Source organism: Thalassotalea sp. PLHSN55 (assembly GCF_052030545.1).
GTDB lineage: Bacteria > Pseudomonadota > Gammaproteobacteria > Enterobacterales > Alteromonadaceae > CANMXU01.
In genome coordinates this window covers 661,197-718,867 of sequence record NZ_JBPDIH010000001.1, presented here as the reverse complement: position 1 = coordinate 718,867, position 57,671 = coordinate 661,197, and the positions used below count along the sequence as shown (strand labels likewise).

Genomic DNA, 57,671 nt, shown 5'->3' with positions numbered 1-57,671 from the left:
AGACACTTTTAAAGTATCGGTCACCGTACAAATATCGTAGGTTAACGGTAAGTTTCTTCTTAATAAATTAAATTCGTGATCCATAAAGCCGACGTCGAACTTAGCATTGTGAATAACGAGTTCAGCACCACGTATAAACTCAATAAATTCGTCAGCGACCTGTGAAAATAATGGTTTGTCACTTAAAAAAGCATTGGTTAATCCATGAACATCAATAACTTCTTGTTCCATTTCAATTAATGGATTGATATAGGCGTGATAGGTTCGACCGGTGAGCTGACGGTTGATCATTTCAACGCAGCCAATTTCAACAATACGATGGCCTTCACGTGGATTTATACCGGTAGTTTCTGTATCAAGAATAATTAAACGTTGGTCTTGTGAATTGTCAATGCTCAAAGGTAATGCCTTACATTAAAGATTAGTTAAAATAAATGTTTTACAGTGCGTACTTAAATACTATAGATAATTACGCTAGGGTTAAACTGAAATTATCGCCAGTTGTTGATATTGGTTGGTTAATTAGTCGAAAAAATTGAAGTAACAAATGAGTATTCTAGTGACAAGCTAAACTATTTTTCAGGCAGTTTAGTGGGAAACTCATGGCTGTTTATTCGAAAACGCGTACTCAGCAGACAAAACATCACGAACAATACCGATAACACTATTTGCCCGATGAGCTGATTAAGCGGGAGAAGTTGCCAAAATTGGAAGGCAATAATATTCACTGCACAATCAAACACTAACGCAATAACGAGTAGCGAGCGTGCACGTCGCCAACAATACTGAACCCATTTGTGCGCATCAGGGCGGCGTAAGCTTAGTACGAAGACAAAAAAGAGTCCAAATGTGCCCGACACTAAACTCAAATAAAATAAAGATGTCTCAGGATATACCCAAGCGATTGTCGCGACTCTGTCGTTAAGGTTAGTCACTGACATTAGCCATACGATATAACCTCTCAATAAATAAATCAGTAACAAATACACGCCTATAGACAGCTTTAAGCAATCAAATTTGTCAAAGTCGTTTAATGAGTAGTTTTTATACAATGGATTAGCCATAAGATGAATGCACTCTCAAGTAATTAGAATTTATAACAATTACCCTTTACTTGAATCTTTTGACGCAGCTTTGTCTCGTTCAATATCTAAATAATGCATACCAGCCGTAATGGCCGTTACCGCCTTAGAGGTAAATTCACGTTTATACAAGGTGTAAACAACAAGAATGCTTGCGATCATTAAGGCGCTTGGACTTAAAAACCAACAAATGGCTGCAAGCGAAAAATAATAAGACCGTAAACCATAATTGTAGGCATGTGCTGCTTGGTCTTGCACTACCGCCACTTGTTTTGCATATTTTTTGAGATTTTCGTTTGTACCACTTTTGTCATAAGGCGCCGCGCCAATCATTACATTAACAAAGCCGTATTGACGCATTGACCATGTAAACTGGAAAAACGCCATAACAAAAATACAACCAAGTAATGCCAGTTTGATTTGTATAGCAAAGGTTAATGACGACTGTGCAAATGGAATAGACTCAAGAATATCCGCAAGTTTTTCAACTTGACCAAATAAGGCCAAAACACCCGCTAACACCAGTAAGGTGGTCGAAGCAAAAAAAGCTATATTACGTTCTAAATTGGCTAATAGAGACGCTTCCCCTACCCTAAGTTCGTGGGAAAGCATTTGAGTCATCCAGTGAATTCGGTTTTGATGAAGAGAGCGCGCGATACAATCAGTTGTTTTTGCTTTTTTACGTGCAAATAAAGTGTATCCAAACCAACACGTTATAAATACGGCAAAGGCAAAAATGTCGAGTAAGTAAATGTGCATCATCAAATATCGTCAAAATGTCATTTACGTATTATGCAAAAAATTTGTCTTACTTTCGAGGCTTACCAACAAATAGTTACGTGATTAAATAGCGCTAACCGGCATAAAAAATGTTCATCAGTTGTTATAGAATAAACACTTATTAAAAAAGCACGACTTTGGAAACTTTTCACTACGATAAAACCGAAACTGTGCTAATAAATCATAACATTGAAAGAACACCATCTCAGCCACAAGCCAGTATCGCTAATGCATAAACCAGTTAAGCACTGGTAATATAAAACAATTTTATAACCATGGTACGAATGTGGCTAATCCTTTAAGTAACAGTTGTGTTAACAACACATTTTTGTAACAATTATGTTCATATAAAACATAACAATAATAAAACGTCAGCTAATACTGATGAGCGGTATTTTTTAGGGAGAAAATGTGAGCATTTTAAGGACAAAATTCTTTGTATTTTGCGCTTTATTGTGGGCGTTTTCTAATTCTACATTTGCAAGCTCTTTTGCTCCTTCTAGTGCACCATATAACATTCCTACATCCTCCTTATCGGCAAACATTGATGGTTCGCTTGACGATGAAATATGGAAGAACGCATTAACCATTTCACTAGATTTAGTTAATAGCCCCTGGGATAACCAACCTGCGCCTGTAAAAACAACCGCAAAAATTATCGAAAACAGCCAATTCCTCTACATTGCATTTATTGCCAAGGATCCACAACCCGAAAAAATTATTGCAGCACTTGCTGATCGCGATAGTCGCTGGGGCGATGATTTAGTCGGTATAAAATTAGATACCGCGAACAATAGACGGCTTAATTACAGTTTTTTAGTCAACCCATTTGGCGTGCAACACGATCAAATTTATAATGAAATGACTGGCAATTCTAACGACGCTTGGGATGGCATTTGGCAATCTTACGGGAAACTGACCGCCGACGGTTATCAAGTTGAGCTTGCGATCCCATTTCATATTTTAAATTTTGAGCCGTCTAACGAAAACAAAACCTGGGCCTTTGAACTTATTCGGCTTTATCCAAGAGATACCAATTTACGTATTTCTCACGTTCCTTTAGATCGTGATAACGCCTGTTGGTTATGTCAATACCCTGAAATTTCTGGCTTTGAAAATGCTCAAGCTGGCAAAAACATTACCCTGACACCAACGGTAGTCGCCGCCAAAAATCAAACGAGAGACGTTTATGCAAGTGATGATGATTGGCATGACAATGACGATATTGAAGCGGGTTTAGATTTACGCTGGGGAATAAGCTCAGATACATTACTCAACCTAACGTTAAACCCCGACTTTTCAACGGTTGAATCTGACGCAGGTCAGCTTAGTGTTAATAAAACCTTTTCACTTTTTTATGACGAAAAGCGTAGCTTCTTTCTAGAAAATTCCGACTACTTTACCAGTAACTTTGATTTAGTCTACACCCGAAATATTGCGGATCCCGATTATGGCGTTAAACTAACCGGTACCAAAAACCAACATACCTATGGTTTTTTCGTCACCAATGATACGGAAACAAATTTTATTTTACCGGGTAATACAGCATCACGCCTAATATCCCTTGACGAAGAAAGCCACTCTTCCGCATTCAAATATCGATATGATTTTACCGATGACTTCTCTGTTGGTGTCATTAATACCATTCGCGCCAGTGAGAATTATCATAATATCGTTACCGGTTTAGATACCAAATATCGTTTTGACCAATCAAATTCGATATTAGCCCAAGTAGTGTCAGCCAATACAGAAATGCCTGAAGGGTATCAGAACAATAACAACGAATCGTTTACCGATAGTGCGATTAAGTTAGACTTAGTTCATCAGTCTGAGTATTGGGATATTAGCGCTCACCATCAGCAAATCGGCAAAAATTTCCGTGCCGATTTAGGATTTATGCCTAAAGCAAACTACCGTCAAGACAAGCTTAAAGCACGTCGCACCTTTTATGGTGACGTTGATAGTTGGTGGTCTGACGCCAATATTCAAGCACAGGCGTATATCGAACACGATGAAGATGGAAAGCTACTTGAGAAAACACAAATAGTTTCAACCGGTATTCACGGCCCGATGTTGTCTTATGCAGAATTAAAATGGACCCATGCTGACAAACTTGGCTTAGAGCAAGACTATTTCAGCGAAAATGAAGTAGAAATGTACTTTTTTATTCAGCCTGTAAATAATTTTTATAACGAGACTTCTATTATTACCGGTAAAAGAATTGATTATATTAATAATCGCTTAGGCGACTTTAATGAAATTTGGAACCATGTGTTAGTTAATCTTACTGATCATCTAGAACTTGATATTAGTTATACCTATAGCGAGTTAGATAACCAAGGTGAAAACATTTACCAAGAGCAAATAGCTGACGTAAGGTTGTCTTATCAATTTGACGTGCGCAGTTATATTAAACTTAATATGGTTTACACTGATATTGAGTTTAACCCTTTACAAAATCAACGCTTGTTTAGTTTAAGTGATAGCAGCGAACACAATAAGGCATTGTCGACTCAGCTCATATATGCCTATAAATTAAACCCACAAACATTATTTTTCTTAGGCTACTCAGACAACAGCTTACAAGATAATCAGTTAAAAACACTGACCCAACAAGAAAGAACCTTTTTCACCAAAGTGAGCTATGCTTGGATGCCAAACTAGTAAATACTTTTACTAGCCTGCAAAGTATCTAGCAAGCAAATGACTCAATCAACTTATTGAGAAAAGTGAACCAACTAGATATTTGCAAAAGCTATATAAAATTAAATTTTTATTCCATTTTTTATGAATAAGTTATAACGAAATGTCACTTCTTTTTCTCTAATAAGTCGATAATCTAAAGGCTTATGTATTGTGAATAGTGGCTTTTTTCGATTTATTACCTATAAGTTAGATTCACTGATATCAAAACTCTCGTTAAATAGTCAAATATTAAGCAAGAGCTAAATAGTTAACACAAATAAAGTTGGTCATTTTACGAGTAACTTTAACACTTTATTCAATACTTATTACCAACATGAATAAGTATAAATAGTTCAAAGGATTATATTATGTCTACAATTTTTGAAGATAATTCAACCAGTATTGGCCGTACCCCTCTTGTAAAACTTAACCGAGTAACCGGCGGTAACGTTTTTGCGAAAGTAGAATCAAGAAACCCAAGCTTTAGTGTTAAATGTCGTATTGGCGCAAACATGATTTGGGACGCAGAAAAAAAAGGTGAGTTGGTTGCAGGTAAAGAAATTATTGAACCTACCAGTGGTAATACCGGTATTGCATTAGCGTTTGTTGCGGCCGCTCGTGGCTACGGCATAACCTTAACTATGCCAAACACAATGAGTTTAGAACGTAGAAAGTTACTTGCCGCTTTAGGTGCCAAATTAGAATTAACTGACGGCGCTAAAGGGATGAACGGTGCTATTGCTAAAGCACAAGAAATCAAAGACTCTAACCCTGATAAGTACGTGTTACTTGGTCAGTTTGATAATCCAGCAAACCCTGAAATTCACGAAAAGACTACTGGCCCAGAAATTTGGGAAGACACCAATGGTAATGTCGATATTTTTGTTGCTGGTGTTGGTACTGGCGGCACAATTACAGGTGTAAGCCGTTATTTAAAGCTAACTAAAGGCAAAGCTATTACGTCAGTTGCCGTTGAGCCAACAGACTCACCTGTTATTACTCAAAAGCTTGCTGGTAAAGAGCTAACGCCTGGTCCTCATAAAATTCAAGGCATTGGCGCTGGTTTTATTCCTGGTAACTTAGACTTAGAAGTGATTGACGCAGTTGAGCAAGTTTCGAATGATGAAGCAATGCAAATGTCTCACCGCCTAATGAAAGAAGAAGGAATTTTAGCGGGTATTTCGTCAGGTGCAGCAGTGGTTGCAGCAAAACGTCTAGCTGAAAAGCCAGAAAACAAAGATAAAAACATTGTTGTAATTCTACCAAGCTCTGCAGAGCGTTATTTATCAAGTGCTCTTTTCACTGATACTTTCAGTGATAAAGAACTTGTTCAATAAAGTTAACGCATCAATGTAAATGATAAAGGCGCTTCGGCGCCTTTTTTATTTGTTTTTTAATTGAGATTTTCAATAGCCATTATTGACTAGAATACGCTATGATGAAAGACAGACATATCATTGAAAACAATAACTTGAAAAGCTGTGACAAATATGAAAAATCTTTTTAAATCAATAGTGCTAGGTTCTGTGCTTTTGCTAACTGCTTGCACCGACTCAGAAAAAGAAATCACTAAAATTGATAACCCTGAATTAGTTGCCGTTGCATTTTTTAATGCCCTTTATAATGAAAAAGATATTAAAAAAGCAGCATCGGTGTGCTCCCCTCAACTATCACGCATAATTTTGCACTACCGCTCGTCACAAGCTGTAGCGCGTCATCTATTTAATATGTCGTATGATCAAGTTGAAGTGAGCCCTGATGATAGTGGCGTAAAAATTAGAGAGCAGTTTAAAGACTCAGCCAAAATTACATTATATTTTAACGGCACGTACAATAATGAAAAATTTAAAGATGTAAAAAGAGTGCTGATGATACAGAAAAAAGATAAATGGGTATTAGATAAAATCTTAAAAGATCCGTTCTAAGTTTCCTGTTCAATGATGTAAAAAGCCATGTTGTTAAACATGGCTTTTTTGCAAGACATATCTTAAGCTAAACACCCTACAAGCCTAGTGCAACACCTTCTCTTCGAGGATCTGCACCGCCATATAAAGTCCCATTTTTTACTTCAATAGCATGAATGCCGCTGTTCAAATCACGAATACTTACCTTGTGTCCTTTAGCTTCAAATAATGGTTTTAATGTTTCCATTTCAGTGCCACGCTCTAGTGTTGTCACCTTATTACGATTAGTGATACGCGGTAAATTAATTGCTTGTTGTACCGGCAGTTGCCAATCAAGCGTCGCGATAATGGCATGGGCAACATAATTAATAATTCGACTTCCGCCTGGCGAGCCTATCACCAGCTTTAACGACTTATCATGGTTAAATACCATCATAGGAGACATTGAGCTACGCGGCCGCTTTAATGGTTCAACTCGGTTCGCCACCCATTGACCATTTTCTTTTGATTTAAATGAAAAGTCGGTCAATTGATTATTCAAAATAAAGCCTTCAACCATTAGCGCGGAGCCAAAGGCCATTTCGACACTGGTGGTCATAGAAACCGCATTGCCTTTACCATCAACTATCGAAAAATGACTAGTCGATGGTAAGTTATAACCTTGATGATCTGCCCTTGCAATTGCGCCATCAGGCTTTCCTGCAATAACAGAGTGATTATCTTTTTCTTTATCGATAAGCTGAGAACGTGATTTTACATAATCACGTTCTAGCAACCCCTTAACAGGCACTGAGACAAAGTCTGGATCAGCAATATACTGATTTCTATCGGCAAAAGCTAAGCGTGAACTTTGGGTAAATAAATGCAGTGCGTCGATATCCATTGGTTGATATTGGGCTAAATGGTATGGTTCAAGCATGGCTAACATTTGCAACACCGTTAATCCACCTGAGCTCGGCGGCGCCATTCCACAAACCTTGTATTGATTATAAGGCTGACAAATGGCGTCTAATTGCTGATCTTGGTATTTTTGCATATCTTCAAGTCGCAAACGACCCGGCGCTATCGGTGCCTGTTGTACTTTTTCAACAATAGCTTTGGCAAGCCAACCTTGATAAAACACCTCAATGCCGTCTTTTGCAATGCTTCGGTAAGCCTTAGCCAATTTTTGATTAACCAAGGTATCTCCGGCCTTTATCGCTTCTCCATTTGGAAAAAAATAGGCACGAGTATCATCTAACTTCCAAATCCCCGGATTAAGTTTCATAGCCACTAAACGGGCTAAACGCGGAGACACCACAAAACCATTTTCTGCTAAAGCAATGGCATCTTCAAAAAGCTGATGCCAAGGTAGAACCCCATACTTATCATGCGCACTTTTAAGTGCTTTAAGCACTCCGGGAACACCAACAGAGCGACCACCAACAATAGCTTCTCGCCATGGAATAGGCTGGCCATTTTGATTTAAAAACATATCTGAAGTTGCCAGTTTCGGTGCAGTTTCTCGACCATTAAAACTGGTGAGTTTTTGAGATTTTTGGTCAAAATGCAGCATAAAAGCACCGCCACCAATGCCAGATGACTGTGGCTCAACTAAGGTTAACACTAATTGAACAGCAATGGCTGCATCAACGGCACTACCGCCTTTTTGCAAAATATTAAACCCTGCTTCACTCGCATAGGGGTTTGCCGCAGACACCATAAACTTTTTGGCACTAACTACTTTCTTTTCAATAACACCTGTTGCAGCTTCTGGCTCTCGGTCTTCTCTTTTTTGTGGCGTATTTGCAAAAACGGAGTATGAGATAACACTGGTAAGAAGTATTGTTGCTAAAGGGGCAACATAAACGGGCTTAAACATAAAAATCCTAAAGTAGAGCAAATAAAAAAAGCACATCGCAAGTAACAGGCAATGAAATTAGCCGAGAAACTAAGGTCTAAACCTTAACTGAAATTGATTAAATTTAACAAAATTATTTAAAATATTTTGATACTTATCGCTATCTCGCTCCAAAATGGTTAACGCGTGAATACAGGCTTCTAAAGTTGATAACGCATGTTTTTTAGTGGTTGAACGAATATCATACAAACCTTTTATACCAACAGGTAAAGTAATATGCGCAAGTTGATGTAAATTTTGACTTAACATATACATTCGATAGGCTTTTTTCCACGTTGCGTCTAATAAAATAATGGTTAATTCGTCATTATTAATACTGACATTAGTCGAATTGCAAAGCTGAGTTAGCTCAATCGCTTGTTCACTTGGGTAAAGTAACAATACCTGCTTCGACTTATCGTTAAGCAATGCATTTAATTGTGGGTTCTCAGTAAAGTCTTCACCTTCAATAATTTGGCATTGAGACAGCGAATGAAATAGTAAAGGGACAGTCCCTTTACTTTGTGATACTTCTGTTGGGTGCTGTAAAATAACGACATTAACTGCGTTATTTATCGAAGTAAAAAATTGGCAAATACAGGCCCTTTCAGGTCGTTGGCAGCGATAACAAACAGTTCTAGTCATAAGCGCATTTATAATGGATTAATGCACTATTTTAGCAAGTTTCAAAAAACAATGAATAGTTAGTTGCTACAAGTAAACAATACTATTGTGTTAATTCCTGATAAAGTAGCCTTTTTACCAAACAGCTCTTTATTTTTTCTTTGGTTAATTGATGATTACGTTCAAAAACTTACCTGTTAAACCAACCCAGTATTTACCGGCTGCATTTGTCCTTATTTTATCGGCTCTTGCTTTTATATTTGACAGTCAGCTGGCAGCAAGCTTGATATACAAAAAAAGTTTAATTGAAAATGGCGAGTATTGGCGTTTGTTTTCAAGTCATTTTTTTCATACCAACCTAAACCATTTGTTGTTAAACCTTGGTGGCTTACTATTACTTTGGTCGCTGCATGGACACGCATATTCTGTTAAAAATTACAGCGTACTTTTTATTTTTTCTGCATTAGTAACTGGCCTAGGTATCTATTTTTTTAATCCGGAAATTAACCAATACGTTGGTTTATCTGGCGTTTTGCACGGTATTTTTGTTTGGGGAGCGATAATGGATGTTTTACAAAAAGACAAAACAGGCTATTTATTGTTAATTGGTGTTTGGTTAAAAATAGCGCATGAACAGTATTTTGGCGCTAGTGAAGACACCATTGCCTTAATAGCAGCTAACGTAGCCGTAGATGCTCACTTATATGGCGCAATTGCGGGCACAATTGTCGCAGTAATAACAATTATTCTAAATAAACCAAACTCACCAGTAGGTCCACAGCCATCAATTTAACGCGTTATTCTTCAACAATTTTGTATTTATTTAAAATGGCATCAATAACACCATGTTTTTTTAATCGTATTAAAACTTGATTAAATTGCGCAATGGAAACAGGTGAATTTGGCGATAGCGCCGCATAAATACCATGCTCACTAATAGAAAACGGAGATACTTCAAACAGCTCAGGATGAGCCATGTTCTTTAATGAATTTTGAATGAGTAAATTTGAACCAACAAAAGTATCAATCCACCCCTTTTCTAAGCGAATAAAGTTTAATTCAATATTGCCCACGTCACTGCGCAACATATCACCACGCGCAAAATATTTTTCTATATTGGGATAGGTATATCCTCTGATCGTGCCAACTGTCATATTAGCCACTTCAGACAATTTACTTTTAGCTTTTGATTGTTGAAATACTAGTACGTCTTGATCAAAAAAGAGTGGTTCAGACCAATTTAATAACTCACGCTTTTTTAACCACTGCGGATTACTGACTAAATTAGCATGTACAATGCCTTTACTAAGGTAGTTTTCTTGTCGTTTTCTCGGCACTTTAACATAGCTAACAATAATATTAAGCTCGTTAGCTATTTCCTCAGCAACATCTTTAATAATGCCACCAACAAGTCTATCACCTTCAATTAAAGCAAATGGAGGGCCATTATGAACACCAAAACTAACGATAAATGTTTGCTCGGGCTTATTTGCCTCAAAAGCACTAAGGCTGGTAGTAAAACACACAACTAAAAGAGTAAATAATATTCTAATCACACTATTCTCCCCAACGATGCCGCTTTACTTAATACTAGCATCACCTAACGAATCCGCTATTTTTTCACCTTTTTACTTTGGTGTTAAAACACAAAATTCAACATAATTGTATATAGGTTAGCATCAGGCTCTATAGGCACTTCAACAAACGAGCCACGCTGACCAGCATAGCTTTTAAACTGCTGCCACTCTGCATTGACAGAGATATTGTATTTAACGTTATACCTAAGGCCGGTAATAAAGCTACTACCGGTTTTGCCACCATAACTGGAAAACTGCCCAGTTTTGGCGTCATTTTCGCCATAAGAAATATAAGGCGTAAATTTCCCCATTCGATACGCTAAACTGGCATACCAAGTTGAACGAATATTACTTATTTGTCGCTCACCTGTTAGCACGGTTTGCCCAAACTCATACTCAAAACCAAGTGAATATAGGTCAAGCTTTTCCTCTTCATACGGAATTTCTAAATAAGGTATACCAGGAATCGCATTGGTTAGTTGCACCGTTTGAGTAAAGTCAGAGGTAAAATAGGTAAAATTCCATCGGTAATAGTCAGCCGAAAAGAGAAAGTTAATACCCGCTATTTTATCGATATCTAGCGAGACATCTAAAGTCGGTGTTATATCAATCGTATTGGTTTCTTCAATACCGACAAATGGTGTGACTAAAAGTTGATATTGTTCAAATAGCTCGGTAGACCAAACCACACTTGCACCTGTATATGCCGTGATCCCTAAAATTGAATTATAAACTTCTTCAGGTGGTCTAGCCGATGTATAGGCATGATTAACATAATAGTATTCAGATAACAGAAAAATAGGTAAGCGCAAACGCCCTGCTCTAAATTCAAAATTATTGACACTATAACCAGCGTAAGCCCATTCTAACTCAGGTTCACTCCAATTATCTTGCGGGCGTTTAACCAGTTGAACCGACGCTTTAAATGCATCATTAAAATAATCAAGTTGAATGCCAAATGTGGTATCACAGTCAAAGCAACTCGAATCGCTAATACTATGGTTTATGATTACAGCAGTATCATTGTCTGATTTAGCCCAAGAGGTTGAACCAAATCCACTTATCGATAATTGTTCTGTTAATTCAATCGTGGCACTACTGGCAAAACTCCACATTATTGAAATAAAAAACACGAGTAACCTGTTGCGCATTAGTGTCTCTCCTTAGTCACAATAAATAGCACATTAGCTGCTTCTGGCAATGCATCAATTGGTGCGTAACCAATTCTGCTTGATTTTTCACTTAACCACTTTAGTTGGCTGTTAATCGAGTCATCTTTAATCACTTTAGGAGGACGTGCTTTACCTGAAAAAGACAAACTTGCCCAATAGGCATTCATTTGCGCAATATCTTTGCCCAATAATGCTTGGTAAAACTCGCTTCTTATTTGATTATTTTCAGACCAATCACATAATTCAATTTTTTCTCCTTGCAGCATTTTTACCTTGCCACGATACAACATTCGTACTTTATTGATACTTAAGGCACTGAATTTGTCATTGAGGGTAAATACCGCATAACGGCTATGAGCTTGCGCATTAGAATAAGTGCTAATAGTAATTAAAAACACTATTACACTACATTTAGCGAATATGGGGAATGAAGTTAAAAAGGAGTTAACTGAAAACATTAACGTGTACATCCTTATACCGTAATAGCCACAAATACTGTCCATTATTAACTGTAGTCTAGACAAAAATGCCAAGTTAACAAGCTCATTTAATTATATAAATGAAAAAAAAACCAAACTGGTCTACTATAGCAATAAAAGGATGAGCATATGGTAAACGGATGTTGAAATCTCGCATGTGGAATTACCTCAGTATTCGCAAAAAAATCTGGGGATTAGTATTATTACCTTCCGTGGTGATCTTTGTTTTATCTTACCTTCAAATTTATGAGGTAAATAAACACTTGAAGAACCTGGCTAAAGCTGGCCAAACGATTCAACTTATCGCATCTCTAGAACAACTTCATAGCAGCAGTCTATTGCTTAGGGACAAGTCACTACTTTCCTCTTCCTTGGGTAACCTTAACGCCTTCACAGCACAAGTTAATAAAATAACGTCACCGTCAGAGAAAGCACACCTTGTTCAACTGATTAACGAATACAAAGATGTTATAGAAACAATATCGTTTTTTGACGACAACGAAAGCCTTTACGACGCTGTGCTTTGGCAAGGAGACGTTCACAAACAATTGATGTTAACGTTAGAACGCCAAATATCGGCGATTAATATTTCGGGTATCAGCCAACAATTAAGTGCTTTGATAAAGCTAAAATGGTTATTATATTGGCTTAAAGAAGACACATGGCAAAGTCAGGTGTTAAGTTCGCCCGAGACAGAATTCTCCCCTCAAATACGCGCTGAAATAAATGCGCTCATTCAAAATCAGCAACTCTTTATTGAACGTTTTATTGCCATGAATGCTAATGAGCAACAAGTCGCTTTGATGCTTGCGGCATTTTCTGATGTAGCATTTGAGCAAAGCAGTATTTACAGAGAAAAATTATTAGACAAAGAACTGTTTACTCAGTTAACAAGCAATGATATTGCCGCTGGCAATATTGCTTTGATAAAACGAGTAAGCTTAATTCAAACTGTTGCAAATGCCCTAAATGTGCAGTTAAACAAAGAGCTAACCAATGAGCTGGCAGAGCTAAAGCAAAAACGTATTTTTTTAATCATGGTCATATGCTGCACGCTACTAGTTGTTATTAGTTTTGGCGTTGCATTAGCTCGCAGGATCACCAATAACCTAAACCAAGTGCTCAATTATTTAGAAAGTGACCATGATACAAACACATCATTAACGCGACGAATTCATGGCAATGATGAACTCAAACGTTTTGCCAAAAAAGTAGAGCGCCTCACCATTGAGCGCAACAAAAATCAGCAAGATTTAATTGCGAGTAAAAATAAAGAAGTCGCCGCTAAAGAACAAGCATTACAGGCAAGTCGCGCTAAAAGTAGCTTTTTAGCCAATATGTCGCACGAAATCCGTACGCCATTAAATGGCGTTATTGGCATTTCAGACTTGCTCGCAAATACAACCTTAAACGCAACACAAAAAGAATATATCGATACCATTGAAACCTCAGCACAAGCGTTACTGAGTTTGCTCAATGATATTCTTGATTTTTCAAAAATTGAGTCTGGTAAATTAGTGGTTAGTAAGTACCCGAGTTCAATACGCCAAACGATATATGATGTAACAACGATAGTTGCGCCACAACTTCGCGCGAAGGCTTTAGGCTTAGAAATAAACCTAGATGAGAAGATCCCAACGACTATTTTGTGTGACGACCATCGCCTTAAACAGGTTTTAATGAATTTAATGTCGAACGCGGTTAAATTTACCGAGCAAGGACAAATTACCGTAAACGTAAAAGTTGATACTGAAGATGAACAACACATGCTTTTTGAGGTTATCGACACCGGCATTGGGATAAATAAAGAGCAACAGCAACATATTTTCAAACCCTTTGCACAAGAAGATACTTCTACCACCAGAGAATTTGGCGGTACTGGCTTAGGGCTCGCTATTAGTACAGAGCTTATTCATTTAATGGGGGGCAAACTCTCATTAGTTTCCGATAAAAACAAAGGTAGTCGTTTTTATTTTAAATTGCCTTACAGTGCCGTTACTCAAGAATGGGTAAAACCTATCATTGATGATGACATTAACATTATTATTCTTGGCCACGATGAAAAAGTGATCAAAACATTGTGCCAAGAGTTAGCATTTTTCAACATTACAAATTATCTAATAAAACAAAAAATAAATGATATTTCATTAGAGCCTAACAGTAAAAATATTGTGATTCGTCAAGCCGATAATAAAGTGCCTAGTCAACAAGCCCTAAATTTTTCGGGCCTTGATAACGGTCAAAAAATAGCTCTGTGCCTTGTCTTACCGTTTGATGCAAAGCCAGAAAACTACGATAACAGCGTCTCTGCCTTAGTCCATGCCCCTTTGTTTGGCAACCAACTTAAAAAAGCATTGCAAAGCTGTGCAAACCAGCTTACGCAACCTGTGCCTGTGCCTGTGCCTGTGCCACCAAAAGATCTAGCAGAACAAGCAACAAGCGCAACAACAAATCACTCTAAAGCGCCAACGCCCGAAATATCAGCTAATAAAGACTCAGCTCAACCACTTAGAATATTGCTAGCGGAAGACAATCGTATTAACCAAAAAGTTGCCACACTGATCTTTAATAAACAAGGTTACCAATTCGAAATCGCCAATAATGGTCAAGAAGCCGTCGACCTATACCGTAAGGATCAAAACTTCGATATTATTTTAATGGATTTGATGATGCCGGTTAAAGATGGATTTGATGCAACCAAAGATATTCGAGCCTTCGAAAAGGCCCACCAATTACCCGAAACGCCGGTAATTGCAGTAACTGCTAGTGTGATTAATGATGACATTCAACAGTGTTACAACGTTGGTATGAATGCTTATATTCCTAAACCTATCCAACCAGATAAGCTTTACGCTGAAATAGAGAATTTGAGTTTACAACCAGCATAATTGTGCGAGCAATAAAAAAGCCAACTAATACCTAGTTGGCTTTTACGTTTTTACGATTTACTCACCTCTTTTATAAGGTATTTTCAAACAATTTATAAATACGACGGTACTCATCTAACCATGAACTTGGTTGCACAAAACCGTGCGGCTCTACTGGGTAAATAGCCGTTTCAAAGTCTTGCTTTTCTAGTTCAATTAAACGTTGTACTAAACGCACGGTATCTTGGAAAAACACATTATCGTCGACCATAGGTGCATTAATTAATAAGGGTTTTTGTAAGCCTTCAGCAAAATAAATCGGTGAACTACGCTCATAAGCAATCGCGTCATCTTCTGGGGTATTTAATATATTGGAAGTATAACCATGGTTGTAATACGCCCAATCAGATACTAAACGCAGTGCAGAGCCTGATTGAAATAATTCAGGTTCGGTAAACATTGACATTAGCGTTAGGAAGCCACCGTATGAACCACCATAAGTACCGACTCTGTTGCTATCGACATTTGCATTTTCAACTAACCAATTAACACCATCGACCATATCTTCAACTTCTGGTTTACCCATATGGCGGTATATCGCTGTACGCCAGTCGCGGCCATAACCTTTTGATGCGCGGTAATCCATATCGATAACCACATAACCTTGTTGAACTAACATGCTATGGAACATAAATTCACGGAAATAACCTGACCAACCCAAATGTGAGTTTTGCAAGTAACCCGCGCCATGGCTAAACATTACCGCACGATTTTTCTTGGCGGTTACATCAAAGTTTTTAGGTAAGTAAACTTTTGAATAGATAGGTTCACTTTGGTTGCTTGACGCTATCGCCACAACTTGCGGCGCCGACCACGGCATGTTCAAAAAGTCTTCACTCACGGTGTGCGTTAAACGGGTCGCTGTAGCATCTGGTTTAGCAGCTTGTACGTAAAGCTCTGGCGGCATGGTTACTGTTGAATGTTCAATCAGTAACTTAGACTCATCAGGGCTTAATGCATAATTATTATTACCACCTAAATCAGTAAGCGCTTTAACATTCCCCTGTTCAATATCTACTTGATAAATTTCGTATATGCCTGGGTGCTTTTTATTTGCTCTAAAGTAAATTGACTGCTCATCTTGGCTTAAGGTTAAGTCACTCACTTCATATTTACCGGTAGTTAAGCGTCTCGCTTTACTGTGTAATGATTTTACGTATAAATGAGAATAACCGCTTTCTTCAGAAAGATAATACAAACGATCGCTATCGTTTAACCAACCAAATTCATTAAACGTCCAGTTGATCCAAGCATCATCATGTAAACGGTGCTGATTCACTAACTTGTTTTCGTTAAAATTAACGGTTGCTAGCCAGCGATCTTTGTTGTCCCACGCTTCCAACATAATAGCTACGTGTTTGCCATCTTCATGCCATTTAATTGGGTGATATGCTTGTATAACGTGAATGTTTCTTGGCGCTTTTTGGCTATGGTAGCTTTTGCCTTCGCGCTTATAGTTTTCAAGGCGTACTTCAGCTAATACATCGTCATCAAAACCAGGTAATGTCTGATAGCCGAGTGAATGCTGCATTCCCGTTTTTAAATCTAATAAAAATAACTCTTCGCTGTATTTTCTATTATCTGCCACGCGCGCACGTACTTGCTGGGCTTTAATGTGACCGTCATCAGCAATATAGTTAGGCATTATATCGCTTTTATCAACCGTGCCTTTATCAGCAAGACTAATAATCATCTTATCACCAGCAGGTGACAAGCTGGCATGAACGATTTTTTTGTTTTTGCCAAAGTTAAAGTCGGTTTGCGTTAACGTGCTGTTTATTGCTTTCAACTGCTCTTTAACTTGCTCTTTTAAATCGCGATTACGTTTTTGTAAGGCAACATACTCAATAAGTTTATGTTGCTCATTGGCAATATAGCTTGGTGTTTTATCTGCTGATGTTGCTAACGTTGTGGTTAAATTAGCTAACTCTTTTACCGAGTTATTCACTAAGCTATGTTCAAAAAAGCGGTTCTCAACACGATAAGCAACATTGCCATTCGTTAAAAACATCGCATTGCGCTCAATAGCCGAGGTATAAGTTAATTGCTGAACGTCGCCACTTTTTAGATCTTTAACAAAAACATTACCTTGAAAAACATACGCTTCTTTAGTGCCTGTTTGATTAAGTACGGCATTTTTATCTGCAAACACATGTAAACGTGCTAAATCCGTTTTACTGCCATTACCAACTTGTTCAATGCTTTTACTAAACAAATCACGAACCGGATTGCCCGCTCTTTTTTGTTGATAAAAAATGGTGTTGCTATCATCTCCCCAATACCATGATTCAGGAGAGCGAGCGAACCAATCGGGATCAGACATAATTTGTTCTAACGTAATAATATTGCTGACATCAGCATTTTTATTGGCTATTGACGTAACGGTTGCGGTATTAGAGGCTGTTGGTGTTTCCGTACTTTGCATCACGTCATTAGCGGTACATGCGGTAAGAGAAAAAGCAACAAGCGTTGTAATAAGTTTTAATTTCATATGATTAACATCAGTCTCGTGATTAGAATTATTGTAAATCAGCAGGAATAAAATTCCCTGTATGAGTATATACTCAAATAAGAAAACGGCGAATTAGCGCCGTTAAAGTTTTCATAACGTTACAAGATACAAGGCTGTATTGCCAATGTGTAATCTTACGCGACTAATTGCGCTATTGTTGCGACAGTTGGTTTCAAAATGTCGGTATGCGCTAGCTTCGACTTTCCCACGAGTGAAACCATCGTTACTCGAAAGCCCATTAGCAAAAATTAACATGCCATTGCCTAGGCAAAACTGCTATAATCGCGCGCTAATTTGTTGCGGTGTCGTTACCTTTGTCTGGTAAACACTTAATTTATACAAGTACGACTTAGGCATTAATTGTCAGCATCATAGTTCTCATTTAGGTTTATTGCATGAAATCATCTCCACAAACAGCGCTTTTTGATTATCCCAAATATTGGGCTGAATGCTACGGAAGCGCCCCGTTTTTACCCATGTCGCGCGCCGAAATGGATGAATTGGGGTGGGACAGTTGCGATATTATTATTGTCACTGGCGATGCATATGTTGATCACCCAAGTTTCGGCATGGCGATAATTGGCCGTATGCTTGAGTCGCAAGGTTTTCGCGTCGGAATTATTGCTCAGCCAGATTGGCACTCTAAAGATGCCTTTATGCAGCTTGGCAAACCCAATTTATTTTTTGGCGTAACCGCTGGCAATATGGACTCGATGATTAATCGATATACCGCCGAGCGCAGAATGCGCCACGATGATGCCTATACGCCAAATGATGAAGGTGGCAAACGCCCTGATCGCGCAGTAACCGCTTATACCCAGCGCTGTAAAGAAGCCTACAAAGGTGTACCGGTAGTTATTGGGGGTATTGAAGCCAGTTTACGTCGAATTGCCCACTACGATTACTGGTCTGACAAAGTACGTCGTTCAGTATTATTTGATTCAAAAGCCGATTTGTTAATCTATGGCAATGCGGAACGTCCGCTAGTTGAAATTGCTCATCGAATTGCCCGTGGTGATAATCCTAAAGATATTACCGATGTTAGAGGCAGCGCTTTTATTAGTAAACAAGCTCTACCCGGTTGGAAAGGCATTGATTCACGCAATATCGATAAACCGGGGAAAATTGACCCTATCATCAGCCCGTATCAAGAAATTGACCAAAGTTGTGCAACAGAGGCATCTGCCAAGCAAGTTGATGTTGAAAGTGATGTCACCAAAACCGCACAACCGATTGAATTAAAAGACTATCGCAATAAAAGTTGGGCGGATAAAAAGAAGCCTTGGCTAACCACCTATATTAATTTGCCGACCTTTGAGCAAGTTAAAGACAATAAAGTATTATACGCTCACGCCTCGCGTATATTTCATCAAGAAGTTAACCCTACGTCAGCCAAACCATTGGCACAGCGTCATGGCGACAGAATTATTTGGTTAAATCCGCCGGCAACACCACTTTCAGAAGCAGAAATGGACGGCGTTTTTGGTCTGCCTTATCAACGTGTACCTCACCCTAGTTATGGTAAAGCAAAAATACCGGCATACGATATGATCAAAACGTCGATTAATATTATGCGTGGGTGTTTTGGCGGCTGTACTTTTTGTTCGATTACCGAGCATGAAGGTCGTATTATTCAAAGCCGCAGCGAAGACTCTATTATTGCTGAAATTGAAGATATTAAAGAAAAAGTCCCCGGTTTTACTGGCGTGATATCAGATCTTGGCGGACCAACTGCCAACATGTATCAACTGCGTTGTAAAAGCGAAAAAGCAGAAGCAACTTGTCGAAAACCGTCTTGTGTCTGGCCAACTATTTGTGGTCATTTAGATACCGATCACACACCAACGATTAATCTTTACCGTCGTGCCCGTAAAGTCAAAGGCATTAAAAAAGTACTGATCGCCTCTGGCGTTCGTTACGATTTAGCGATTCAAGATCCAGAATACGTGAAAGAGCTTGCTAGCCACCATGTTGGCGGTTATTTAAAAATAGCGCCTGAGCACACTGAAGAAGGGCCATTGAATAAAATGATGAAACCGGGCATGGGTAGTTACCATGCGTTCAAAGAGATGTTTGATCATTATTCAAAACTTGCAGGTAAGAAGCAGTATCTTATTCCTTACTTTATTTCTGCGCACCCCGGCACGACCGATCAAGATATGGTGAATTTAGCCCTATGGTTAAAAGAAAATGATTTTAAATTAGATCAGGTTCAAAACTTTTATCCGTCACCATTGGCAAATGCAACCACCTTGTACCATACCGAAATCGACTCACTGAGAAATGTCCGCCGTAATAGCGACAGCGTTGCGGTGCCAAAAGGCACAATTCAGCGCCGTTTACATAAAGCGATATTACGCTATCACGACCCAGTTAACTGGCCAATCATTCGTGAAGCACTTACTAAAATGGGCTTAGCACGTAAGTTGATCGGCAACGGTCCACAATGTTTAGTGCCACCAGAAACGCGCGGTGAGCAAAACAAACAACATTATAAGCACAACGGTAAAGGCAAAAATAATGGCAATGGCAATAAAACATCGCCAGGTCAACGCCGTCATTTTAGTAAAAAGCCCGCAGGTAAAGGCAAGCAAGGTTTAACGCGTTTTAGCGATAATCAATTTAACGATAGAGCCCCAAACACAACACGTAAAAAGCGCAAATAAACTAAACGATTTAAAATAGGATAAAAACTTTGGCAACGATTGAATTTTCTAAAGCACAAACAAGTGAAATGGTTGATAAACTTCAGCGTTATTTCAGCGCTGAACTCGATCAAGACTTAGCGCAATTTGACGCTGAATTTTTACTTGATTTTATTGCGAAAGAGCTTGGTGGTCATTTCTATAATCGCGGCATAGAAGACTCCAGACTCATTCTACAAAATCGCCTAGAAACTATCGACGACGACTTATACGCCATTGAAAAAGACCTGTCTTAGCAAGTACTGATACGCCATCACATTGCTGCATTTGTATTAATATTTATTCGTTTTCTAGCGCCGCGAGATAATCTTGGCGATTAATGGCGTATTTTTTTAGCTTTGAAGCCAGTGTGGTTGGCTTAAGCCCCAATAATTGTGCCGCTCCGCCATCACCATAAATTTTCCCTTGGCACTGCGCCATCGCTTTTTCAATGTTATCTTTTTCCAACTGCTTATGCTGCTTTGCGCTCATTAAACTTGTTTGGTTAGCCGGTGAACGCTTTACATTATTCCCCTGATTTTGCACATACGCTTGTTCGCTGGTTAAAAAACTAAAACTCAGCTTATTACCTTTAGCCAAAATAACTTGTCGTTCAATAATATTTTCTAGCTCGCGAATATTACCCGGCCAGCTGTAGTGTTCTAACGCTTGCATTTGTGCAATCGAAATTTGCGGCTGTGGTTTATTAATTCGCGTACACACTTTATTGATAAAGTGCCGTACTAATAATGGTAAATCATCAATACGCTCTCGCAATGGCGGAGATTTAACAGGAAACACATTCAAGCGAAAATACAAATCTTCTCTAAATTTATTTTGTTGCACCAATTTTTTTAAATTTTTATTTGTGGCTGCAATAACTCTGACATCAACATGTCGGGTAGTAGACTCGCCAACTCGTTCAAATTGCTGTTCTTGTAACACACGTAATAACTTACCTTGCAAATGCAAAGGAATTTCCCCGACTTCATCTAAAAACAAAGTCGCACCATCAGCCAGTTCAAAACGCCCAAGGCGGTTTGAAATAGCGCCAGAAAAGGCCCCTTTAACATGACCAAAAAATTCACTTTCAAATAATTCAGCTGGGATCGCAGCGCAATTAACACGAATTAATGGTCGCCCTTTACGATTGCTTGCTTCATGGATCGCGCGGGCAATAAGCTCTTTACCTGTGCCCGACTCGCCAATAATCAACACATTTGCATCGGTTGGCGCAACCAAATCAATTTGATTGACCATATGATTAATTTTTTCACTTTGACCAATGATTTGGTGATGATTAAAGTCGGCATTAATTTCTTCGAGTAAGTAGGCCTTTTCCATTTCTAAACGCCTCTTTAAACTGTCGACTTCTTTCAGCGCTGTTAAAAGTTTTTCTTGCGTGCGCTTTCTATCGCCAATATCACGAAAAATCACCACAGCGCCAATAAGTGTGCCATTGTCAGTTAACGGCGTACTGGTGTATTCAACAGAAATCGGTTTACCGCTTTTTGACCAAAACACTTCATCGTCAACACAATGAACAATGCCATCATTAAAAGCGGCATAAATAGGACAATCAATTGCGTGGTAATGCTCACCACTGGCATAAGAATGATGAATAATATCGTGTATTTTCGCCCCGACTAATTCTGATTTTTTCCAACCCAAAATTTTCTCAGCAGCATCGTTAACAAAAGTCGTATGCCCTTTTGCGTCAACGCCATAAATACCGTCACCAACAGCGCTTAACAATAAGCTGTTTTGTCGTTCTATTTCTTGAAAAATGGTTTCATTTTTATTCCAATGAAACAAACCTGATTGATAGCTCGACTCAATTGAAGAATTATAACGTTGCCCAAAATTAATCAGGCTATCTTCACAGCTTAATAAAATTTTATCTTGAATGAGCACAGCGTTAATTTCTAAAAACACTTCTTTGTTCGCTACTTTAATGGATAAATCATCGCTCCATGCCGAGCCTTGAGAAAGTACATGCTGAGTAAAACTAAATAAGGTTTCTAAATTGTGTGAAAAAAACTCAGTCACGCTGTAGCGCGATAAGTCTGCTTGCTTAAGTGAAAACATTGCTCTGCCGCGCTCATTAATCTGCAAAATCAAATTTTTATTTGGATCAATTAACACCATAGCCGTTGGGGCATTGATAAACAGGCTGTGTAACATAGCAATGTGTCCTCTTTTTTTGCTCGTAAGCGCTGAAATTGCGCAGCGATTTATCTTGTTAATCAAACACATTCAATAACTACGCCAAACAACGATAATTCGTGCTTACGAAAACGAAATTTCGTTTTCCACGAAAATTCGTTGCTAAGTACAAACCAAGTAAAATCAATTATTACTAAACATTATCAACAACTTAAGAATAAATAAAATATTGGCATAGTAATCGCTATCTCATTATTAACTTTACAATAAAGTTAATCGTATGGAGCCACTAAAATTAATATCGCGATAACTTAATTGAATATTGCACAGCAATAGTTCATCGCCATATTAATTTTGCTTCACATTCATCCACAAACTTTTGGAAAATTCATATGAAAAGAATAGATGTAACAGAAGCTATTTTTGCCATTAAGAACGAAAGAAATTTAAGTTGGCAAACCATAGCCGATGCAATTGATATGTCAGTAGTTTGGACAACATCTGCATGCTTAGGCATGAACAGTTGCCCAAGTGAAACGGCTGAAAAGCTGATTGCATTTTTAGGTTTGCCTGCTGAAACTTTTCAGGTTTTAACCGCTTATCCAACCAAAGAATGGGATCACGCTATTCCACAAGATCCATTAATTTATCGCTTATATGAAGTTGTTGGTGTTTATGGCGACACATTAAAAGAAGTGATCCAAGAAAAATTTGGTGACGGCATTATGAGCGCCATTGACTTTTCTATGGACGTAGACAAGGAAGAAAATCCAAAAGGAGACCGCGTAATTTTAACGTTAAACGGTAAGTTTTTACCTTACAAGGCTTGGTAATGAAGAGTGCTTTAATAATAGCGCAAACCATAAATAACAACACATCATCAAAATAAAAGAGAGATATTTCATGGCGTATATAGAACCAAATGAATTTGTCACCAAAATGGTCGACTCGGGTGAACAAAAAGTTTACATGTCTACCAAAGATACCATTATACGAGCTTTCATGGCGGGCGCCATTTTAGGCTTAGCTGCAGTATTTGCGATAACTGTTGCCACTAAAACTGGCAGCCCAATTTTAGGTGCTTGTCTTTTCCCGGTAGGCTTCATTATGCTTTATTTAATGAAGTTTGATCTTCTTACCGGTGTTTTTACCTTAGTACCATTGGCATTATTTGATAAACGCCCAGGTGTTACCGTTAGTGGGATTATGCGCAACTGGGGGTTGGTATTTGTCGGCAACTTTGCTGGGGCGCTCACTACAGCCTTTATGATGTCCTTTATCTTAACCTATGGATATGCCACCGATGGTGGCGCTATTGCGGCAAAAGTTGCAACCATAGGTGAGTCGAGAACCTTAGGCTACCAAGAACATGGTATTGGTGGTTGGTTTACCATATTTATTCGCGGTATGTTATGTAATTGGATGGTTTCAATGGGTGTTGTTGGTGCTATGATCTCAACCTCTGCGGGCTCTAAAATGGCAGCAATGTGGATGCCAGTCATGCTTTTCTTCTTCATGGGCTTTGAACATTCAATCGTTAACATGTTCCTATTTCCATTTTCTATGATCATGGGTGGTGAATTCACCGTTTACGATTATTTATTATGGAATGAAATCCCAACTGTATTGGGTAACTTAGCCGGTGGCTTATTTTTAGTCGGCTTGCCACTTTACCTCACCCATGTAAGAACTTCTCCAGAGCGTAAATTAGCAAAGAAAGAGCAAAAACTTGCTGAATTAACAACATAAACGTAAAGCGTTATTATTTTCAGGCTCTTGATATACAGTATCTTGAGCCTGTTTTAATTGGTACGCTAAAACAAAAATCGCGTTATACCTAACCAATCAACTAAAAGGAAATTTCATGAGTCAACCGCTGAGCGTCACTATTGGTCAAGCAAGCAATAAAGGGCTAAAAGCCATTAACCAAGACGCTATTGGTCATGTTATTCCCGATGAACCTCAGCTCAGTACCAAAGGCGTAGTGCTTGCAATGGCCGATGGCATTAGCTCAAGCAAAGTCAGCCAAATTGCCAGCCAAACCGCTGTTTCAAGCTTTATTGAAGACTACTACTGCACCTCTGAATCTTGGGCTGTTAAAAGCGCAGCACAAAAAGTCATTAAGTCGATAAACTATTGGCTATATGCACAAACTCAAAATAGCCCTTATCGTTTTGATAAAGATAAAGGTTATATCGCAACATTTTCAGCCCTAGTGCTTAAGTCCAACACCGCCCATATTTTTCATACTGGCGATACACGTATATATCGGTTAAGTGGTTCAGGACTAGAACAACTCACCAATGATCACCGGCGTATTGTCTCAGAAGAGGTGAGTTATTTAACCCGAGCACTTGGTATTAACGAACGCCTAGAAATAGATTATCACAGCGAAACGCTTGAACAAGGCGATATATTTATCATCGCCACTGACGGTGTTTACGAGTTTTTAAAAAACAGTGAACTTGTTAACCTGATCCAACACAGTGAGAATTTGACTCGCGCCGCTGAAAAAATTATTGATCATGCTTTGGCCGCAGGCAGTGATGACAATTTAAGCATACAAGTTGTGAGTATTGACCATGTGCCCGACTATCAGCTAGATGAGATACATCAACATATCAGCTTACTGCCCCTGCCACCAAGGCTTGCCGCTAGAATGGAATTCGATGGTTATGAAATTTTACGAGAAATTTATATCAGTAGTCGCAGCCATGTATTTTTAGCGCGCGATTTAACCACGAAACAAACTGTTGTGATTAAAACACCATCAACCGAGCTAAGTAATGATAACCAATACCTCGAACGTTTTATGCTCGAAGAGTGGATCGCCAAACGACTTGATAACCCGCATGTAGTTAAAGCTATCATGTCAAAACGAAAACGTAATTTCCTTTATTTAGTCTCCGAATATATTGACGGTATTTCACTTAACCAGTGGTTAATCGACAATCCAAAACCTACACTTCATCAGGTCAGAGATATCATCGGGCAAGTCGCGAAAGGTTTACAGGCTTTTCATCGACAAGAAATGATCCACCAAGACTTGCGACCAAATAACATCATGATCGATGCAAATAACGTCGTGAAAATTATTGATTTTGGCTCGACTTTTATCGCAGGAGCATCAGATATAGCGCCTGAAGAAGTCATGCGTGGCACGATGCGTTACTCCGCGCCCGAATACTTTTTAGGTCACTGTGGTAGCCAACAGTCAGATATTTATGCCCTAGCGATGATCACCTATCAAATGCTATCAGGTCACTTTCCTTATGGCACAAATTTAACGCAAGCCAAAAGCTTATCAGCACAAAAGCGCATAGCTTATAAAAGTTTAATTAATGATGATTGTGAGTTTCCGATCTGGGTAGACGATGCTTTGCGCAAAGCCTTACATATTGAACCGATTAAGCGTTATTCGGAAATATCAGAATTTATTTATGATCTGCACAAACCGAATAAACGCTTTGTATCTAAACACCGTAGACCGCTTATCGAGCGTAATCCAGTAATGTTTTGGCAGGTGATCTCATTTTGCTTATTACTAACAATTATTGTTCAACAAGTTTTATTAAGTTGATGGATGTTTACGTCGACCAAAGAAGTTTTCCAAAAAGCGCGTACTATTCCTGCCTGTAAAATAAATAACAGTTAATTATCTAGTAACTTTCACGTATAATCGCGCGCACTATTTTTGAGCAATATGATAATTACTCAATCGACACCATTTTAACCTTTTATTAAGCGTGCAACTTTAGCAGTCGCCTTAATAAACCTTAACGGAAATTTTATGTTAGCAGCAAACAACATTACCCAACAATTTGGCGCAAAACCGCTATTTGAAAACATCTCACAAAAATTTGGTGGCGGAAACCGTTACGGTTTAATCGGCGCAAATGGTTGTGGTAAATCGACTTTCATGAAAATTTTAGGTGGCGATTTAGACCAAACTAGCGGTAATGTTAGCTTAGATCCTAACGAGCGCATTGGTAAATTACGCCAAGACCAATTTGCTTTTGAAGAATATTCTGTCGTTGATACCGTGATCATGGGTCATACCGAGCTTTGGGCAGTAAAAGAAGAGCGTGACCGCATTTACGCCTTGCCTGAAATGAGCGAAGAAGAAGGCATGCGCGTTGGCGATTTAGAGTCAGAATACGCAGAAATGGACGGTTACAGCGCAGAAAGTCGCGCCGGTGAATTGTTAATGGGTGTTGGTATTCCAGTTGAGCAGCACTACGGCTTAATGAGTGAAGTCGCTCCGGGTTGGAAACTACGTGTACTACTTGCACAAGCGCTATTTTCAGACCCAGACGTATTATTACTTGACGAGCCAACCAACAACCTCGACATTCATACGATTCAATGGTTAGAAGAAACATTAAACGAACGTGACTCAACTATGATCATCATCTCGCATGACCGTCACTTTCTAAACAGTGTTTGTACTCACATGGCCGACCTTGATTACGGCGAATTACGAGTATTCCCAGGGAATTACGACGAATACATGTTAGCGGCAACGCAAGCACGTGCGCAGTTATTAGCTGATAACGCTAAGAAAAAAGCGCAAATTGGTGAACTTCAAGCCTTCGTTGCACGTTTCTCTGCAAACGCTTCAAAAGCCAAACAAGCGACTTCACGTGCGAAACAAATTGATAAAATTCAATTAGCTGAAGTAAAAGCATCAAGCCGAGTGAACCCATTTATTCGCTTTGACCAAGAAAAGAAATTATTCCGTAACGCCTTAGTATTAGACAAGTTAAACAAAAGCTTCGACGATAACCACGTATTAAAAGATATGTCGTTAATGGTTGAAGTTGGTGAGCGCATCGCGGTAATTGGTGAAAACGGTAGCGGTAAAACTACCCTACTTCGCACTCTAATGGGCGAATGTGAATACAAGCCAACTTCAGGTGAATATACCTGGTCTGAAAACGTGAATATCGGCTACTACGCGCAAGATCATGCCCATGAATTTGAAAACGACATGACCTTATTTGAGTGGATGAGCCAATGGCGTCAACCAAGCGATGATGAGCAAGCGGTACGTGGCTATTTAGGCCGCTTATTATTTTCAGCTGACGATATTAATAAATCAATTAAAGTACTTTCTGGTGGTGAACAAGGCCGTATGTTATTTGGCAAGATCATGATGCAAAAGCCAAATATTTTAGTGATGGATGAACCAACCAACCACATGGATATGGAGTCTATCGAGTCATTAAACATGGCGATGGAACAATTTGAAGGCACCATTATCTTTGTATCACATGACCGTGAGTTTGTATCAAGCCTAGCAACACGTGTTATTGAATTAAAAGAAAATAGCTACGAAGACTTTGCTGGTACATATGATGAGTATTTAGCAAGCCAAGTTTAAGAAGCTAAAAGCGGCAAACTAAAAGCTGCAAGTTTAAAGCTAAAAGTTAACCGTAACGAGTTATGAAATAAAGCTACAAGCAATAAACCTTGTAGCTTCCTTCCTTAAAAAACAAAGAGCGCCATATGCTAAGTTATCGCCACGCCTTTCATGCCGGAAATTTTGCTGATGTATTAAAGCATTCAGTACTGACGTTAGTACTAGAATATATGACCCGAAAAGAAAAAGGGTTTACCTATATCGACAGTCATTCTGGCGCTGGCATGTATAAACTCAGCGATGACTACGCGCAAAAAACCGGTGAATACAAAGACGGTATTGCTAAATTAATCAACCAAGAACTACCTGAGCCTCTTACTCGCTATGTAGAGTTAATAACCGAGCTTAATCAAGGCGACAAACTTGATATTTACCCTGGCTCACCCGGTGTCGCTAAAAGCTTGTTGCGCAGGCAAGACACTGCCCATTTATTTGAATTACATTCAACTGATATCACCTTACTTAACGATTTTTGTCAGCGTTGGCGCAAGGCGCATGTTAAACAAAGTGATGGCTATCAAGGCGTACTAGGCTTATTACCACCACCAAGCAGGCGTGGTGTAGTGTTAATTGATCCACCCTACGAACTAAAAGAAGATTACCCAAAAGCGGTTGAGACCATCATTAAAGGTTGTAAAAAGTTTGCCACCGGTACTTATATTCTCTGGTATCCGGTAGTTAAAAGAGCCTTGGTCGATAATATGATTACGCAATTTCAGCAAAGTAACGTTAAAAACTTGCTACAAGTGGAGTTTTGCCTAGCAGCTGATACAGAAGAATATGGCATGACAGGTACTGGGTTATTTATTGTCAACCCGCCTTGGCAGCTTAAAAGCCAACTTGAGCAAATTCTCCCTTACTTAACTGATCAGCTTGGCAGCGCTGAAACGCAGTTTACACTAGCGCAATTAATTGAAGAATAACGCGAGGCAATTTGCGAGAGCGTTATTGCAATAACTTTTTATTTAACAAACTGTTTATTTGTCAAATTTATCCCATACTTAGTGAGTGAATAAGGATTATAAACACTAGGCGATTTAATGAAGTTTCTGTTTTGTTTGTTATTATTTTCAAGTGCAGTAAGTGCTCAACAATACCATTTTGCTGCAATCAATGAGTTAATTGAACAAGAAGTCGGTAAGCTTGTCTTAACTGAAATTTATCAAAATATCGGCATAGACATCAGCATCTCTTCGCTGCCTGGCAGACGTGCTCAACATGAAGTTAGCCAAGGTAATTTCGATGGTGAAATAATGCGTATCTATAGTTACGGGCAAGAAACACCAACCGTCATTAGAGTGCCAACCCCGTATTACCATCTAGAAACGCGTGCGTTTACTCATCAAAAAAATCAAATAGCTATTAGACGAGCCAAAGATTTAGCCCCCTATTCTGTAGCAATAGTGCGCGGTGTAAAACATACCAATAACATTACCCAAAACCACAAAGACACTCATAAGGTAGAAACAACCAAAGCGCTAATGCAACTTATCGCGATGGAAAGAGCTGATATTGCCTTAACTAACACCTTAGATGGCAATGTTGTGCTTAAAGCGCTTAGATTAAATGAAGTCAAAGCGTTACACCCACCATTAGCTAAACTCAGTTTGTATCATTACGTACATGAAGAGCATCAAGCACTTGTACCCATAATAGATAAAGAAATTAAACGTTTAAAATCAACAGGAATGCTTGCAAAGATGATCAAAGACGCAGAAGATAAAGTCATTGAGGCGCGCTTACAACCACTAAACTCTACTGATTAACGCTGTCATTAAGTGATAAAAACAGCGACTCCAAATACGCCTTGTTTTCTAATTGGCTAAGTGTAATATTTAGCTTGTCTATAACAACTTGATGCTTTTTGCTCGGTGATAACGCAAAATAGAACGGATTTTTCGCCATGCAGCCAGCATTACGAAACTGTGTAAAATCCACATTATTTTTGCTCGCCATCCAGTTAATAACAACATCATCTTCAACAATTATATCTGCTCGCTCTTTCACTAAAAAGTCGATTAAACGCTGGGTCGCATTTAGCCCAGAAATACTCATAACATCTCTATTATCATGAATAAACGTATCTAAGGGCTCACCATAACCATAACTTTGGATCACCAATAATGAATTATCACCCAGTGACATTGGTTGCTGAAATTGCCATTGATTATTTTTGTTGGTAAAAAAGCACATTTGATAATGGCTTACTGGGGATGAAGTAAATATAAGCGCTGGTGCTTCCTCATAAGTCGCAGTAAGTAAACCATCCACTTTACCCTCTTGTGCTAGTTTTACTGCTCGAGACCAAGGGTAGTATTGAATTTTGGCCTTTATATTTTGCTGTGCAAGTAAAGCGGTAATATATGTGCCAATAACACCGTATTTAAAATTTTCATCGCCGCAGGTATATGGACACCACTGGGTAGTCGCTAAAACCAGTGTTTTACCGTCTTTTTCTACATTTTTCTTGGCGGCACTTTCGTTAGCAGCACTGTTATTTACGAAAAACACGCAAATAAAAAGTAAAGCAATCAAACAAGCAAACTGGCAGAAACACTTCATGAAATTACAACAAGTCATTCGACTTTCCCAAAACATATAAAATCGATTTACAAAGCCTCTATTTTAGTTGAGAAATAATGTTATTAGCCTGCTGCCAAATGGCATGCCTTGCTAATTCTTGCCATGAATGGCGACTAGGGTTAAGCATTTTTTTCAGGCGTAGCTCACTTTGTTTGCTCATCTTTAAATTCGCATTATCAATAACTTGTACTGCTGCCGTGCGATTATTGCAAAGCAGTAACATGTCACAACCTGCTTGTTGCGCCATTTCACTTCGCTCAATAAAATCGCCACCGGCTCGAGCACCTTCCATCGACAAGTCATCTGAAAATATAACGCCGTCAAAACGTAATTGTTGACGTAAAACCTGTTGTAGCCAAAACGGTGAAAAGCCAACCGCATGAGGGTCAAATGCGGGAAAAATAATATGGGCAGGCATAATAGCCGCTAACTTTTGCTGAGCGATCAAATCTTTAAACGGCAAAATATCTGTTGTTAGAATATCAGCTTGGCTACGATCATCTATTGGTAAATCAAAATGAGAGTCGGCTTTAACACTACCGTGTCCTGGAAAATGCTTACCGGTTGCCTGCATTCCGACACTGCGCATTCCATCAATAAATGCGCTCGCTAATGGCGTAACTATTGCTGGATTTTTACTGAAACTACGATCGCCAATGACATCGCTAATATCATCAATATCAAGTACAGGGGCAAAGCTAATATCTATGCCAACGGCTTGAACTTCTAACGCCATTAATATGCCACACTGGCGTGAAAGTTCCTGAGCATGAGCCAAATCATTATCTGCATAAGCTAATAAGCTGCCCATGGCTGGAATTGCCGAAAAACCTTCTCTAAAGCGCTGCACTCGACCACCTTCATGATCAACGGCAATTAAAATGTCAGAACGACTAGCTTGGCGAATATCTTTGGTAAGTTGGGCAACTTGCGCAGGAGAATGATAATTGCGCGTAAATAGGATCAAGCCACCCACGAGTGGATGCGCTAAAATTTCTTTGTCTTCTTGTGTTAATGATGTGCCTTGCACATCAAGCATTATCGGGCCCATAACCAAATTCAAATAACGAGATTTGAGCCCTACTTTACTTAACTTTAACTAAAATACAACGGTAAAGTTAAGCTAAATGCTAATCGTCTAACGGAGCGCCAACACCAGCAGCGACGTACGGAATAACTTGTTGAATGACTTCAGCAATGGTGAGGTCTTTATCAAAGTCATTTTTAGCAATATCAATTAACGCATCGCTTGACGACATCGTAAATACCACGGTCCCCATAGTAAAATGTAAACGCCAAAACATATCTTCAGCACTTAATTCTGGATAAGCTTTTTGCACCGCTTCAACAAATAAAGAAATAACTTCTGGGTATTGCGTGGTTAAGAACCAACGTAAAAAGCCCTGACTGTCGGTATAGCCGCGACCTAAAAGTTGTAAGAAATTACTGGTGCCGTTTTCTTTTAACTCGTTCAACGCCAGTAATGGGTCAATAAACGCAGTTAACACTTCTGTAAGTGTTGGCTGTTGTTCTTGTTGACATATATCACCTAATGCGACGGCTAGCAGTGGCGATAATTTATTCATATAACGCGACATCACTGCTTTAATAAGCTCTTTTTTAGAGCCAAAGTGGTAGTTTACCGCCGCCAAATTAACTTCAGCTTTACTGGTGATTTCGCGTAAAGAGGTACCATTAAAACCATGCTCGGCAAATAAGGCTTCTGCGGCATCTAAAATTTTATCTTTTGTACTCATATTATCTTTAGTCTTTTTTAATGGTATCGCTCTACGAATAGAACAAACGATTTAAACAGGTGTTTAAAATAGTCAATTTTGTTAAAAAGATCAACTGTCATTTACAACTTAGCTTGTACAAATCGTAATTTATATAAAAATATTAAAGCTATTATATCGCAGTGTAATGAAGATAAAAGTTGATAAAACAAGTTCTTTTGAATCAAAAAGTAATTGTTTAGACCATTTTGCATTTATGTACAACGCGATTTTTCACCAACATTTACTGTTTAAAACATCGCTATTTAAACAGGCTACATCGGCATATTACGCTTATTTTTAGCGAGTGTGATATTCGTCACAGGCTAGCCGTAACTTTTCATTTACGTAAAAGTAAACTTAGTTTCACTTTTTATTTTCTACGACATTGGTGCTGTTATCGCTTTTAGATATACTCGAAAATCACCATAACTAACTATTACAACACTTTATGAAAACAACCATTAAAACTTCAATTGTTGCGTTATGCATTACCGCCGCCCTCTCTGGCTGTAATGACGATAATAAAAATACAAATGCCCCAGTGCAAGCTAGCCCTCAACAACAAACGTTAACAAGCCAAGATGCAGAAGCCTTTTTAGCAGCAACCGAAAATGAAATGAAAGCGCTTGGCATTGAAGGTGCTCGCGCAGCTTGGATTTATTCAAACTTTATTACTGAAGACACCGCAGCGTTATCTGCCGCTTCAGATCAAAAATCAACCGAGGCCGGTGTACGCTTTGCCATGGAAGCGGCAAAATTTGATGATGTACAAGTTAGCGCTGAACAACGCAGAAAACTAAACATGCTTAAGCAAAGTTTAGTGATGCCAGCACCACAAGATGAAAATAAATCGGCTGAATTAGCCAAAATCGGCTCTGAACTTGGTGGTATGTACGGTAAAGGCAAATACACCACTAAAGCGGGTGAAACCTTAAGCCTAGGCGACATGACCTCAACCATGGCAACGTCGCGTGATTACGACCAGTTATTGGAAATGTGGCAAGGCTGGCGTACGATTAGTCCAGCAATGAAACCGATGTTTGTTCGTCAAACCGAGCTCGGCAACGAAGGCGCACAAGGTTTAGGTTATAAAGATTTAGGCGCAATGTGGCGTTCAAACTACGATATGCCTGCTGATGATTTTGCCAAAGAGTTAGACCGTTTATGGGACCAAGTAAAACCCTTATATGACGATTTACATTGTTACGTTCGCTCAGAGTTAGGTGAGCAGTACGGTGAAGACAAAGTACCACAAGACCAACCGATCCCTGCCCATTTATTAGGTAACATGTGGGCGCAGTCTTGGGGCAACATTTATGATGTTGTTGCACCAGAAGATGCCGATCCAGGTTACGACGTAACTAAGCAATTAGCCAAACATAATTACGACGAGATTAAAATGGTTAAAGGCGCTGAAGCGTTTTTCACCTCACTAGGTTTTGACGCCTTGCCAGAAACGTTCTGGACTCGTTCATTATTTACCAAACCAGAAGATCGCGATGTAATTTGTCATGCTTCCGCTTGGAACTTAGATTCACAAGACGACATTCGCATTAAAATGTGTATTCAAAAAACTGGCGAAGAATTTAACGTTATTCACCACGAATTAGGGCACAATTTCTACCAACGCGCTTATAAAAACCAACCGGTTTATTTCCAAAACAGTGCTAATGATGGTTTCCATGAAGCGATCGGCGATACGATTGCGTTATCTGTTACGCCAAAATACTTAAAAGAAATTGGCTTAATCGATACCATTCCTGATGAGTCAAAAGATATCGGCTTATTAATGAAAATGGCGCTAGAAAAAATTGCTTTTATTCCTTTTGGCTTATTAGTTGACCAGTGGCGCTGGAAAGTTTACTCAGGCGAAATTGCCCCTGAAAACTACAACACTGCATGGTGGGAATTACGTGAGAAGTATCAAGGTGTTGCAGCACCAGTAGCTCGTGACGCTGACGCCTTCGACCCAGGAGCTAAGTACCACGTTCCGGGCGGTGTTCCATATTCTCGTTACTTCTTAGCGCACATTCAGCAATTTGAATTTCATAAAGCCTTATGTGAAATTTCTGGTAATACCGACCCGATTCACCGCTGCTCTATTTATAACAGCAAAGAAGCGGGTAGCGCGTTAAATACCATGTTAGAGATGGGTTCAAGCCAACCATGGCAAGAAGCTTACAAGGTATTAACCGGTAATGAACAAATGGATGCAACGGCAATTTTAGACTACTTCGCGCCATTACATACCTGGTTAAAAGATAAAAACCAAGGTAAGCAATGTGGTTTTTAAGTAAATAAACAAGCTAATACCTTTCAAAAAACCGTGCATTATGCGCGGTTTTTTTTTAGCCAAATATTATTAACAAATTTAGGCTATGCTTAAAATTCAACAAGTAATGATACAAGAATGGATACTATGTCTAAATTACTTAAAAAATTGGCCGCGATAGCTTTATCTTTTAGCCTCTTTTTGCCTTGCTCTGCTCACCTACTTGAAGACGACACTATTTTTATTGTTGGTTCAACGTCAATGGCAAAACTGATTGATATTACCAGTCCACACTTTTATCAACAAAAACAAACTAAAGTGGTCGTTCGCCCTATCGGCTCAGACAAAGGCGTTGTTGCCGTTGCTGAAGGCGTATCAAACTTAGGCATAATTTCACGCTATTTAACACCCGATGAAATGAAACGATGGCCGCATATTCAGCAAATTACTATAGGACAAGACGCCATTATTTTAATGGTAAACATAGAGAACTCGATCGAGCGTGTGAGTAAAGAAGAGTTGGCAAATTTATATACTGGCAAGCATCGTTTTTGGGAAAATAACGCGCCAGTGGCGTTAATGGCAAAACACTTAGGACACGGCACTCATTCTGCCTTTATCAATTATTTAGCCATCGAAAGCATGGCAAAAGACGAGCAACATGTCGTTTTTAAACCGCAAGGCATTAATACCCTATTTTCAAATATTGAAGCTAAAAGCTATCATCAAATCAACCAAGCTGTTGCTTCAGTTTTTCGCAATAAAGATGCCATTGCATTTGATTCTTTAGGCGCCTACCAGCAATTTATTAAAAACCAACCCTACGCACAGATAAAACTGCTCAACGTTGAAGGTCAGCTGCCAATCATTAATGGAAAAGTGAATAAAGATTATGGCTTTAAACGACCACTTAATATATTGGTCAATAAACACTTTTATTCGCAAACCGCCGCTTATATTGATTTTTTACTCAGTGAACAAGGACAAAAAATAATTGCAGATAATTATTTTATTCCGATTAATTAACCTGCTGTTAACTAACTTGACCTCGGTTTATTAACAAAAAAGCCAACTAACTTTATGGAGTCACTTCATTTATGGGATGACTTCATAACCGTTAGCTGGATTTTTTACGTTTTTTGACGAGAGATAGCCCAATTTTTTATTGTTCAGTGACTTGATAAACCGTTACCGAGCCTGAAACTTCATTGCCAATCAGAATGAGTGCATTACCATTTGGGCTTGACTCAGCTGAAATAAATTTAATGCTCTCTGGCCCTAAGTCCCCTGCCATTGCAATATTAGTACAATCCATACCTTCAGCTTCATCACATGGGTTATCTAGATCGTCGTCTAGTTCATAATCTACGTCAAAGTCACGATTGTTATAATGGCTCACAAACACGCTATTAAATGGGTTCGTAATGTCATAAACAAATAAGTCGCCTGAGCGCTCTTGTGCAACAAAGGCGTAGGTACGTCCATTAATTTCACCAACATCTACCGCTTCAGGCTCGCCACCTTTGTCGTCAGAGCGATTATCGCCTTTATTTTCCGTATGCGCGGCATTAAAGTTATTACCCAACACTGCTGCTGAAATTTTGCCAAAATCATCACCTGAATCAAAGACTAAATTGGCATTTTGATCCCAAATAGAAAATGAACGTGCGCCATACGCATACAATTGTTCAAACTCGCCATCTGTGTCAGCATCGCCTAAGGCTGTTGTTACTTTCAAGCGACCTAGAAAGTCTTTTCCGCCTGAAGCGTCGTATTGGCTTTGTAAGTTGGTCGATAACGTTTGATTAAGCTCATCAACATCAATGATATCTTTTACACGAACTTCTTCAGAATATCCGTCATAATCGCGTGCGTCACCTTCATTGGCTGAAACAATAAAAGTAGCGCCATTCCATGTGTAACTAACAATAGTGTCTGGTTGATACATGCCAAATAAACCTTCAACATTTTGAAAGCTCGGCACTTCATCTTTGTTAGAAAAATCTAACTGATATTTGCCCCAATCTTTGTAGCCTAAAGCTTTCACTTCGATGGTCATATCATCTAAATTAATTAACCCTAACGCGTTATTTTCTTGCAAAGCAACATACGCCATATTGCTATCATCCGATACAGCAATGTATTCAGGCTCTAAATCTTTTGCTACGGTATTACCTGCAGGCCCTGCAAATTTAACACCTTGCGCAGCTAAAATGGCCATGCGTTTTTCATCACTGTCGTAGTCTTCCGCATCAAGGGTATCGTCGCTAAATACCATATCAGTGGTTAAGTTTATCGTTTGAGCAACATCAGCAGGTATATCGTCAGTAATAGTGATAACCGAAATGGAACCTTCGGGATCGTTTGAATAATCACTGTTTGGTTCACCTTCATTTGCTACTAACACCTTTAAACCATCAGGTGTAAAGGTAACCATATCGGGCAAAGCGCCTGCGCCAACAGCTTTAATAAAGCTCGCTTCGCCCAATTCATTTAAGCGATAAAACAACACAGCGCCATTGTCTTGCTTAACTTGTGCTTCAACCGCAATCGCTAAGGTGTTTTGATATATAGCAATGGAGTTTGCCGCCCCTAAAGCAACCGTAATTGTGCTGCCAGTACCGTCGTCAATTTCGACACTGCTGCTAAACGTAAAGCTTGTAGAAGATAAGCTTTCATCAGACACGGGACTGGCAACTTGTGTGGTTGGTAAACTTGCTAAACTAATCACTTCGATTTGATTGTCAGCAGCATTTACTGCAAATATAGCCTTAGAGGCTTGATGAAACTGCACAATTTCTGTAGCGCTTTTTCCATAAATACCTGTCGCAAAACGCCCGACAACTTCAAGTGATAACTCACGAGGAAGATCTTTACCATTACTGCCCGCTGTGCCTTGCTCGCCTTGAACTCCCTGTTCACCTTGAATACCCGCTGCGCCCTGTTCGCCGTCGTCACCATCAAGAGTACAGCCTGCTAACGCTGTTGAAATAATGACAGAAAGTAAGCTTAATTTAAGTGTTTTCATACTAGCCATGTGTTTGCCTTGTCTCATTTTGTTTTTCGTCGCAATCTTCCTGATGAAAAATTGCCTTGTTTAAGCATATTTTTAGGAACAAATTTTGACGCGAAACACTAAAGAAGGAGTTTTACAAACTGATGACAATTAAATGACTGAAACATGACAGGCGAAAACGGAAAGGAAAAAGCGACAAGATAAAAGCCGGAAGTTGAAAGATTTAAGCGGCAAGATAAAAGCCAGAAGTTGAAAGTTGAAAGATGAAAAAGAAAAGATAAAAGAATAAAGCTGCAAGTTAGACATCGTTAACTTGCAGCTTACGGCTTGAAACAAAAGGCTTACTTGTTGCGGAATCACTTACCGCTTGTAGCTTACTCCTTGCAGCTAATCACTGCTACTTGTAGCTTGTGCCTTGTAGCTTTTAGCTTTTAGCTTTTAGCTTTTAGCTTTTAGCTTTTAGCAGACCTTATGCGCCCATCATATTTAAACCACACACGCGGATTAAATTAGCCGAAATACCTTGAGCCTGTGGCGCAGCTAAAAAGGCGATGGATTCAGCAACGTCTTCTGGCAAGCCACCTTGTGACAGTGCTGACATTCGACGGCCAACAAAGCGTGTTAATAGCGGAATGGCTGCTGTCATTTGGGTTTCAATAAAACCTGGCGCGACCGCGTTAATGGTAATACCTTGTAAAGCCAATAACTTAGCTTGGTTCTCAATCAAACCAATAATGCTCGCTTTCGATAACGCATAGTTACTTTGACCAAGGTTGCCGGCAATACCGCTAATTGAAGAGACACATAAAATACGGCCCCCCTGATTGATACATTGCTGCTTTAAAAGATGTTCGTTAATTTCAATCACGCTTTGTAAATTCACTTGCATCACTTGTTGCCAATGGGCTTTTGACATTCTAGCAAGCGTTTTATCACGCGTTATACCCGCGTTATGCACCACAATATCAATGGCGCCATAATGCTCAGTAATATGCTGTGCAATTAAATCAACGGCATTTTCATCGGTAATATTAACGCATAACGAGTCGCCATTAAGTGCCGACATGGTGACATTAAGTTCACTTTGCAATTGAGGAATATCTAAGCCAATCACTTTAGCGCCATCTCTGGCGAGCACTTTCGCGATTGCAGCACCTATTCCGCGCGAAGCGCCAGTAACAAGTGCCACCTTGCCAGCAAGAGGCTGATGCCAAGTAGCAATATGTTCGCCCTGTGATTGCTGCGTAACGCTTTGCTCGCTAACTTGAGTCACTTGACCATTAACATACGCACTGCGATATGAAAGATAAAAACGAAGCGGCGCCGCAAGGTAACCATTAGTGATGTTATCGGTATAAATAACATTAGCCGTGATCCCTTTTCGGCCGACTTCTTTAGCGATTGATTTAATAAAACCGATCAAACCACGTTGCACACTTGCTTGCTGATAATCTTGGCAGGTTTCAGGTGAACGAGCCAGCAAGACAATTTTACCGCTCGCTTTAATGCTTCGAATATTGTCGTGAAAAACCTGATACAGCCAATCGGTATCTGCGACCTTTGTTAGCCATGTTGCATCAACGACCAAACCACCAATTTGTTGCGCGTTTGCGTTTGTCGTCAAATGGCCTTGTAAAATATCGTGTAAGAGCGAATCTGCCTCTTTTTCATTGGTATTGGTTTTGGCATCTACGAGTAAAATATTATCAACTAAGGTTTCTGGCGATCCCCCGACTCGTATTAAGTTTGCTGGCATAGGCAAACCAATAAGTGGTAATAGTTTTTTGCCAAATGCTGACTGGCTAAATGTAAGATAACGATCGGGCACCTAGTTCTCCTTTAACTGTTAATTCTAAAATGAGTAGCACTAAAATGGCGCCCCCCCATTTTTGTTGTTCTAAACTTTGTAAGCGCCAATAAACATGGTGACAGCTGAATCTATGATCATGCTTTGTTGTTTTTTATCTGGAAATGCTTGCCCTTGCACAACTTGCGGCCAGAAACAAAATGCTTTGATGAGTGAGTAAAATTGCGTAGCGGCAAAGCTTGTATCACTAATATTAAGCACGCCATCACAAACTGCTGCGTTTAGCCAGCTAATTAAATCACCATCTCGACTTTCCACTTGCTTCATCGCGCTATTAATGCGCTCAGGCGTATGCATCATCTCAGCCATTATTACCCTAGCTAAATCAACAAAAGCAGGATCTGACAAGAGTACAACTTCCTGCTCTGCTATTTGTGTAAGCTGCTCGACTATAGGTGTACCTTGTTGATATTTTACGCAAACCGCTGCCGAAAATAACGTCAGCATTTGATTTAAAATCGCTTCAAAGAGAATATCTTTACTGGCAAAGTGATTATAAACGGTGCGTTTAGACACCGCTGCTGCCATAGCAATTTGGTCCATGCTGGTATTAGCAAAGCCATTATTTTTAAATTCACTTATCGCCGCATTAAGAATTGCTTGCTTCTTTTCAGTACTTCGCGCCATAACTTTTCAGTTTCAATATCAATAAATTCAAACAATTTTACACTGAACAGTTTACTTTTCAATAAAAACATTTACACTACACAGTGTAGTTTACAAAAGAGTTAAAATTTATGGTAACCAAAGTACTAACAACCTTAGTTGTTTTAGGAGTCATTTTGAGCGCATGTACGTTATTAACATCACAGCCAAATAAAGCGGCCTATGTTGAATCACCACAATTTGAACTTGGAAAATTTAAAAACGATGTCAGCTTTGACACAATGTCGTTGAGCAAAATACCAGGTTATATCAAACGCTATTTTACTGAAAAACGTGTTGATATTGCGCCTGAACGACCTATTCCAGCTCAAGCGATCACAGCAGAGGTATTGGCGGATTTACCGAACCACACCATGACCCTTTTTCGGTTAGGGCATTCAAGTTTTTTACTTAAAGCCAACAGCAAGTACTGGTTAATCGACCCCGTATTTTCAGAGCGCGCGTCACCCTTTAGTTTTATCGGACCAAAACGTTTTCACCAAGCCCCCATTACCATTGAACAATTACCCGAGATTGAAGGTGTGATAATTTCTCATAATCATTATGACCATCTTGATAAAGCATCAACCAAGTCACTAATCAATAAAGTAAAACACTTTATTGTGCCATTGGGCATAAGTGAAGACTTAATCAATTGGGGCGTAAACGGCAATGCCATTACCGAATTGGATTGGTGGCAAAGTACAACGTTAAGTGGGCTTTCGCTAACGTTAACACCTGCTCAGCATTTCTCAGGCAGAGGTATCAGCGACAGTAACAATACATTATGGGGCTCTTGGGTAATTAAAAGCGCTGAGCAGTCTATTTTTTATAGTGGTGACAGTGGTTACTTTGACGGTTTTAAAACCATTGGAGAGAAGTACGGACCTTTCGATTTAACGCTTATCGAAACCGGCGCTTACGATAAAGATTGGCCAGAAGTGCACATGACGCCCGAACAAAGCTTACAAGCGCATATCGACGTACAAGGTAAAAAAATGCTGCCCGCTCATAATGGTACTTTCGATTTAGCATTTCATGCTTGGTATGAACCGCTAGAGCGAATTACAGAGTTAGCCAATAGCAATAATGTCGCGTTAATTACACCAATCGTCGGTGAACCTATTGCCGTTGATTCGTTCAGCCATCAGCAAAAATGGTGGCAAGGGCTTAATTAACCTTTCAGTAATGCTTGAAGTTATCGTTAAAAATCTCGCACGACAACTGAAAAGGATAACGTAAAAACGAGGTTAAAACAGCTGACATTAATCATAAATGTCAGCTGTATTTAGCTCAGCAGTTGGTATTTGTTCCCGATTAACTCGCTAATACTTTTCGACGTGGTTTACGTTTTCTAAACCAATAAAAGTAAAACCCTGTTAACGCCAGCCAAAGTGGAGTTAAGCCTAAAAAACTCCAAATAACTTTACTTGGCAGCCCAGCAAAATAGCCAAAATGTAATTTTCTAAAGGTGTCAACAACGACATTAATATTTGACGCTGCGCGAATATCGTATGCGGCCATTAAAGCGCCTGAGCTTCTATCATAAGTGACTGTACTGGCATATTCACTGGTTAGCGGATTGCCGGTTGGCACTTCACCATAAAAAGTCAGGTGTAATTCAGGCTCAAACGGAAAAGTAAAATACGTGGCGTTAAAGTCTGGAATATCTTGTTTTGAACGCTCGAGTAAGGCTTGAAAGTCAATTGTTTCACGATATAAAGGTTTGGTTAATAAAGGATGTGGTTCGATGTGTTCAGTAACTTCATGTACCACAGCGGCAATATTATAATAACCGCCAGTTACCGCTAAAATAATCAACACCGGCGATGAGATAATGCCAAAAAATTTATGCACATCACTATAAAAAATTCGCTTTGCCGCGCGAAAGCGTAAAGTGAATAATTTTTTCCAAAACTGACGATATAAAATAATACCGCTAATACCGAGAAACAGTAAAATAATGGCAAATACCGAACCTAAAACTGTACCAGTAAAATCGAGTAAAAAAGTATAATGAAGCGACAATAACCAATCAGTAATATCGTGCTCAACCGTTACCGGTGTTGATAATAATTCGCCGCTATATTGGTTAAGATACATTTTGTACCAGTGTCCGCTGGATTTTTCAATAAGATAGGCAGTATCGGCTCGCGTTTTATCATCGAATAACTCCCAACTTCCCATCAAAAAATTTGGGTGTGCTGACTCGACATTATCAATTAGCGTATTCAAATTTTTTCTTTGCGCCGAACCGTCAACATTAACGCTCATGTGCTTAGGCATTAACCAGGTGTCAATTTCAACTTTGAACACCAAAATACTGCCTGTGACTGCGATAACCATTAGCGGAATAAGTGCTATCAAGGCTGAAATGGAATGCCATTTAAACAGTTTTTTTCTCATTATTAGATCCCAAAAACGAAAAAACAAAACACTGCCTAAGCAATGTTTTGTTTTTATTAATTAATCCAATTCCGTTACAGTTTCCAGCTAATCGTTGCAGAATAATTAACAGGTGCCGCGTAATAACCTTGCGCCCAATACAGGCTATTGAGATATTTTTCGTCGGTAACATTGTAAGCATTTAACGTAAGAGCTAACTGCTCGGTAAATTCATAACGCGCCATTAAACCAACAACCGCATAGGCATCTTGTTTAGTGACAATTTCTTCACCAGCATTCGCAAAACCTTCACCAACAACGCCTTGTAAACGTGAAATATCATCTTGCCAGCGCATATTCATGCCCACAGTAAAACCTTCAATTTCTGGTACTGTGTAAGTTGCCGCCGCTTTGAACAGCATTTCAGGGGTATAGTCGGCAACATTAGCATCAACTTCATCATCAACTTTAATTTCGAAGCTAGTAAAACCAATGCTGGTTTGTAAACCCGGTAGCAATTCACCGGCTAAATCAAATTCAAAACCTGAACTTTCAACACCTTCAGTACCGATATAACGCGCGTCACCCGGTAATGAACGGTCATCGTATCGGGCAACGTTCTCTTGACGGGTTTCAAAATAAGTAACGGTCGCTAAAAATTTATCATCAAATAAGCTGCTTTTAATGCCCACTTCTTGGCTTTTACCGGTAATTGGATCAAGCACATTGTCGTTAATATCAAGCTCGGTTTGCGAGACAAACGTTTCGGTATAGCTTGCATAGGCAACAACGCCATCAGCGAATTGATAAACGCCGCCAATATAAGGAATAAATTGTGAGTCGCTAGCATCTTGAGCAACGCCGTATGAATCACCTTTAACTTGCCAATCGTTTTGACGACCGCCAGCAGTTACATGAAAATTGTCGGAAATACTAAAGCGCGCGGTAAAATAAGCCGCATTTTGATCGCGAGTAACATCAGAGCCTGTAAGACCGTCAGCAAATGTCGGTTTTGGCGTATTTCCGTCCCACTCAGTTAAAGGTGGCATTACTGGGAAGCCATTACCAGTGGTGTAATCGTATAACGAGACTTCTTCACCTTCCATCGATGAATGGTTTGCGCCAACCACAAATTCATGTTCGCGGCCAAATAATTCAAATTCACCGGTTAAATACAAGTCAAACAAATCGTGACTGTCGTCGTTGTCATATTCGCTTGCCCAGCCGTTTAAGCCCAATTCAGTGGTTTTATCCGGCGTACCGTAAACATAAAGTAATTCAGTATCTTCGTCGGTACTTTTATGTGAATAGGTACCTCTTAATTGCCAACCATTGTCAAATAAGTGACTAACTTCAAACACTGTATTTTGCTTTTTAATGTCCCAATTTGACCAATTAGCCGAAGTATTGGTTGATACGTCGTAATCCGTTGCTGAGCCATCAGTATAAAATAATGGGTTTGCGCCCCAGTTATTACCGGTTGCTTTAGAGTCGTTAATGGTATGGCTAAGTGAAATTTCAGTGTTTTCACTGAATTGGTGTTTTAAAAATACGTAAAAAATATTTTTTTCTTTCTGATAGCGATCTAAATAAGAGTCTGCATCTTGCACTACCGCTACACCACGTACTGCGGTGCTGTCAGAAATATTATAAGTGCCATCAAGCTCTAGGCGTTTATTGTCCCAACTGCCTAAGGTGCCATTTACTGAGAATTCATTTTCAATAGTTGGGCGTTTACGAATAAAGTTAATGGTTGCTGACGGGTTACCTACCCCAGTCATTAAACCATTAGCACCACGAATAACTTCAATGCGATCATAAATCGCGGTATCTTCATCAGCATGGTTGTTACCAGAACTAAGTGGCAAGCCAACACCATCTACTTGGAAGTTGGTAATATCAAAACCACGAGCTGTATAATAAGTACGATCCGTTTCAATACGCTCAACATTTACCCCGGTTGCAGTATCTAAAACTGAGTCAATATCAATTAATTGAAAGTCTTTCATTTGACTGTCGGTGATAACAGATACAGATTGTGGAATATCGATAATGTCTAGTTCTAGGCGAGATGCCCCACTAGCGCTATGAGCGTTATATCCTTTTAAGTAGCTGCCATTAACTTCGATGACTTCCATATCACTTTTGTTGGTGTTTTCATTTGCACTAACGGTTCCTGTTAGCAATATTGCGATAGCAAGAGTCGATAACTTTAGCTCTTTCATGTTGTTTTCCCGTGATTTATAAGAATTTAATTAGAGTAAAAACTCATTAATTGGATAATAACCACTAAATGAAGATATGTAAATGCAAATCGTTATCATTTGTAACAATATTTACATTTCGTTATCTAAGATCAAAAACTAGCGCAGGCTCAAATATAAACGCTATTTTGAAGGCAATGATGGTTTAGAAAAGGTTAAGAGTTAGCGCGCAAAGCATTGAAATATTCAGTTTAAATATCAACAGGTAGAATAAAAATAGATGACAATAGTAACTGAAGACAAGTCAACATTGAGTTCATGCGAAATAGAAAAAATTAGAATAAAAAGAAAAAAGGTTACCAACATGCGAGACAAGCACATTGGTAACCTAATTATTGTACCGTTATATTGTACCGTTATATTGTACCGTTAAGGCCTTAGTCTTCTACTCGAACGCCCCAAACATCATGTTCATCGGCATGAATAATTTGCACCCAAATTTGATCACCTGGTTTTACGTCAAACTCATCAGAAAGGTGTACTTTTCCGTCAACTTCTGGTGCATCCATGTACGAACGCCCTACCGCGCCAAGTTCATTCACTTCGTCAATTAATACCAAGTATTCTTGGCCAATGCGTGCTTGTAATTTTTCAGCGCTTATTTTGGCTTGTACTGCCATAAAGCGTTGTAGGCGATCTTCCATCACTTCATCTGATACATGATCAGGTAAGTCATTGGCGGTTGCACCTTCTACTGGTGAGTATTTAAAGCAACCAACACGATCTAGCTGTGCTTCTTCTAAAAAGGCTAAAAGCTCTTCAAACTCTTCTTCAGTTTCTCCCGGAAAACCAACAATAAAGGTTGAGCGAATGACCAATTCAGGACAAATTTCACGCCATTTTTTAATGCGCTCTAATACCCGTTCAGAGCTGCCAGGACGTTTCATTAATTTTAAAATACGTTTATTGGCATGCTGAAATGGAATGTCTAAATACGGCAGAATTTTCCCATCGCGCATTAATGGAATAATGTGGTCAACATGCGGATACGGATAAACATAATGCAAACGCACCCAAACACCCTGCTTTGATAATTCTTCACAAAGCTGCTGCATGTGGGTTTTAACCGGCATGCCATCCCAAAAATCAGTTTTATGTTTTACATCTACACCGTACGCTGATGTATCTTGTGAAATTACCAGTAACTCTTTAACGCCAGCGTTGACTAAGCGTTTCGCTTCACCTAATACATCGCCTACAGGGCGAGAGTCTAAATCGCCGCGCATTGACGGAATAATGCAGAAAGTACAACGGTGATTACAGCCTTCTGATATTTTCAAATAGGCATAATGTTTAGGGGTAAGTTTCACACCATGATCAGGCACTAAATCAATTAACGGATTATGAACCGGCTTAGCCACATGTTCGTGTACTTGATTTAACACTTCATCGTAGGCATGCGGGCCTGTTACACCAAGTACATTCGGGTGTAATTCAACAATTTCATCTTTTTTCGCGCCCAAACAACCGGTCACTAATACTTTGCCATTTTCGGCTAGCGCTTCGCCAATCGTATCAAGCGACTCTTGTACTGCTGAGTCAATAAAACCGCAGGTATTTACAATCACCAATTCAGCATCATCATAAGAATTGACCACATCATAACCTTCAGTACGAAGCTGGGTAAGAATACGCTCAGAGTCGACCAAGTTTTTTGGACAGCCAAGGCTAACAAAACCCACTTTTGCGCCGTCTGCTTTGTTGTTTTTTGTATTATCAACAACGGCTTGATGCTGCTCATCAATCATTTTAGCTGGAATATCTAACGTGGTTGTTTGGCTCTCGGCAGAGTTACTGCTTTTCTTACTCGCTTTAGGAGCATTTGGGTCGAATTGTTCTACGGTCATATGTCTCTCAACTTACTCTTAATATTGCTACTGGCGCTTTACTTATAGAAAGCAATAAAGAGCAGCGTCATAAATGGTGATTTAACCGCCTTTATTGCAAATTCAGGCTTTACTTGGAATAAGCGCGAAGGCAATTGTTTAATGCGCGGGATTATACAGGAATGTTACTGGGCGTGGTAGTTGCCGTATTTGATAAAACACACTTATTTAAAGTGATGAGCTTTATCTAGCAAAGTGTCTAATTATTTTACACTGATGCATTTAGTAATTTATCATTCATAGGTAAGCCTTTAAAAAAATAGCTTTTCTATGTTTGGCGTGATTTATGCTGCTTACAAAAATAAAGAATATAAACAATATGATCCTCATTTCTCGGAATGAATTGTAAAGGAAAGTACGATGAATATAAAAATGTTAAAAGCAGCTTGTGTTGGACTCGTTTTATCAGCGAGTAATTTTGCTAATGCGGGGATCATTGAAGCTACTATTGATACGCTTAACGATGGCTTTACTGATACTGTTTCCGGGATCACCTATTGGGATATTAACAAGTTTTACAATATGGATGTGGCCACGATTGAAAGCCAAGGCTTCACATTAGATACATTTAATAATGCGAGTAATTTATTTGACAATATTATCGCAGAATATCCTATTTCTTCAGACCGTGACGCAGCTTTTGATATTATGGGTTCACTTGAAGATTATATCTGGATCCGTTGGGATGACGGTGTAGCAAATGCAAACGATGATGGTGGTTTTATATACACGAGCACTGATACTAAGCATATATTTAATAATACGTATGATTATACACGCGACACCTTTGGGGCATTGGTGCAGTCTTCTGCTTCGGCACCAGTGCCAGAACCTTCAACCCTCGCTATCTTCGCATTGGGTATTTTAGGTTTAGCATCACGTAAATTTAAAAAAGTGTAAAAGACTCACACTCTCGAATCACTAAAGCACCATATTTCCTTACTAAGAAAATGGTGCTTTTTTATGGCCTGTAATTGGCATTTAACAAGCTAATCTATTGCTCAAACCAACTAGCTTGCCGCTATTGGCGATTATCGACAATATTGAATAAGTCACATTATTTAGCAAACACAATCTGGCACCTGCCCACTTGTGCGTCAATTAAAATCAACACACGAAATTGCTACAGGGCTAGACTTTGAGCTTATTGACATGGTTGATAGTGGCATTCGTACGTTTAAAAACAAGAAGACTAAAAACGGTGAACTTGACTGTTTTTGAGCAGAAAAAACACTGTTTACGCCTATAGATGCGGCTATCTGAACCATAGTGGCTTGGCGCTAAAACTATTGGTTCAGATAAGCATCTTGAAACTCATTAAGTTATTTACTCACGACGTAATTCTTTATCGACTACCCTAACCGTCTGTGGACTATTTTTATGTTTTTGCCATTGCATCCACTGTTTAAGTGAAATAGAAAGCTGTAAGGAATAATCAAGTGAAATCCATTGCTTTTGTTGACTGTCAGCATAACTTGGTACACCTTCTCCCATCACATTTACCTGACCTTTTGGTGTAGCTACTGTCATATTAAAGCTAGTTGCAGCAGGTACATTAGCAAAATATAACGAGTCCATGTCGGCAAAAGATACACCATTGATTACTTTCGAGGGTGTGCCGCTACGATCTGTCCCTGCGACTTTAGAACCGGGATCAGGGGTTACACATTCATTGGTTTGTGTTTTTGAAAACTGTGAAATACTTGGCGGCGTCACTTCATTTTCATCAGGAACTGATGCGGTGCCATGGCAACTTAGACATGAACTATTTGCATTGTCAGCAGGGCCATTTAACCGGTAATTACAGCCTAAATGCCCCATTTGTTTTGATATTTCGGTGCCACTGGCGGCATTTAATGTATCTACGGTATCCCAGATAATAACTTCTTCACTAAATCCATTTTTACGCGGATTTTTTGGGTAGTTGTAGGCTAGCTCGCCCATAGGTGGCGTATCATTCCCCCACATTAGCCCAAGTAGACTCATTCGTAGCCAAGGCTCTTTAACCGATGCTTTACGTTCTCCATCTGCGACAAAGGTTCCATAAACCCAGCCTGTACCTTGCGCCCTGCTATCTTTAATCGCTATATCAAACTGTAGAAGTTTAACGTTTGGCCATTGCTTGTAACTGCGCGGACACTGGTTGCTTTCTTCGATTAAGTTACATTGTTGACCTTTGATCTTGGCGGTACATTTACAAAATGAAGGCGCTGAAATATTTGCATTCCAGCTTGGCATATTTTTTAATACCGGCAATTGCTCAACAGTTGCGGTATTGAACAAGGGTTTACCAATAACGGCACCTTCATGAAAAGCGATGCTTTGTGTGGGTATTTTTGCTTGACCATTTTTTTGCCAGACTTCCCCCAATGTATACGCCGCTGTTGCATTGTATATACCAACAGCCCACATGGTGGTGTTAACTAAGCCACTGCCCGTTTTTACTGAGAAGGTTACCGGGGCTTCCCGTGTTAATCCATGGGTAAATTCTCGGCCACTCATCGCATCATATGTTTGAAAAGGAATATGGTACCAAGGGCGTACAGGGTTGTTACACACATCAAAATCCATTTGATTGGCTTGATTGATATTCCCTTCATGTATGTAATTAAGGACTAACCATGAATATTCTTCAGCCAGTTCTTTTTTGGTGGTTTGATTGGTATCAGCCAAAAACAGTGCATCAAAGCGTTTATCGCGCCAAGGCTGATTTGCTTTATCGTCTATTAGCTTATTGGGATAATTATCAGATAGCTGAAAAACGCCTTTTTTCCATGTATTTGTCGGCACATTAGTTATTTTTTGACCTGTCCACATGTCTTTAAATTTTGCAGCGGGGTCTTGCCAGTAGCTAGGATAAGTACCTGAGCAGGTATTAACTCCTTGGTATTTTGGCTCTGCTTGGACAGCTTTACTGACAATAAAAAACAGACAAAAAATATAACTCAACGTAACTAAGCTTGATTTTATTGAAATCGACATATTATTAATTCCTTTATTTAATAAATAACTGCAAGCGTTAAGGTGCATCGCTTTTGCTAAGGTAATGCGGGGTTAAGTAGTGACAGTTCTAACGTTGATTTTATTTTATACCAGCGGTTCATCGCTGCTTGTTGATAAGCACTTGCTTGGCTGCCTTTAGTTAGCGCTAATTTGTGCTTAGCTAAGGCGGTGTAATGAATGGCGTTGACGGTATATTCCTTACTATTTTTAAAGGCGCTGGCAACACTTTTAACATTTTTTAAAGTGTCATCAATAAAAATAATATGGCTTATTTTGGTTTTAACCGCTTGTTGTTCGTTGTATTTTTTAACTAGGCATTTTAAGTTTTTGCCTTTATCTTGACCTGCTAAATACATGACACCATTTTGATAGGTAATTGGACGCATTTTTTCATCTGCACAAGGCTCAAATGGGCTAGGTTTACTGGCAATATTACCTTGAGAAAACACCAAGGAATGCTGTTTAATAAAAGACTGTAAACTTATTGAAGATGGCATAAGCAATTGTGAAAATTGACGTTCTGTCGCCGATACATTGCCATTTCCTCGAGCTGTTTCCACTAAAAAACGAACGCCTTTTTTTGACAACTCATTCAGCGTTTTAGGTACTTGTTCCGCGGTATATTCCATATTAGACAATGAAAAAATCAAACCTGATATAGCAATTAAATCCGTAACATTATCGGCAACACGGGGTTCACTTTTATTTTCAATTTGTGCTTGTTGCCACGTGAACCAAGCTGCTCCGCCCAAATACTGGCAGGTGATGGTATTATTGTGGTCAGGGCAGTTCATCATTGTTAGGGTATCGTCATTGTCCATCACCACTAAAGTAGATTGGGCTGCGCCCCAGGTTTTTACTTGATGACTTATTGCGCTAAAATTTTCACTGTCCGTTTGTATTGATTTAGCCAGAACCTTGTTTAACGGCACTAAAATTAAAGTGAGTAGTAAAATAGATCGATATGACATTATTATTCCTTTAATTAAATGACTTAGAAGGTAAAAGTTACTTTAAGCTTGGCATAATGTAAGCAATGGCTAGCATGATAAACACTAGCCATTTTGATTGAGCGTTTATTGCCGTAAATCAGTTAATATATGCTCTACCGCTTGAAACGTTAACGCGGCAATGGTGAGTGTTGGATTACCTGTTGCTATGGTTGGGAAAACACCACTGCCTACCATGTACAAGTTTTTATGGTCCCAAGATTGTTGACGGTCATTTAATACCGAATTGCTGGCATCTGTACCCATACAGTAGGTACCAACAATATGTCCCGCCCCATAAAATTTAAAGTTATCAACGTCACCGTTATCATGTTTGTATTGAAAATTGGTTGACGTGACATCATTACCTGAATATTTCGGCGCATCGGCGGGTTTGGTATACTCTGTTGCGCCAATTTTATTAAACAATTCTGTGGTTATTTGTTTAGCTGATACAAAGGCTTTTCTTTCGTATTCAGAGCCTAAACGGTAAGTGACTAAGGGCCTTGGAAAACCCAAATTATCTTTTAGCGTAGTAGACAATTGCACCCGGTTTTCAGGATCCGGTAATTGCTCAATTAAGTAGCCTAACCGAACTTGACGTGTATAAACTTGGTTGAGTGTTTCTACGAGTTCCTGACCAAATAGTTTCCTAAAAGGTTTTGTGCTTGCCTGTTGCCAACGTAGCTGTTGCCCTTGCTCGTTAACAGAATTACCATTGAGCTGACTATTATTTTGACCAAAAACGAAATCAGCTAATGTGGTCGCGGGATCATTCGCTGCCCATTGCCAACCTTCATTGCCAATTTCAATACGGTAAGCCGAACGTTTATCTCTAAACTCGCCATCCCTTAGTGATTCAATGCCAGAAGTTGATAATGGGCCTCTGTAAGGGTAAATAGGATCTTTAGATAAACCCCACCCTAAGTACATCACGTGATCCATTAGGTTTCGTCCTACTTGGTCACTACTATTTGCCACCCCATTTTCAAAACCTGGATTTTTATCAGACATTAATAATAACTTAGGTGTTTCAATAGCATGTGCAGCAAGTATGTATACTTTCCCTACGGCAGTGCCACAACCTGTTTTTACGCCGTCTTGGTGGGCATAAGTAACATAGTCGATGCCCGACACTTGTTGACTGTTTGGATCAAGCGATATATTGCAAGCAACATGTCGGTAACGAATATCCACGTTACCTGTTTGTAAGGCGCGCGCAATAGTGACTGTGGCATCATATTTTGCTTGAATTGGACAAATAGGAATACAGTTAGTATTGCCTGCACATTGTCGACGCTCTCCAGGGCGTGAGTTTCTGCCTTGTGGTGTTGGGGTAACAAAAACAGGGTTCCCGTCGTACTGCATATCATCAAGCGTATCAATATAAAGCTGGTCTTGAATTGTTTGCGTAATACCTGGCATGGGGAAATTATAAAAATCGCCATAGGTATTTTGTGGGTCAACAGAGAATTGCTTATAGAGCTTATCCACTGCCGTTTTATCACCTGCTACACCTATTTCGATGTCAGCTTTTTCATAATAAGGCACTAGTTTTTGATAAAAGTCTGCGCCGCCAGGCCAATCAATACCTTGTTTATATAAGGTGTTAAGTTCAAAATCTTCAGGAAAATGTCGTAATGATGTACCTAACCAATGCCATGTCGTCCCTCCGCCAATACGTTCATAAGAACTGGCAAAAGCAAACTTTGCCTTTAAGCTAGTACCATCTATGCCAGTCTCTTGTGGCGTGTAATCAAAATAACATTGCTTAGGTTTACGCCATGCATCCACCTGTAAAACCGTATAACGTGGCGTATTTTCGGTGGCGGGATCAGGTAAGCCAAGTGGGTTATTGTCATCATTTTTAACCGCGCCTTGTGTTTGTGGAGGGTAAGGCGATTCTGGCGTTTTAGCATTCGCCGTATAGAATGTTTGCATATATTTAGAGCGATCAGCGGGAATTTCTGGTCCTGACTCTAGGATCAGCACTTTTTTACCTGCTTTGCCTAATTCATTAGCAACAATAGCCCCAGCGATGCCAGAGCCGACAATCACGGCATCATATTTTGTAGTATCAGTCATGTTCATCCCTTAACTTTCACTGTTAGTTGCATTACCGGTGTAATCACTTAAATCTGCCGGAGGGTTACTCCAGTAACCGTAACGATAATTTGAATCACCCATTGGGTGTGCTTGCATAACCTGCCAGACTAGGCCTGAGGTATAAGATTCACTTGATAACAAACTTGAGTCGGTCATCCCTTGGGTTTCATCATTGCCATTGTCAATAACCGTTGGCCATGCCCCCATGTACCATAAAAAAATCAAGTTTCTACAGGCTAAGACAAAAGCCTGACCTTGTTCATCATCAAGCATATGTTCACCTATTTGTTGCTCAGTGAGTGCAGGTAATTTACTGTTTAAGGTAGAAAATAAGCTTAATATTCTGTCACTCAAACCTTGCTCATTAACATCGGTATTTTCACGCCAAAAACTGAGATACGTTGATTTAATATCAACGGGGTCAAGTTGCGGCGCAATGATGCTTTGATTAAACCCTGTTAAGACCGCACTTAAACCAATAAAAGCTTCCATGCCTTGCTGATCATTTTGTTGATTATCTTGCTGAGCATTATTTGACATATCTTCCATGGTATTCTCCTTTGCTATTTTGTCTTCTTCGTGGGTTGTGCGCGTTGTAGCAGATAAGTGAAATCGGCAAATAGACCATTGGTCATCGTGGCATTATTATGACACTGAATACAGCTAGAAGATGTTTGCTTTACTTCTCCTTGTATATAAGATTCTAGGGTGGTATTGGCCAAGAACATAGGTGCAGGAATACCCGTTGGATCGGTTTTACTGTTAGCATTAGTTGGCCACTGTGTACTAACCAATTCATAATTTGCCCAAACCGAATCAGCCTTAATATTTTTTAGTGCCGCTTGATATTGAGCATTTAGCGCCATTGTTGCCTTGTCAATGGCAATGACTCGCTCTATTTGGCTGGGTGTTGTATGTGGCGTTGCAGGATCCCAAGGTCGTGGCGGAGGCGTATTAACAGGTGTGCAGTCTTTGCTGTTGGCCTGACACTGTTTTTGCTCGGTATTAAAATAGTTATAATGGTCACGTTTTAGCGATTCTCCTTGCGTTGGCACATTATAAACATGCTCAAAGGTTGACCATATCCATTGCGGGTTACCCGATACTTTAGTACCAATATGAAAACCGACCAAGCCGACTTTTTGTAAACTACAGGCTGCTTCTACCCCTTTTTGTTCATCCGGGTTGTTATAAACGTAAGCCTTTGAGGTGTGAAATTTACTGGCATCATCATTAGTGCCAATGACCTTCCATGCTGCCTTTAACATAATCGAGCCCACTTTACTTGAGCTACTAAAAGGAAAGTTAGCATCGGCATTAAACGTTGCTTGACCCTCTTCACTGTATAATTCATTGTCTACGATGTAGTCAAACATCACTTCATTGGTTAAAATTTCAAAACGGGTATACAAACCATTTTGGTCAATCAAGGGACCTGTTTGAAAAGGTTGGCCACTTTCATCTAGTACATTGGGCGTTTTGCCAACTTGACTTAAAACCGCGTGCTTTTTATTGCCTAGACACTCGGACGGAGGTGACGTTGTTTGATCCCAGCCAAGCGGTTTAGCTCCATTAGGCAAGAAAATATCACGGCTTTCTTTGTAATGCTGCCAAACTGTATTGGCATCTTCAGTGCCAATCTCTATTGAGTTATTTGGGCTACCATCGGCGTTAGCAGGCCAATTTAACGCAATAAAAGATTGCCAAGAAAACACATCAAAATCATGCTGTAGCGCGTCTAGCGAAACGGTGCCGCCAAATGATTCTGACGTGGGTAATGTTGAGCTTATGATGGGTAAAGTGATGTTCGATTGCCGGCTTTTAGACGGCTCTTTCGCAAGAACATCGACTTGTAAAAGAGGCAAAAGAACAATTACATAACTGAGTTTAGATATTGATTTCATTGTGAAATTCCCTGTATAAATGACATCTGTAATACACCTATCCAATATGATTGATTTTTATACTAATCTAAATGTATATTACTTTAATAAACGACGACATTACAAAACATTACAGCTCTTAAGTCTTTGATTTAAAAGACAACAAAAAAACGATAAAGCATGCTAATTACTCACATACATTTGCTACAAAGTTCCTGCGTAATTAAGAGTTATGGGAATTTATTTAGTGTTAGATAAATAGTGTAGACAGTGATTTTTTCAGCGACTAATAAATCTATACATTGCTATAACATAGGGGATTGTCGATCGTGCTAAGCTGTTCCGATAAGTTAATCGCACAGTAATTGATATTGACTTACCGTTAAGGAATGACGCCTATTTAACGGCACCTATTAAAGGCTTGAGTAAAAATACTAAAAATAGTACCTAGCGGCCAATTGCAACTGCTGCTCGGTTAATTTTACCGGTTCATCAACATAGGCTCTTGCTGCTCTACGTGACTTTACCCAAAGGTATTCTGTTGATATAAAAAGCTGCCTGCTAAGGCGTTTACTGACATTAAAGGTCGCGCTTTTACCATATTCATTATTGTCATCACCCTGAGTTGAGTCATTATCAATAACTGAAAACTCTTCTAGCCTAACCGATGCCCGATAAGTGTTTATTTTTTTTGAGAGCAATACAAAAGCACTGTGGTAATCATTATTGACCATGTCGAATCGATCAGGATTTTGCATTAACGTATCGCCTTTTAAATACTGAGCAACAACAGTAAAGTCTGCAGCGAGTTTCCACTTTAAGCCGGCATGAATGAAACGGGTTTTCCATGCGTATTGGCCGTCGATGACCTTATAAGGCTGGGCATTATTATGGTAATACCCTAAAGACAACTCACCTTGTTGGTGAAAACTAATCGCGCCTCTTCCATGAAAGCCTAAACGTTTATCAATTTCGGTAAATGGGTCTGATTGTTTGGCTTGCGTCTCTAGCGGATTACCCGGTCTTAATGCTTCAAAATTGGGTAAGGTGCGCTTTTCATTCCACAAGGTTTGTCGTTGCGATATTGTCCAGCCATGCCAAGAAAGTAAGGCTCCAACAGGGTCATTGCTTTTAAAAGCGGTTGCTGAAAAATTGAGATCATAAGGTGCGTCGTTAAATTTACCTAAACGCGTTAATGATATTTCGTTGCCCAATAAGCGCACTTCTTCAGCAAGCCAAGTATTAATTGCTGAAGAATTTAAGGTGTACCTGCTTGACCAAGCAGTCGCTTCATTTTCATAAGAGATATTAGGATAAAAAATGCCAAACTTATTTTGCCAACGGTAACCATTTTCATTCGGCAAAGATTTGTACTTAATAAACGCTTCGGTAAAACCAACTTCAGTTTCTTCACTGTCACTAAAACCGTTAACAACACCATGAGCACTAAAGCCGTTGTCTAATCGAACGGATAAGTCTAGCCCGAGTTGCGCTAGCGATAACTGGTTGCCATTACTGGCTGAAAATTTTCCGTAACCGCCATGAACATAACTGTCGATAGAATCGGTATGCGAGGCTCTTATATCAACAATACCTCTGACGTCAATTTCAGCACTGCTTGCGGCATTACATACCAAGCAGAAACAAACAACACTTATCAAACCACCTTGCTTTAACATCCTCACCCTTATTGTATTTATTATGATTCGGAACTTTAGTTTTTTCTAAATTATCAAGCTTACACTTAATGATCTTTTAACGGTTTGTAAACAGGTTTACTCAATAGCCATTGCGTAATTTGATCAACCGGTTGCGGTCTGCTAATAAAGTACCCTTGTGCATATTCGCAGCCATGCTTGGCCAACCAAGCTAATGCGAATTCATCTTCAATCCCTTCAGCGACCACGGTTAAACCCATATTATGAGCAAGTTCAATCGTTGAACGAACAATGGTTTGGTCGTCTTCATCATCTTTAAGTTTTTGTACAAATGATTTATCAATTTTCAACTCGTGAACGGGTAGCTGCTTTAATTGTGCAAGCGACGAATAACCTGTGCCATAGTCATCAATTGATATTTTAAAACCAAGATCTTTAAATTGCTGAAGTAACAAAATTGCTGCTTGCGGATCTTCAACAACAACACTCTCAGTGACTTCAAGGGTCAATTTATTTGAAGGAATGTTATAACTGGCAATCGCATCGCGAACAAAACCTAAAAATTTTGCGTCTTTTAAATTTTCAGCCGATATATTAACCGCAATATTGATATCAATGCCTTGCTGTTGCCATTGTTGATGTTGCTTCAAAGCCATTAACAATACACATTGCGTTAAGGCATTAATTTGCCCTGTTTGCTCAGCAATGGGAATAAATTCATCGGGAGGTAACATGCCCAATTTAGGGTGATGCCAACGCACAAGTGCCTCAGCATGAGTCGGAGAACCTGTTTTTAAATCAACCTTTGGCTGATAAAACAAGGTTAACTGTTGCTCAGCAATCGCTTGTTTTAAATCGTTGATCAAGCTTAAGCGCTCGATACTATTTACATCTAATGAATCATCATACACTTGCACGCCATTGTTATGTTTACTGGTATGGTTAAGCGCAAGGTCGGCCATTTGTAGCAAAGATTTAAGGCCATGACTATGTTTAGGATAGCTGGCAATACCAATACGCATTTGTAAGGGTAATATCACACCATAGTAGTCGCCCCCTTCATCCAGTATTTGATGAAGTTGTTTAACTAACTGATGGTTTTCAGCGTCAGTTATGTTGGTAGATACGATGACAAACTCATCAGAGCCTAAATGACATAATAATTCGATATCATTTAATTTATTAAGCAATTTGGCGGCATGTTTAATAAGCCAATCACCTGCATCATGCCCTAAGGTTTCATTAACATCTTTTAAGCGACTTAAATTAAGGTGTAAAATTGAAAAGGCAGTTTCTTGTTCAATTAAATGCGACATAGTGCTAACTAATACATTCCTATTAGGTAGGTCTGTTAGCCCGTCATGATCTGCGCTGTGTTTTATTGCTTGCTCGCGCGAAAGCACCGCTTGTTGCATAACATTAAACTCTTGGGCAAGCTGACCA

General features: G+C 39.3%; 43 protein-coding genes (2 of these 43 cut by a window edge). 17 read left to right on the top strand and 26 right to left on the bottom strand.

Annotated features, from left to right (window positions below; all coding sequences use genetic code 11):
- The 3 genes from dnaQ to ACRRSQ_RS03130 form a co-directional block, all read right to left on the bottom strand.
- Positions 1 to 399 carry the 5' portion of a DNA polymerase III subunit epsilon gene (gene dnaQ, locus ACRRSQ_RS03140; protein ID WP_440874236.1) on the bottom strand. It extends 330 nt beyond the left edge of the window, so 399 of the gene's 729 nt are visible here — the first part of the coding sequence; its start codon is at positions 397 to 399; its stop codon lies off the left edge, out of view.
- Positions 400 to 572: 173 nt separating this feature from the next.
- Positions 573 to 1,064: a DUF2919 family protein gene (locus ACRRSQ_RS03135; protein ID WP_440874235.1), complete on the bottom strand. Its 492-nt coding sequence runs from the start codon at positions 1,062 to 1,064 to the stop codon at positions 573 to 575.
- 39 nt (positions 1,065 to 1,103) lie between these two features.
- Complete coding sequence (locus ACRRSQ_RS03130; protein WP_440874257.1) at positions 1,104 to 1,841, bottom strand: DUF599 domain-containing protein; 738 nt, start codon at positions 1,839 to 1,841, stop codon at positions 1,104 to 1,106.
- Positions 1,842 to 2,273: 432 nt separating this feature from the next.
- Between ACRRSQ_RS03130 and ACRRSQ_RS03125 the strand changes: the two genes are divergently transcribed.
- From ACRRSQ_RS03125 to ACRRSQ_RS03115, 3 genes are all read left to right on the top strand, one after another.
- Positions 2,274 to 4,526 (top strand): DUF5916 domain-containing protein, encoded by a 2,253-nt coding sequence (locus ACRRSQ_RS03125; protein WP_440874234.1) that lies wholly within the window; start codon positions 2,274 to 2,276, stop codon positions 4,524 to 4,526.
- A gap of 389 nt (positions 4,527 to 4,915) precedes the next feature.
- Positions 4,916 to 5,884, top strand: coding sequence for a cysteine synthase A (gene cysK / locus ACRRSQ_RS03120; RefSeq protein ID WP_440874233.1), 969 nt, complete (start codon positions 4,916 to 4,918; stop codon positions 5,882 to 5,884).
- A 153-nt stretch (positions 5,885 to 6,037) separates the two neighbouring features.
- The gene (locus ACRRSQ_RS03115) at positions 6,038 to 6,472 is read left to right on the top strand and encodes a hypothetical protein (RefSeq protein ID WP_440874232.1); all 435 of its coding nucleotides are present in this window, start codon (positions 6,038 to 6,040) and stop codon (positions 6,470 to 6,472) included.
- Positions 6,473 to 6,548: 76 nt separating this feature from the next.
- On the opposite strand, the gene ggt is transcribed toward ACRRSQ_RS03115, so the two are convergent.
- Positions 6,549 to 8,312: a gamma-glutamyltransferase gene (gene ggt / locus ACRRSQ_RS03110; protein WP_440874231.1), complete on the bottom strand. Its 1,764-nt coding sequence runs from the start codon at positions 8,310 to 8,312 to the stop codon at positions 6,549 to 6,551.
- Between the two features lie 69 nt (positions 8,313 to 8,381).
- Positions 8,382 to 8,975, bottom strand: a complete 594-nt coding sequence (locus ACRRSQ_RS03105; RefSeq protein WP_440874230.1) for a tRNA-uridine aminocarboxypropyltransferase — start codon at positions 8,973 to 8,975, stop codon at positions 8,382 to 8,384.
- A gap of 151 nt (positions 8,976 to 9,126) precedes the next feature.
- On the opposite strand from ACRRSQ_RS03105, the gene rrtA reads away from it, so the two are divergent.
- Positions 9,127 to 9,747, top strand: a complete 621-nt coding sequence (gene rrtA / locus ACRRSQ_RS03100; protein WP_440874229.1) for a rhombosortase — start codon at positions 9,127 to 9,129, stop codon at positions 9,745 to 9,747.
- 4 nt (positions 9,748 to 9,751) lie between these two features.
- Here rrtA and ACRRSQ_RS03095 read toward each other — a convergent pair whose 3' ends face one another.
- The 3 genes from ACRRSQ_RS03095 to ACRRSQ_RS03085 form a co-directional block, all read right to left on the bottom strand.
- Positions 9,752 to 10,510: a substrate-binding periplasmic protein gene (locus tag ACRRSQ_RS03095; protein WP_440874228.1), complete on the bottom strand. Its 759-nt coding sequence runs from the start codon at positions 10,508 to 10,510 to the stop codon at positions 9,752 to 9,754.
- An 83-nt stretch (positions 10,511 to 10,593) separates the two neighbouring features.
- The gene (locus ACRRSQ_RS03090) at positions 10,594 to 11,682 is read right to left on the bottom strand and encodes a porin (RefSeq protein ID WP_440874227.1); all 1,089 of its coding nucleotides are present in this window, start codon (positions 11,680 to 11,682) and stop codon (positions 10,594 to 10,596) included.
- A complete protein-coding gene (locus tag ACRRSQ_RS03085) occupies positions 11,682 to 12,101 on the bottom strand; it encodes a hypothetical protein (protein ID WP_440874226.1) in 420 nt (139 codons plus the stop codon). Before ACRRSQ_RS03085 ends, ACRRSQ_RS03090 begins: the two co-directional genes overlap by 1 nt.
- 221 nt (positions 12,102 to 12,322) lie before the next feature.
- Here ACRRSQ_RS03085 and ACRRSQ_RS03080 point away from each other — a divergent pair, with 221 nt between their 5' ends.
- Positions 12,323 to 15,070 carry an ATP-binding protein gene (locus ACRRSQ_RS03080; RefSeq protein ID WP_440874225.1) on the top strand — a complete coding sequence of 916 codons (2,748 nt, stop codon included), beginning with the start codon at positions 12,323 to 12,325 and terminating at the stop codon, positions 15,068 to 15,070.
- A 70-nt stretch (positions 15,071 to 15,140) separates the two neighbouring features.
- On the opposite strand, the gene ACRRSQ_RS03075 is transcribed toward ACRRSQ_RS03080, so the two are convergent.
- The gene (locus ACRRSQ_RS03075) at positions 15,141 to 17,600 is read right to left on the bottom strand and encodes a prolyl oligopeptidase family serine peptidase (RefSeq protein WP_440874224.1); all 2,460 of its coding nucleotides are present in this window, start codon (positions 17,598 to 17,600) and stop codon (positions 15,141 to 15,143) included.
- A gap of 416 nt (positions 17,601 to 18,016) precedes the next feature.
- On the opposite strand from ACRRSQ_RS03075, the gene ACRRSQ_RS03070 reads away from it, so the two are divergent.
- Together ACRRSQ_RS03070 and ACRRSQ_RS03065 are read left to right on the top strand one after the other, a co-directional pair.
- Complete coding sequence (locus ACRRSQ_RS03070; protein ID WP_440874223.1) at positions 18,017 to 20,287, top strand: YgiQ family radical SAM protein; 2,271 nt, start codon at positions 18,017 to 18,019, stop codon at positions 20,285 to 20,287.
- A gap of 29 nt (positions 20,288 to 20,316) precedes the next feature.
- Positions 20,317 to 20,562, top strand: a complete 246-nt coding sequence (locus tag ACRRSQ_RS03065; RefSeq protein ID WP_440874222.1) for a DUF2164 domain-containing protein — start codon at positions 20,317 to 20,319, stop codon at positions 20,560 to 20,562.
- A gap of 43 nt (positions 20,563 to 20,605) precedes the next feature.
- Here the strand turns inward: ACRRSQ_RS03065 and ACRRSQ_RS03060 are convergent, their stop codons facing one another.
- Entirely contained in the window at positions 20,606 to 22,489 is a 1,884-nt protein-coding gene (locus ACRRSQ_RS03060; RefSeq protein WP_440874221.1) for a sigma 54-interacting transcriptional regulator, read from the bottom strand.
- Between the two features lie 374 nt (positions 22,490 to 22,863).
- On the opposite strand from ACRRSQ_RS03060, the gene cynS reads away from it, so the two are divergent.
- From cynS to ACRRSQ_RS03030, 6 genes are all read left to right on the top strand, one after another.
- Positions 22,864 to 23,304, top strand: coding sequence for a cyanase (gene cynS / locus ACRRSQ_RS03055; RefSeq protein WP_440874220.1), 441 nt, complete (start codon positions 22,864 to 22,866; stop codon positions 23,302 to 23,304).
- 70 nt (positions 23,305 to 23,374) lie between these two features.
- Entirely contained in the window at positions 23,375 to 24,220 is an 846-nt protein-coding gene (locus ACRRSQ_RS03050) for a formate/nitrite transporter family protein (RefSeq protein WP_440874219.1), read from the top strand.
- A 115-nt stretch (positions 24,221 to 24,335) separates the two neighbouring features.
- Positions 24,336 to 26,051 carry a protein kinase domain-containing protein gene (locus tag ACRRSQ_RS03045; protein ID WP_440874218.1) on the top strand — a complete coding sequence of 572 codons (1,716 nt, stop codon included), beginning with the start codon at positions 24,336 to 24,338 and terminating at the stop codon, positions 26,049 to 26,051.
- A gap of 210 nt (positions 26,052 to 26,261) precedes the next feature.
- A complete protein-coding gene (locus tag ACRRSQ_RS03040; RefSeq protein WP_440874217.1) occupies positions 26,262 to 27,854 on the top strand; it encodes an ABC-F family ATPase in 1,593 nt (530 codons plus the stop codon).
- A gap of 125 nt (positions 27,855 to 27,979) precedes the next feature.
- Positions 27,980 to 28,816 carry a 23S rRNA (adenine(2030)-N(6))-methyltransferase RlmJ gene (locus ACRRSQ_RS03035; protein WP_440874216.1) on the top strand — a complete coding sequence of 279 codons (837 nt, stop codon included), beginning with the start codon at positions 27,980 to 27,982 and terminating at the stop codon, positions 28,814 to 28,816.
- A 117-nt stretch (positions 28,817 to 28,933) separates the two neighbouring features.
- Positions 28,934 to 29,659, top strand: a complete 726-nt coding sequence (locus tag ACRRSQ_RS03030) for a substrate-binding periplasmic protein (RefSeq protein ID WP_440874215.1) — start codon at positions 28,934 to 28,936, stop codon at positions 29,657 to 29,659.
- On the opposite strand, the gene ACRRSQ_RS03025 is transcribed toward ACRRSQ_RS03030, so the two are convergent.
- From ACRRSQ_RS03025 to ACRRSQ_RS03015, 3 genes are all read right to left on the bottom strand, one after another.
- Complete coding sequence (locus ACRRSQ_RS03025; RefSeq protein WP_440874214.1) at positions 29,649 to 30,473, bottom strand: hypothetical protein; 825 nt, start codon at positions 30,471 to 30,473, stop codon at positions 29,649 to 29,651. The genes ACRRSQ_RS03030 and ACRRSQ_RS03025 overlap by 11 nt on opposite strands.
- 40 nt (positions 30,474 to 30,513) lie before the next feature.
- On the bottom strand, positions 30,514 to 31,527 hold the full coding sequence (gene nagZ, locus ACRRSQ_RS03020) for a beta-N-acetylhexosaminidase (protein ID WP_440874213.1): 1,014 nt from the start codon (positions 31,525 to 31,527) through the stop codon (positions 30,514 to 30,516).
- 79 nt (positions 31,528 to 31,606) lie between these two features.
- Complete coding sequence (locus ACRRSQ_RS03015; protein WP_440874212.1) at positions 31,607 to 32,233, bottom strand: TetR/AcrR family transcriptional regulator; 627 nt, start codon at positions 32,231 to 32,233, stop codon at positions 31,607 to 31,609.
- A 469-nt stretch (positions 32,234 to 32,702) separates the two neighbouring features.
- Here ACRRSQ_RS03015 and ACRRSQ_RS03010 point away from each other — a divergent pair, with 469 nt between their 5' ends.
- Positions 32,703 to 34,547 (top strand): M2 family metallopeptidase, encoded by a 1,845-nt coding sequence (locus ACRRSQ_RS03010; RefSeq protein ID WP_440874211.1) that lies wholly within the window; start codon positions 32,703 to 32,705, stop codon positions 34,545 to 34,547.
- 126 nt (positions 34,548 to 34,673) lie between these two features.
- A complete protein-coding gene (locus ACRRSQ_RS03005) occupies positions 34,674 to 35,552 on the top strand; it encodes a substrate-binding domain-containing protein (protein WP_440874210.1) in 879 nt (292 codons plus the stop codon).
- A gap of 136 nt (positions 35,553 to 35,688) precedes the next feature.
- Here the strand turns inward: ACRRSQ_RS03005 and ACRRSQ_RS03000 are convergent, their stop codons facing one another.
- The 3 genes from ACRRSQ_RS03000 to ACRRSQ_RS02990 form a co-directional block, all read right to left on the bottom strand.
- Positions 35,689 to 37,563 carry a choice-of-anchor I family protein gene (locus tag ACRRSQ_RS03000; RefSeq protein WP_440874209.1) on the bottom strand — a complete coding sequence of 625 codons (1,875 nt, stop codon included), beginning with the start codon at positions 37,561 to 37,563 and terminating at the stop codon, positions 35,689 to 35,691.
- Between the two features lie 448 nt (positions 37,564 to 38,011).
- Positions 38,012 to 39,370: a 3-oxoacyl-ACP reductase gene (locus ACRRSQ_RS02995; protein WP_440874208.1), complete on the bottom strand. Its 1,359-nt coding sequence runs from the start codon at positions 39,368 to 39,370 to the stop codon at positions 38,012 to 38,014.
- A gap of 69 nt (positions 39,371 to 39,439) precedes the next feature.
- The gene (locus tag ACRRSQ_RS02990) at positions 39,440 to 40,036 is read right to left on the bottom strand and encodes a TetR/AcrR family transcriptional regulator (protein ID WP_440874207.1); all 597 of its coding nucleotides are present in this window, start codon (positions 40,034 to 40,036) and stop codon (positions 39,440 to 39,442) included.
- A 110-nt stretch (positions 40,037 to 40,146) separates the two neighbouring features.
- Between ACRRSQ_RS02990 and ACRRSQ_RS02985 the strand changes: the two genes are divergently transcribed.
- Positions 40,147 to 41,232 carry an MBL fold metallo-hydrolase gene (locus tag ACRRSQ_RS02985; RefSeq protein ID WP_440874206.1) on the top strand — a complete coding sequence of 362 codons (1,086 nt, stop codon included), beginning with the start codon at positions 40,147 to 40,149 and terminating at the stop codon, positions 41,230 to 41,232.
- A gap of 139 nt (positions 41,233 to 41,371) precedes the next feature.
- On the opposite strand, the gene ACRRSQ_RS02980 is transcribed toward ACRRSQ_RS02985, so the two are convergent.
- From ACRRSQ_RS02980 to rimO, 3 genes are all read right to left on the bottom strand, one after another.
- Positions 41,372 to 42,460 (bottom strand): PepSY-associated TM helix domain-containing protein, encoded by a 1,089-nt coding sequence (locus tag ACRRSQ_RS02980; RefSeq protein WP_440874205.1) that lies wholly within the window; start codon positions 42,458 to 42,460, stop codon positions 41,372 to 41,374.
- Between the two features lie 74 nt (positions 42,461 to 42,534).
- Positions 42,535 to 44,664 (bottom strand): TonB-dependent siderophore receptor, encoded by a 2,130-nt coding sequence (locus ACRRSQ_RS02975; protein ID WP_440874204.1) that lies wholly within the window; start codon positions 44,662 to 44,664, stop codon positions 42,535 to 42,537.
- 416 nt (positions 44,665 to 45,080) lie between these two features.
- Complete coding sequence (rimO, locus tag ACRRSQ_RS02970) at positions 45,081 to 46,550, bottom strand: 30S ribosomal protein S12 methylthiotransferase RimO (protein WP_440874203.1); 1,470 nt, start codon at positions 46,548 to 46,550, stop codon at positions 45,081 to 45,083.
- 399 nt (positions 46,551 to 46,949) lie between these two features.
- Here rimO and ACRRSQ_RS02965 point away from each other — a divergent pair, with 399 nt between their 5' ends.
- A complete protein-coding gene (locus ACRRSQ_RS02965) occupies positions 46,950 to 47,489 on the top strand; it encodes a PEP-CTERM sorting domain-containing protein (protein ID WP_440874202.1) in 540 nt (179 codons plus the stop codon).
- 426 nt (positions 47,490 to 47,915) lie between these two features.
- Here ACRRSQ_RS02965 and ACRRSQ_RS02960 read toward each other — a convergent pair whose 3' ends face one another.
- The 7 genes from ACRRSQ_RS02960 to ACRRSQ_RS02930 form a co-directional block, all read right to left on the bottom strand.
- On the bottom strand, positions 47,916 to 49,571 hold the full coding sequence (locus ACRRSQ_RS02960) for a hypothetical protein (RefSeq protein WP_440874201.1): 1,656 nt from the start codon (positions 49,569 to 49,571) through the stop codon (positions 47,916 to 47,918).
- Positions 49,572 to 49,627: 56 nt separating this feature from the next.
- On the bottom strand, positions 49,628 to 50,563 hold the full coding sequence (locus tag ACRRSQ_RS02955) for a DUF2608 domain-containing protein (RefSeq protein ID WP_440874200.1): 936 nt from the start codon (positions 50,561 to 50,563) through the stop codon (positions 49,628 to 49,630).
- Positions 50,564 to 50,668: 105 nt separating this feature from the next.
- Entirely contained in the window at positions 50,669 to 52,666 is a 1,998-nt protein-coding gene (locus ACRRSQ_RS02950) for a GMC family oxidoreductase (RefSeq protein ID WP_440874199.1), read from the bottom strand.
- Between the two features lie 9 nt (positions 52,667 to 52,675).
- Positions 52,676 to 53,236 (bottom strand): hypothetical protein, encoded by a 561-nt coding sequence (locus ACRRSQ_RS02945; RefSeq protein ID WP_440874198.1) that lies wholly within the window; start codon positions 53,234 to 53,236, stop codon positions 52,676 to 52,678.
- A 14-nt stretch (positions 53,237 to 53,250) separates the two neighbouring features.
- A complete protein-coding gene (locus ACRRSQ_RS02940) occupies positions 53,251 to 54,591 on the bottom strand; it encodes a hypothetical protein (RefSeq protein ID WP_440874197.1) in 1,341 nt (446 codons plus the stop codon).
- 413 nt (positions 54,592 to 55,004) lie between these two features.
- Positions 55,005 to 56,249, bottom strand: coding sequence for a hypothetical protein (locus ACRRSQ_RS02935; RefSeq protein ID WP_440874196.1), 1,245 nt, complete (start codon positions 56,247 to 56,249; stop codon positions 55,005 to 55,007).
- Positions 56,250 to 56,314: 65 nt separating this feature from the next.
- Positions 56,315 to 57,671, bottom strand: the 3' portion of a protein-coding gene (locus tag ACRRSQ_RS02930) for an EAL domain-containing protein (protein WP_440874195.1). It continues 1,022 nt past the right edge of the window; only the last 1,357 of its 2,379 coding nucleotides appear in the window; its start codon lies off the right edge, out of view; it ends in the stop codon at positions 56,315 to 56,317.

Bases quoted from the DNA above. Each gene is read 5' to 3' on its own strand.
- ACRRSQ_RS03135 (WP_440874235.1), bottom strand. From the start codon at position 1,064: ATGGCTAATCCATTGTATAAAAACTACTCATTAAACGACTTTGACAAA.
- ACRRSQ_RS03130 (WP_440874257.1), bottom strand. From the start codon at position 1,841: ATGCACATTTACTTACTCGACATTTTTGCCTTTGCCGTATTTATAACG.
- cysK (WP_440874233.1), top strand. From the start codon at position 4,916: ATGTCTACAATTTTTGAAGATAATTCAACCAGTATTGGCCGTACCCCT.
- ACRRSQ_RS03115 (WP_440874232.1), top strand. From the start codon at position 6,038: ATGAAAAATCTTTTTAAATCAATAGTGCTAGGTTCTGTGCTTTTGCTA.
- ggt (WP_440874231.1), bottom strand. From the start codon at position 8,312: ATGTTTAAGCCCGTTTATGTTGCCCCTTTAGCAACAATACTTCTTACC.
- ACRRSQ_RS03105 (WP_440874230.1), bottom strand. From the start codon at position 8,975: ATGACTAGAACTGTTTGTTATCGCTGCCAACGACCTGAAAGGGCCTGT.
- rrtA (WP_440874229.1), top strand. From the start codon at position 9,127: ATGATTACGTTCAAAAACTTACCTGTTAAACCAACCCAGTATTTACCG.
- ACRRSQ_RS03090 (WP_440874227.1), bottom strand. From the start codon at position 11,682: ATGCGCAACAGGTTACTCGTGTTTTTTATTTCAATAATGTGGAGTTTT.
- ACRRSQ_RS03080 (WP_440874225.1), top strand. From the start codon at position 12,323: ATGTTGAAATCTCGCATGTGGAATTACCTCAGTATTCGCAAAAAAATC.
- ACRRSQ_RS03075 (WP_440874224.1), bottom strand. From the start codon at position 17,600: ATGAAATTAAAACTTATTACAACGCTTGTTGCTTTTTCTCTTACCGCA.
- ACRRSQ_RS03070 (WP_440874223.1), top strand. From the start codon at position 18,017: ATGAAATCATCTCCACAAACAGCGCTTTTTGATTATCCCAAATATTGG.
- ACRRSQ_RS03060 (WP_440874221.1), bottom strand. From the start codon at position 22,489: ATGTTACACAGCCTGTTTATCAATGCCCCAACGGCTATGGTGTTAATT.
- cynS (WP_440874220.1), top strand. From the start codon at position 22,864: ATGAAAAGAATAGATGTAACAGAAGCTATTTTTGCCATTAAGAACGAA.
- ACRRSQ_RS03050 (WP_440874219.1), top strand. From the start codon at position 23,375: ATGGCGTATATAGAACCAAATGAATTTGTCACCAAAATGGTCGACTCG.
- ACRRSQ_RS03045 (WP_440874218.1), top strand. From the start codon at position 24,336: ATGAGTCAACCGCTGAGCGTCACTATTGGTCAAGCAAGCAATAAAGGG.
- ACRRSQ_RS03040 (WP_440874217.1), top strand. From the start codon at position 26,262: ATGTTAGCAGCAAACAACATTACCCAACAATTTGGCGCAAAACCGCTA.
- ACRRSQ_RS03035 (WP_440874216.1), top strand. From the start codon at position 27,980: ATGCTAAGTTATCGCCACGCCTTTCATGCCGGAAATTTTGCTGATGTA.
- ACRRSQ_RS03030 (WP_440874215.1), top strand. From the start codon at position 28,934: ATGAAGTTTCTGTTTTGTTTGTTATTATTTTCAAGTGCAGTAAGTGCT.
- ACRRSQ_RS03025 (WP_440874214.1), bottom strand. From the start codon at position 30,473: ATGACTTGTTGTAATTTCATGAAGTGTTTCTGCCAGTTTGCTTGTTTG.
- nagZ (WP_440874213.1), bottom strand. From the start codon at position 31,527: ATGGGCCCGATAATGCTTGATGTGCAAGGCACATCATTAACACAAGAA.
- ACRRSQ_RS03015 (WP_440874212.1), bottom strand. From the start codon at position 32,233: ATGAGTACAAAAGATAAAATTTTAGATGCCGCAGAAGCCTTATTTGCC.
- ACRRSQ_RS03010 (WP_440874211.1), top strand. From the start codon at position 32,703: ATGAAAACAACCATTAAAACTTCAATTGTTGCGTTATGCATTACCGCC.
- ACRRSQ_RS03005 (WP_440874210.1), top strand. From the start codon at position 34,674: ATGTCTAAATTACTTAAAAAATTGGCCGCGATAGCTTTATCTTTTAGC.
- ACRRSQ_RS03000 (WP_440874209.1), bottom strand. From the start codon at position 37,563: ATGGCTAGTATGAAAACACTTAAATTAAGCTTACTTTCTGTCATTATT.
- ACRRSQ_RS02990 (WP_440874207.1), bottom strand. From the start codon at position 40,036: ATGGCGCGAAGTACTGAAAAGAAGCAAGCAATTCTTAATGCGGCGATA.
- ACRRSQ_RS02985 (WP_440874206.1), top strand. From the start codon at position 40,147: ATGGTAACCAAAGTACTAACAACCTTAGTTGTTTTAGGAGTCATTTTG.
- ACRRSQ_RS02980 (WP_440874205.1), bottom strand. From the start codon at position 42,460: ATGAGAAAAAAACTGTTTAAATGGCATTCCATTTCAGCCTTGATAGCA.
- ACRRSQ_RS02975 (WP_440874204.1), bottom strand. From the start codon at position 44,664: ATGAAAGAGCTAAAGTTATCGACTCTTGCTATCGCAATATTGCTAACA.
- rimO (WP_440874203.1), bottom strand. From the start codon at position 46,550: ATGACCGTAGAACAATTCGACCCAAATGCTCCTAAAGCGAGTAAGAAA.
- ACRRSQ_RS02965 (WP_440874202.1), top strand. From the start codon at position 46,950: ATGAATATAAAAATGTTAAAAGCAGCTTGTGTTGGACTCGTTTTATCA.
- ACRRSQ_RS02960 (WP_440874201.1), bottom strand. From the start codon at position 49,571: ATGTCGATTTCAATAAAATCAAGCTTAGTTACGTTGAGTTATATTTTT.
- ACRRSQ_RS02955 (WP_440874200.1), bottom strand. From the start codon at position 50,563: ATGTCATATCGATCTATTTTACTACTCACTTTAATTTTAGTGCCGTTA.
- ACRRSQ_RS02950 (WP_440874199.1), bottom strand. From the start codon at position 52,666: ATGACTGATACTACAAAATATGATGCCGTGATTGTCGGCTCTGGCATC.
- ACRRSQ_RS02945 (WP_440874198.1), bottom strand. From the start codon at position 53,236: ATGGAAGATATGTCAAATAATGCTCAGCAAGATAATCAACAAAATGAT.
- ACRRSQ_RS02940 (WP_440874197.1), bottom strand. From the start codon at position 54,591: ATGAAATCAATATCTAAACTCAGTTATGTAATTGTTCTTTTGCCTCTT.
- ACRRSQ_RS02935 (WP_440874196.1), bottom strand. From the start codon at position 56,249: ATGTTAAAGCAAGGTGGTTTGATAAGTGTTGTTTGTTTCTGCTTGGTA.